This window comes from Halorubrum tebenquichense DSM 14210 (assembly GCF_000337415.1).
GTDB lineage: Archaea > Halobacteriota > Halobacteria > Halobacteriales > Haloferacaceae > Halorubrum > Halorubrum tebenquichense.
This window is the reverse complement of record NZ_AOJD01000028.1, coordinates 1-55,129: the sequence shown is the minus strand read 5'-3', so window position 1 is coordinate 55,129 and position 55,129 is coordinate 1. Positions and strand designations below refer to the sequence as shown.

At 70.4% G+C, this 55,129-nt stretch carries 59 protein-coding genes, 1 tRNA gene and 1 pseudogene; 44 read left to right on the top strand and 17 right to left on the bottom strand.

The window, feature by feature from the left end; translation table 11 throughout:
• Nucleotides 1-26: 26 nt before the first annotated feature.
• The 13 genes and pseudogenes from C472_RS16240 to C472_RS05045 form a co-directional block, all read left to right on the top strand.
• Nucleotides 27-161, top strand: a pseudogene (locus C472_RS16240) (universal stress protein); the annotation flags it as partial.
• A gap of 96 nt (nucleotides 162-257) precedes the next feature.
• Nucleotides 258-686: a DUF5788 family protein gene (locus tag C472_RS05100; protein ID WP_006628736.1), complete on the top strand. Its 429-nt coding sequence runs from the start codon at nucleotides 258-260 to the stop codon at nucleotides 684-686.
• A gap of 51 nt (nucleotides 687-737) precedes the next feature.
• Complete coding sequence (gene gatC / locus C472_RS05095) at nucleotides 738-1,040, top strand: Asp-tRNA(Asn)/Glu-tRNA(Gln) amidotransferase subunit GatC (RefSeq protein WP_006628735.1); 303 nt, start codon at nucleotides 738-740, stop codon at nucleotides 1,038-1,040.
• Nucleotides 1,041-2,345 (top strand): Asp-tRNA(Asn)/Glu-tRNA(Gln) amidotransferase subunit GatA, encoded by a 1,305-nt coding sequence (gene gatA / locus C472_RS05090; protein WP_006628734.1) that lies wholly within the window; start codon nucleotides 1,041-1,043, stop codon nucleotides 2,343-2,345.
• Entirely contained in the window at nucleotides 2,342-2,848 is a 507-nt protein-coding gene (locus tag C472_RS05085) for a DUF5797 family protein (RefSeq protein WP_006628733.1), read from the top strand. The genes gatA and C472_RS05085 overlap by 4 nt, the downstream gene beginning before the upstream one ends.
• Nucleotides 2,849-2,911: 63 nt before the next feature.
• On the top strand, nucleotides 2,912-3,370 hold the full coding sequence (locus C472_RS05080; protein ID WP_006628732.1) for an SHOCT domain-containing protein: 459 nt from the start codon (nucleotides 2,912-2,914) through the stop codon (nucleotides 3,368-3,370).
• A gap of 97 nt (nucleotides 3,371-3,467) precedes the next feature.
• On the top strand, nucleotides 3,468-3,713 hold the full coding sequence (locus C472_RS05075; RefSeq protein WP_006628731.1) for a YhbY family RNA-binding protein: 246 nt from the start codon (nucleotides 3,468-3,470) through the stop codon (nucleotides 3,711-3,713).
• On the top strand, nucleotides 3,713-4,639 hold the full coding sequence (locus tag C472_RS05070; protein WP_006628730.1) for a mechanosensitive ion channel family protein: 927 nt from the start codon (nucleotides 3,713-3,715) through the stop codon (nucleotides 4,637-4,639). Before C472_RS05075 ends, C472_RS05070 begins: the two co-directional genes overlap by 1 nt.
• A gap of 97 nt (nucleotides 4,640-4,736) precedes the next feature.
• A complete protein-coding gene (gene trkA, locus C472_RS05065) occupies nucleotides 4,737-6,074 on the top strand; it encodes a Trk system potassium transporter TrkA (RefSeq protein WP_006628729.1) in 1,338 nt (445 codons plus the stop codon).
• 7 nt (nucleotides 6,075-6,081) lie between these two features.
• On the top strand, nucleotides 6,082-7,584 hold the full coding sequence (locus tag C472_RS05060) for a TrkH family potassium uptake protein (protein ID WP_006628728.1): 1,503 nt from the start codon (nucleotides 6,082-6,084) through the stop codon (nucleotides 7,582-7,584).
• 105 nt (nucleotides 7,585-7,689) lie between these two features.
• Nucleotides 7,690-9,228, top strand: coding sequence for a TrkH family potassium uptake protein (locus tag C472_RS05055; RefSeq protein ID WP_049906331.1), 1,539 nt, complete (start codon nucleotides 7,690-7,692; stop codon nucleotides 9,226-9,228).
• Nucleotides 9,229-9,271: 43 nt separating this feature from the next.
• On the top strand, nucleotides 9,272-9,709 hold the full coding sequence (locus C472_RS05050) for a universal stress protein (protein ID WP_006628726.1): 438 nt from the start codon (nucleotides 9,272-9,274) through the stop codon (nucleotides 9,707-9,709).
• A gap of 151 nt (nucleotides 9,710-9,860) precedes the next feature.
• Nucleotides 9,861-11,561 (top strand): acyl-CoA mutase large subunit family protein, encoded by a 1,701-nt coding sequence (locus C472_RS05045; RefSeq protein WP_006628725.1) that lies wholly within the window; start codon nucleotides 9,861-9,863, stop codon nucleotides 11,559-11,561.
• 109 nt (nucleotides 11,562-11,670) lie between these two features.
• Here C472_RS05045 and C472_RS05040 read toward each other — a convergent pair whose 3' ends face one another.
• A complete protein-coding gene (locus tag C472_RS05040) occupies nucleotides 11,671-11,907 on the bottom strand; it encodes a hypothetical protein (protein ID WP_006628724.1) in 237 nt (78 codons plus the stop codon).
• A gap of 134 nt (nucleotides 11,908-12,041) precedes the next feature.
• Here C472_RS05040 and C472_RS05035 point away from each other — a divergent pair, with 134 nt between their 5' ends.
• From C472_RS05035 to C472_RS04970, 14 genes are all read left to right on the top strand, one after another.
• Nucleotides 12,042-12,803, top strand: coding sequence for a 4-phosphopantoate--beta-alanine ligase (locus C472_RS05035; RefSeq protein WP_006628723.1), 762 nt, complete (start codon nucleotides 12,042-12,044; stop codon nucleotides 12,801-12,803).
• 108 nt (nucleotides 12,804-12,911) lie between these two features.
• Entirely contained in the window at nucleotides 12,912-13,361 is a 450-nt protein-coding gene (locus C472_RS05030) for an Lrp/AsnC family transcriptional regulator (RefSeq protein ID WP_006628722.1), read from the top strand.
• Between the two features lie 121 nt (nucleotides 13,362-13,482).
• Nucleotides 13,483-14,634, top strand: coding sequence for a DUF63 family protein (locus C472_RS05025; protein WP_006628721.1), 1,152 nt, complete (start codon nucleotides 13,483-13,485; stop codon nucleotides 14,632-14,634).
• A gap of 109 nt (nucleotides 14,635-14,743) precedes the next feature.
• Nucleotides 14,744-15,256 carry a hypothetical protein gene (locus C472_RS05020; RefSeq protein WP_241432950.1) on the top strand — a complete coding sequence of 171 codons (513 nt, stop codon included), beginning with the start codon at nucleotides 14,744-14,746 and terminating at the stop codon, nucleotides 15,254-15,256.
• A gap of 52 nt (nucleotides 15,257-15,308) precedes the next feature.
• On the top strand, nucleotides 15,309-16,484 hold the full coding sequence (coaBC, locus tag C472_RS05015; protein ID WP_006628719.1) for a bifunctional phosphopantothenoylcysteine decarboxylase/phosphopantothenate--cysteine ligase CoaBC: 1,176 nt from the start codon (nucleotides 15,309-15,311) through the stop codon (nucleotides 16,482-16,484).
• Nucleotides 16,485-16,630: 146 nt separating this feature from the next.
• Nucleotides 16,631-17,875 (top strand): monovalent cation/H+ antiporter subunit E, encoded by a 1,245-nt coding sequence (locus tag C472_RS05010; protein ID WP_006628718.1) that lies wholly within the window; start codon nucleotides 16,631-16,633, stop codon nucleotides 17,873-17,875.
• Nucleotides 17,872-18,177: a cation:proton antiporter gene (locus tag C472_RS05005; protein WP_006628717.1), complete on the top strand. Its 306-nt coding sequence runs from the start codon at nucleotides 17,872-17,874 to the stop codon at nucleotides 18,175-18,177. The genes C472_RS05010 and C472_RS05005 overlap by 4 nt, the downstream gene beginning before the upstream one ends.
• Nucleotides 18,174-18,506, top strand: coding sequence for a monovalent cation/H(+) antiporter subunit G (gene mnhG / locus C472_RS05000; RefSeq protein WP_006628716.1), 333 nt, complete (start codon nucleotides 18,174-18,176; stop codon nucleotides 18,504-18,506). The genes C472_RS05005 and mnhG overlap by 4 nt, the downstream gene beginning before the upstream one ends.
• Nucleotides 18,503-19,126: a DUF4040 domain-containing protein gene (locus C472_RS04995; RefSeq protein ID WP_006628715.1), complete on the top strand. Its 624-nt coding sequence runs from the start codon at nucleotides 18,503-18,505 to the stop codon at nucleotides 19,124-19,126. Before mnhG ends, C472_RS04995 begins: the two co-directional genes overlap by 4 nt.
• Nucleotides 19,123-19,824, top strand: coding sequence for an MnhB domain-containing protein (locus C472_RS04990; RefSeq protein ID WP_006628714.1), 702 nt, complete (start codon nucleotides 19,123-19,125; stop codon nucleotides 19,822-19,824). The genes C472_RS04995 and C472_RS04990 overlap by 4 nt, the downstream gene beginning before the upstream one ends.
• Nucleotides 19,821-20,330, top strand: a complete 510-nt coding sequence (locus tag C472_RS04985) for a cation:proton antiporter subunit C (RefSeq protein WP_006628713.1) — start codon at nucleotides 19,821-19,823, stop codon at nucleotides 20,328-20,330. Before C472_RS04990 ends, C472_RS04985 begins: the two co-directional genes overlap by 4 nt.
• Entirely contained in the window at nucleotides 20,323-21,930 is a 1,608-nt protein-coding gene (locus C472_RS04980) for a proton-conducting transporter transmembrane domain-containing protein (protein WP_049906335.1), read from the top strand. Before C472_RS04985 ends, C472_RS04980 begins: the two co-directional genes overlap by 8 nt.
• A complete protein-coding gene (locus C472_RS04975; RefSeq protein ID WP_006628711.1) occupies nucleotides 21,927-24,089 on the top strand; it encodes a cation:proton antiporter in 2,163 nt (720 codons plus the stop codon). Before C472_RS04980 ends, C472_RS04975 begins: the two co-directional genes overlap by 4 nt.
• On the top strand, nucleotides 24,086-25,864 hold the full coding sequence (locus C472_RS04970) for a Na(+)/H(+) antiporter subunit D (protein ID WP_006628710.1): 1,779 nt from the start codon (nucleotides 24,086-24,088) through the stop codon (nucleotides 25,862-25,864). The genes C472_RS04975 and C472_RS04970 overlap by 4 nt, the downstream gene beginning before the upstream one ends.
• A gap of 39 nt (nucleotides 25,865-25,903) precedes the next feature.
• Here the strand turns inward: C472_RS04970 and C472_RS04965 are convergent, their stop codons facing one another.
• The 3 genes from C472_RS04965 to C472_RS04955 form a co-directional block, all read right to left on the bottom strand.
• The gene (locus C472_RS04965; RefSeq protein ID WP_006628709.1) at nucleotides 25,904-26,257 is read right to left on the bottom strand and encodes a hypothetical protein; all 354 of its coding nucleotides are present in this window, start codon (nucleotides 26,255-26,257) and stop codon (nucleotides 25,904-25,906) included.
• 107 nt (nucleotides 26,258-26,364) lie between these two features.
• Entirely contained in the window at nucleotides 26,365-26,718 is a 354-nt protein-coding gene (locus C472_RS04960) for a helix-turn-helix transcriptional regulator (protein WP_006628708.1), read from the bottom strand.
• A 92-nt stretch (nucleotides 26,719-26,810) separates the two neighbouring features.
• On the bottom strand, nucleotides 26,811-27,581 hold the full coding sequence (locus C472_RS04955) for an NRDE family protein (RefSeq protein WP_006628707.1): 771 nt from the start codon (nucleotides 27,579-27,581) through the stop codon (nucleotides 26,811-26,813).
• Nucleotides 27,582-27,687: 106 nt separating this feature from the next.
• Here C472_RS04955 and C472_RS04950 point away from each other — a divergent pair, with 106 nt between their 5' ends.
• From C472_RS04950 to C472_RS04930, 5 genes are all read left to right on the top strand, one after another.
• Complete coding sequence (locus tag C472_RS04950) at nucleotides 27,688-28,758, top strand: glucose 1-dehydrogenase (protein WP_006628706.1); 1,071 nt, start codon at nucleotides 27,688-27,690, stop codon at nucleotides 28,756-28,758.
• A complete protein-coding gene (gfcR, locus tag C472_RS04945) occupies nucleotides 28,745-29,380 on the top strand; it encodes a transcriptional regulator GfcR (protein ID WP_006628705.1) in 636 nt (211 codons plus the stop codon). The genes C472_RS04950 and gfcR overlap by 14 nt, the downstream gene beginning before the upstream one ends.
• Before the next feature lie 267 nt (nucleotides 29,381-29,647).
• Nucleotides 29,648-29,992, top strand: coding sequence for a glutaredoxin family protein (locus C472_RS04940; RefSeq protein WP_006628704.1), 345 nt, complete (start codon nucleotides 29,648-29,650; stop codon nucleotides 29,990-29,992).
• A 165-nt stretch (nucleotides 29,993-30,157) separates the two neighbouring features.
• The gene (locus tag C472_RS04935; protein WP_006628703.1) at nucleotides 30,158-30,727 is read left to right on the top strand and encodes a DUF7110 family protein; all 570 of its coding nucleotides are present in this window, start codon (nucleotides 30,158-30,160) and stop codon (nucleotides 30,725-30,727) included.
• A gap of 110 nt (nucleotides 30,728-30,837) precedes the next feature.
• Entirely contained in the window at nucleotides 30,838-31,551 is a 714-nt protein-coding gene (locus C472_RS04930) for a diphthine--ammonia ligase (RefSeq protein WP_006628702.1), read from the top strand.
• Between the two features lie 36 nt (nucleotides 31,552-31,587).
• Here C472_RS04930 and C472_RS04925 read toward each other — a convergent pair whose 3' ends face one another.
• Nucleotides 31,588-32,841, bottom strand: a complete 1,254-nt coding sequence (locus C472_RS04925; RefSeq protein ID WP_006628701.1) for a Glu/Leu/Phe/Val family dehydrogenase — start codon at nucleotides 32,839-32,841, stop codon at nucleotides 31,588-31,590.
• Between the two features lie 161 nt (nucleotides 32,842-33,002).
• Nucleotides 33,003-33,881 carry an HpcH/HpaI aldolase/citrate lyase family protein gene (locus C472_RS04920; RefSeq protein ID WP_049906328.1) on the bottom strand — a complete coding sequence of 293 codons (879 nt, stop codon included), beginning with the start codon at nucleotides 33,879-33,881 and terminating at the stop codon, nucleotides 33,003-33,005.
• Between the two features lie 168 nt (nucleotides 33,882-34,049).
• Here C472_RS04920 and C472_RS04915 point away from each other — a divergent pair, with 168 nt between their 5' ends.
• On the top strand, nucleotides 34,050-34,541 hold the full coding sequence (locus tag C472_RS04915; RefSeq protein WP_006628699.1) for a MaoC family dehydratase: 492 nt from the start codon (nucleotides 34,050-34,052) through the stop codon (nucleotides 34,539-34,541).
• Nucleotides 34,542-34,553: 12 nt separating this feature from the next.
• On the opposite strand, the gene cyaB is transcribed toward C472_RS04915, so the two are convergent.
• Nucleotides 34,554-35,132 (bottom strand): class IV adenylate cyclase, encoded by a 579-nt coding sequence (gene cyaB, locus C472_RS04910; protein WP_006628698.1) that lies wholly within the window; start codon nucleotides 35,130-35,132, stop codon nucleotides 34,554-34,556.
• 190 nt (nucleotides 35,133-35,322) lie between these two features.
• On the opposite strand from cyaB, the gene C472_RS04905 reads away from it, so the two are divergent.
• The gene (locus C472_RS04905) at nucleotides 35,323-36,252 is read left to right on the top strand and encodes an FKBP-type peptidyl-prolyl cis-trans isomerase (protein ID WP_006628697.1); all 930 of its coding nucleotides are present in this window, start codon (nucleotides 35,323-35,325) and stop codon (nucleotides 36,250-36,252) included.
• A gap of 156 nt (nucleotides 36,253-36,408) precedes the next feature.
• Nucleotides 36,409-36,669: a hypothetical protein gene (locus C472_RS04900; RefSeq protein ID WP_006628696.1), complete on the top strand. Its 261-nt coding sequence runs from the start codon at nucleotides 36,409-36,411 to the stop codon at nucleotides 36,667-36,669.
• 61 nt (nucleotides 36,670-36,730) lie between these two features.
• Here C472_RS04900 and C472_RS04895 read toward each other — a convergent pair whose 3' ends face one another.
• The 4 genes from C472_RS04895 to C472_RS04880 all read right to left on the bottom strand — a co-directional run bounded on the left by C472_RS04895 (nucleotide 36,731) and on the right by C472_RS04880 (nucleotide 39,360).
• Complete coding sequence (locus C472_RS04895) at nucleotides 36,731-37,351, bottom strand: RAD55 family ATPase (protein ID WP_006628695.1); 621 nt, start codon at nucleotides 37,349-37,351, stop codon at nucleotides 36,731-36,733.
• Between the two features lie 104 nt (nucleotides 37,352-37,455).
• On the bottom strand, nucleotides 37,456-38,154 hold the full coding sequence (locus C472_RS04890) for a nucleotide-binding protein (RefSeq protein WP_006628694.1): 699 nt from the start codon (nucleotides 38,152-38,154) through the stop codon (nucleotides 37,456-37,458).
• Between the two features lie 105 nt (nucleotides 38,155-38,259).
• Nucleotides 38,260-38,634, bottom strand: coding sequence for a YlbF family regulator (locus C472_RS04885; RefSeq protein ID WP_006628693.1), 375 nt, complete (start codon nucleotides 38,632-38,634; stop codon nucleotides 38,260-38,262).
• A gap of 69 nt (nucleotides 38,635-38,703) precedes the next feature.
• Entirely contained in the window at nucleotides 38,704-39,360 is a 657-nt protein-coding gene (locus C472_RS04880; RefSeq protein WP_006628692.1) for an alpha/beta hydrolase, read from the bottom strand.
• 175 nt (nucleotides 39,361-39,535) lie between these two features.
• On the opposite strand from C472_RS04880, the gene dph2 reads away from it, so the two are divergent.
• Nucleotides 39,536-40,579: a diphthamide biosynthesis enzyme Dph2 gene (dph2, locus tag C472_RS04875; protein ID WP_006628691.1), complete on the top strand. Its 1,044-nt coding sequence runs from the start codon at nucleotides 39,536-39,538 to the stop codon at nucleotides 40,577-40,579.
• Nucleotides 40,580-40,660: 81 nt separating this feature from the next.
• The gene (locus C472_RS04870; protein WP_006628690.1) at nucleotides 40,661-41,812 is read left to right on the top strand and encodes a cobalamin-independent methionine synthase II family protein; all 1,152 of its coding nucleotides are present in this window, start codon (nucleotides 40,661-40,663) and stop codon (nucleotides 41,810-41,812) included.
• 17 nt (nucleotides 41,813-41,829) lie between these two features.
• On the opposite strand, the gene C472_RS04865 is transcribed toward C472_RS04870, so the two are convergent.
• Entirely contained in the window at nucleotides 41,830-42,282 is a 453-nt protein-coding gene (locus tag C472_RS04865) for a TIGR00725 family protein (protein ID WP_006628689.1), read from the bottom strand.
• Nucleotides 42,283-42,418: 136 nt separating this feature from the next.
• On the opposite strand from C472_RS04865, the gene C472_RS04860 reads away from it, so the two are divergent.
• The 3 genes from C472_RS04860 to C472_RS17460 all read left to right on the top strand — a co-directional run bounded on the left by C472_RS04860 (nucleotide 42,419) and on the right by C472_RS17460 (nucleotide 45,785).
• Nucleotides 42,419-43,075: an HAD family hydrolase gene (locus C472_RS04860; protein WP_006628688.1), complete on the top strand. Its 657-nt coding sequence runs from the start codon at nucleotides 42,419-42,421 to the stop codon at nucleotides 43,073-43,075.
• Between the two features lie 116 nt (nucleotides 43,076-43,191).
• A complete protein-coding gene (locus tag C472_RS04855) occupies nucleotides 43,192-45,552 on the top strand; it encodes an ATP-dependent DNA helicase (RefSeq protein WP_006628687.1) in 2,361 nt (786 codons plus the stop codon).
• An 80-nt stretch (nucleotides 45,553-45,632) separates the two neighbouring features.
• A complete protein-coding gene (locus C472_RS17460; protein WP_006628686.1) occupies nucleotides 45,633-45,785 on the top strand; it encodes a hypothetical protein in 153 nt (50 codons plus the stop codon).
• A 41-nt stretch (nucleotides 45,786-45,826) separates the two neighbouring features.
• Here the strand turns inward: C472_RS17460 and C472_RS04850 are convergent, their stop codons facing one another.
• The 4 genes from C472_RS04850 to C472_RS04835 form a co-directional block, all read right to left on the bottom strand.
• Nucleotides 45,827-47,002, bottom strand: coding sequence for a M24 family metallopeptidase (locus C472_RS04850; RefSeq protein WP_006628685.1), 1,176 nt, complete (start codon nucleotides 47,000-47,002; stop codon nucleotides 45,827-45,829).
• Between the two features lie 141 nt (nucleotides 47,003-47,143).
• A complete protein-coding gene (locus C472_RS04845) occupies nucleotides 47,144-47,755 on the bottom strand; it encodes a translation initiation factor IF-2 subunit beta (protein ID WP_006628684.1) in 612 nt (203 codons plus the stop codon).
• 275 nt (nucleotides 47,756-48,030) lie between these two features.
• Nucleotides 48,031-48,105: transfer RNA gene (locus tag C472_RS04840), tRNA-Met, on the bottom strand.
• Nucleotides 48,106-48,221: 116 nt separating this feature from the next.
• A complete protein-coding gene (locus C472_RS04835) occupies nucleotides 48,222-48,464 on the bottom strand; it encodes a hypothetical protein (protein WP_006628683.1) in 243 nt (80 codons plus the stop codon).
• Between the two features lie 98 nt (nucleotides 48,465-48,562).
• Between C472_RS04835 and C472_RS04830 the strand changes: the two genes are divergently transcribed.
• Nucleotides 48,563-50,179: a long-chain-fatty-acid--CoA ligase gene (locus tag C472_RS04830; RefSeq protein ID WP_006628682.1), complete on the top strand. Its 1,617-nt coding sequence runs from the start codon at nucleotides 48,563-48,565 to the stop codon at nucleotides 50,177-50,179.
• Nucleotides 50,180-50,212: 33 nt separating this feature from the next.
• On the opposite strand, the gene C472_RS04825 is transcribed toward C472_RS04830, so the two are convergent.
• Nucleotides 50,213-50,614: a DUF5779 family protein gene (locus C472_RS04825; protein ID WP_006628681.1), complete on the bottom strand. Its 402-nt coding sequence runs from the start codon at nucleotides 50,612-50,614 to the stop codon at nucleotides 50,213-50,215.
• Between the two features lie 148 nt (nucleotides 50,615-50,762).
• On the opposite strand from C472_RS04825, the gene C472_RS04820 reads away from it, so the two are divergent.
• The 3 genes from C472_RS04820 to C472_RS04810 all read left to right on the top strand — a co-directional run.
• A complete protein-coding gene (locus C472_RS04820) occupies nucleotides 50,763-51,425 on the top strand; it encodes a DsbA family protein (RefSeq protein ID WP_006628680.1) in 663 nt (220 codons plus the stop codon).
• Between the two features lie 106 nt (nucleotides 51,426-51,531).
• Nucleotides 51,532-52,854, top strand: coding sequence for an MFS transporter (locus C472_RS04815; protein ID WP_006628679.1), 1,323 nt, complete (start codon nucleotides 51,532-51,534; stop codon nucleotides 52,852-52,854).
• A 75-nt stretch (nucleotides 52,855-52,929) separates the two neighbouring features.
• Nucleotides 52,930-55,129, top strand: a 2,200-nt coding sequence (locus C472_RS04810; protein WP_006628678.1) for a hypothetical protein, incomplete at its 3' end; no start/stop codon positions are given.

Sequence of the window (55,129 nt, the reverse complement as noted above, 5' to 3'; positions counted from 1 at the left end):
CCTCGCGCCATCAGAGATGTGTATAAGAGACAGACCTCGTGGTGATGGGCACTCGCGGCCGGACGGGGATCGAGCGGTACCTCCTCGGCAGCGTCACGGAGAAGGTGGTGCGCCTGTCGGACGCGCCCGTCGTGACGGTTCGCGCGGACGAGCCGGAGTGAGGCCGCGGGGCCGCCGACCGCGGGGTCACCGGGCCGCGAGACCGACCGCGTCGCCCGCACCGACGATTTTTGCCTCCGGATCGAGTACTCGCTTCCGTGAGCGACGCCGACGCACCCTCCATCCCCGATTCGGAGCGCGAGGCCCTCCTCGACCGCGTGAACAGCCAGAGCGCCACGGTCGGCGCGAGCGTCCCCGACGAGATCGAGATCGACGGGAATCCCGTCGACCTCTCCGCGTTCATCGTCGAGACCCGGAAGGTCGACGCCGTGCCGCCGGCGACGGACCGGAAGGTCACGGCGGCGAGGGAGCGGCTCCGCACCGAGCGAGAGCGGCGCGTCGAGCGGCTGGAGACCGCGGCCCTCAACCGCGAGACGGCCGAGTCGATCGCCGAGGAGGTGATCGGGATCGACCGCGCGCTGAACGCGTTAGAAGGGATCCGCCGCCCCGGCTTCGCCGACGAACACCACGCAGACTCGCTGGAGAGCCACGAGCGCTGGCTCGCGTTCGTCGACCAGGTGCGGTGACGGCGCGCCCTTCCGAAACCCTTACTCGCCGCCCGCGTGGTACGTTCGGGTATGAGCGACACCGCAGCGTCCGACGACGGCGCGGCCGCCGTCGACGCCGAAGAGGTCAGACACGTCGCCGATCTCGCGCGGGTGCGGCTCGCCGACGACGAGGTCGACGAGTTCGCGGCGCAGTTCGGCGACATCCTGGAGTACTTCGAGGCGCTCGACGAGGTCCCCGAGACGGAGCGGGAGGAGGAGCTGGTCAACGTGATGCGCCCCGACGAGATCGAGGAGGGGCTCTCGCAGGAGGAGGCGCTCGCGAACGCCGAGGAGACGGAGGACGGCTTCTTCGTCGGGCCGAAGGTGTCGTAGATGGCGGCCGACATCAACGCCTTCGTGACGGAGGCGACGATCGAGGGCGACGCGGACGCCGACGGACCGCTCGCGGACGCGACCGTCGCGGTGAAGGACAACATCTCCACCGAGGGGATCCGGACGACCTGCGGCTCCGAGATGCTGGCCGACTACGTGCCGCCGTACTCCGCGACCGTCGTCGACCGCCTCACCGAGGCGGGCGCGACGGTGGTCGGCAAGACGAACATGGACGAGTTCGGGATGGGGACGACGACGGAGACCTCCGCGTTCGGCCCCACGCGGAACCCCGTCGACACCGACCGCGTGCCGGGCGGCTCCTCCGGCGGCTCCGCGGCCGCGGTCGCCGCGGGCGAGGCCGACGTGGCGCTCGGCTCAGACACCGGCGGCTCGGTGCGCTGTCCGGCCGCGTTCTGCGGCGTCGTCGGGATCAAGCCCACCTACGGGCTGGTCTCCCGGTACGGGCTCATCGCGTACGCGAACTCGCTCGAACAGATCGGCCCGATCGCGGGCACCGTCGAGGAGGCGGCCGCCGCGCTCGACGTCATCGCCGGCGACGACCCCCACGACGGGACCACGCGCGACCTGAGCGAGGTTACAGGCGCGGACCCGTCGGCGAGCTACGCCGCGGCCGCCGACGGCGACGTGGACGGGATGACCGTCGGCGTCCCCACGGAGCTGTTCGAGGGCGCGGACGAGCGCGTCGTCGAGACGGTCGAGGCGGCGATCGCCGACCTCGAAGCGCGGGGCGCGGAGACGACCGAGATATCGCTGCCCTCGGTCGAACACGCCGTCCAGGCGTACTACGTCATCGCGATGGCGGAGGCCTCCTCGAACCTCGCGCGCTTCGACGGCGTGCGGTACGGCCACCGGGGCGAGTCGGACGGCAACTGGAACGAGTCGTTCGCGGAGACGCGCGAGGAGGGGTTCGGCGCGGAAGTCAAACGCCGGATCCTGCTCGGCACGTACGCGCTCTCGGCGGGTTACCACGACAAGTACTACGAGAAGGCGCAGGACGCCCGCGCGTGGGTCCGCCAAGACTTCGAGGCGGCGTTCGAGGACGTGGACGTGATCGCCTCGCCGACGATGCCGGTCCTCCCGTTCGAGCTCGGCGAGAGCCTCGACGACCCGCTGCGGATGTACCTCGCCGACGCGAACACGACGCCGGCCAACCTCGCGAACCTCCCCGCGATATCGGTGCCCGCGGGCGAGGCGGACGGCCTCCCCGTCGGGCTGCAGCTCGTCGGCCCGAAGTTCGGCGAGGAGACGATCGTTCGCGCCGCGAGCGCGGTCGAGGAGCGATGAGCCTCACGGACGAGGAGCGCGAGCGGCTCGCCGACGTGGTCCGCCTCCAGCCGACGAAGAACGGCGAGCTACAGGACGCCTGGGAGATGGAGAGCGGCAGCGAGGTCCACGGCTACCTCGAAGACCACCTGAAGGAGCACTACTACCGCGACGACGACAGCCTGATCCGCACGACCGCGGAGGCGAACGACCTCGTCGACGTCGAGCCGGGCGTCGAACCGGACGCGGTCGCGAAGGGCGGCGTGCCGGAGACGATCAGCGTCCCCGAACTGGAGGCGCGAGTGGTCGAGGTGCTCGCCGGCCCGGACGAGCGCTCGCAGTCGGTCGTCAGCGTGCTCAACGCGCTCCGGGAGGCGTACGACGACGACCCCGAGGTCGACGCGGTGCGGCGCGCGCTCCGCAGCCTCGAACGCAAGAACGTCGTCGAGGTCGTCTACCGGACCGTGCCGACGTTCCGGCTGGCGGTCGCGCGCGACGAGATCACGGTCGAGGTCAGCGAGTAGGCGACCGTCGGCGGCGGTCGACCCCCGACACGACTTTGTACCGCGCCGGAGACGGTTCGGCCGATGGCCGCCGACGAGACCCTCCGCGAGCGGTTCCGCCGCAACGCCAGCGGTATCGCCGCGACGCCGGTGACCGGGATCTGGCTCGCCGCCCTCCTCGCCGACTTCGGCTGGTGGCTCCCCTTCATGCTGTTCGGCTACGTCGTCATCGTCCCCGTCGTCTCCATGCTGTTCGACGAGGACGAGGAGACGGTCGAGGTCGACACCGAGACGGGGTCGGTCCGCGTGGAACGCGGGCAGTCGGCTTCGGAGTCCGGAGCCGGCGACACGGCGGACGCCCTCGAACGGCTGCGGACCCGGTACGCCGAGGGCGACCTCACCGACGAGCAGTTCGAGCGGAAGCTCGACCGGCTCTTGGCGACCGAGACGCCGGAGGACGCCGCCGAGTGGACCGAGCGGAACCGGGAGGCGGAACGCGACCGCGGTACGCTCCGGGACCCCGAGGTCGAACGCGAGCGCTGATCGCGGAAGGGCGAAGCGCCGCGTCGGCGGGCCGACTCCCGGGACCGCGGCGCGGCCGAACCTCAAGCTTCAATGCGCGCGGCCGACTCCACCGCGTATGAGCGATCAGGAGCTCCGAAAAGAGGCGCACGACCTCGACGTCACCGTCTGGGTCGGCAAGAAGGGCATTGACTCGGTCGTCGACGAACTGGCCGACCAGCTCGACGACCGCAAGCTGGTGAAGGTGAAGTTCCTGCGGGCGGCCCGCGGCGGAACCTCGACCGATGAGCTGGCCGAGGAACTGGCCGACGCCGTCGACGCCGAGCTGGTCGAGACGCGCGGGAACACGGCGGTGCTCCACTGATGGCGACCCCGGCGGTCGCGGCCGGGACCGCTCCAACGGCTCCGGTCGCCGACGCGTTGGAGCCGTTCCTCGGGCCGTTCGCCGGGCTCGTCGTCTCGGCGGCGATATTCCTCGCGGTGCTCGTCGCCGTCTACCTGCTCAACCGCGCCCTCGTCGCGCCGCTCGTCGGCCGCGTCTTCGACAGGCAGGGGCTCGACGAGCACGCGCGCCGCCCGCTACGGAAGATCGTCACCTTCCTCGTGCTGTTCGCGGGCGTGACCGTCGCGTTCGGAGCGGCGGGCTACAGCGGGTTCCTCCGCTCGCTGGCGACGGTCGCGGCCGCGGCGACGCTCGCGGTCGGGTTCGCCCTCCAGGACGTGATCAAGAACTTCGTCGCCGGCGTGTTCATCTACACGGACAGGCCGTTCCGCATCGGCGACTGGATCGAGTGGCAGGGGAACTCCGGCGTCGTCGAGGACATCTCCTTCCGCGTCACGCGCGTCCGGACGTTCGACAACGAACTGCTCACGGTGCCGAACAACGTGCTCACGGGCGACGTGATCAAGAACCCGGTCGCGAAGAAGACGCTGCGCCTGAAGTTCGTCTTCGGCATCGACTACGACGACGACGTCGAGCGCGCGACGGAGATCATCGTCGAGGAGGCGGAGAAGAACGAGGCCATTCTGGACGACCCCGCGCCCTCGGTCCGGCTGACCGAACTCGCGGACTCGTACGTCGGGCTCCAGTCGCGGATCTGGATCGACGACCCCTCGCGTGCGGACTTCGTGAAGACCCGCGCCGACTACGTGAAGGCGGTCAAGGCGCGGTTCGACGCGGAGGGGATCTCGATCCCCTTCCCGCAGCGGACCGTGTCGGGCCGGGACGCGTGGTCCGAGCCGTCGTCGTTCGGTGGGCCGGGCGAGCCCGAACCCGGCACAGATTCGTAGCGGGCCCTGCGACCCGGGCGGCGGCTCGTAGCGCGTCCCCCGCGAGTCCGGCGGCGCGATAGTAACGAACTTGAGGGTCGGGTAACTCGTTGTGCCCATGCATGTGGTCGTCATCGGGGCCGGCGAGGTCGGCACGAGCATCGCCGCGAGCCTCGCGTCGGACCACGAGGTCGTCGTCGTCGACGTCGACCCCGACCGGGCGGAACAGCTCAAGTACGAACTCGACGTGCTGACCATCGGCGGGGACGGGACCACCTCCGAGATCCAGACGGCGGCCGACGTCGGCCGCGCGGACATGGTCATCGCCTGTACCGACGACGATCAGACGAACCTCGTCGCCTGCGGCACCGCGAAGACGCTCGGCGACGGGTTCACGATCGCCCGGGTGAAAAGCACCGACTTCCTCCGCACCTGGGAGGGCAACGAGGGCGCGTTCGGCGTCGACTTCATGGTGTGTACCGACCTCCTGACCGCGGAGAACATCGTCCGGGTCATCGGGCTCCCGGCGGCCGTCGACGTGGACCCGTTCGCCGGGGGGCTGGTCCAGATGGCGGAGTTCGAGATCGCGGCCGACAGCCCCGTCGCCGGACAGACGGTCTCGGAGGCGGACCGCTTCGAGTCGCTCACGTTCGTCGGGCTCTTCCGCGACGGCGAGATGATCATCCCGCGCGGCGACACCGACATCGGTGTCGGCGACCGCGCGGTGGTGATCGGCAGCCCCGAGAGCGTCCAGTCGTTCGCGACCGACGTCGCGCCCGAGACGACACCGGACCGGGCGGACGAGATCGTCGTCGTCGGCGGCAGCGAGATCGGGTATCAGACGGCCAGACTGCTCGAGGAGCGCGACTTCAAGCCGCGGCTGATAGAACAGGACCCCGACCGCGCCCGGTGGCTCGCAGAGAACCTCCCGAACACCGTCGTGATGGAGCACGACGCGACCGACACCGAGTTCCTCACGCGCGAGCACGTCGACGAGGCCGACATCGTCGTCACCGCGCTCCGGTCCGACGAGAAGAACCTGCTCATCTCCGTGCTCGCGAAGCGGCTCGGCGTCGACCGCGTGATCGCCGTCGTCGACAGCCCGGACTACGTCACCGTCTTCGAGGAGATCGGCATCGACATCGCGATCAACCCCCGCACCGTCACCGCCGAGGAGATCACGCGGTTCACCTACGAGAGCGTCGCCGAGAACATCGCCGTGCTGGAAAACGACCAGGCCGAGGTCCTCGAACTCGAACTCACGGAGGGGTGCGGACTCGTCGGGCGACCGATCTCGGAGATCGTCGCGGAAAGCGACGTGCGGTTCGTCATCGGCGCGATCACGCGCAACCACGAACTGGTCACTCCCCGCGGAGACACCGTGCTTCAGGCCGGAGACCACGTGATACTGCTCGTGGAGTCCGACTCGGTGAACGACATCGCCTCCATGGCGTGACCGACCCGTGAACGCCACGATCCGGGTCGGCTGGCGCGCGAGCGTGGGGCTCACCGGAGACGTCCTCGCGGCCCTGTCCGTTCCTCTGGCCTTTCCGCTGCTCGTCGCCGTCTACTACGGCGAGTCCTCGCTGCCGTTCCTCGCGGCAATCGCGGTCTCGCTCGCGCTCGGCGCGGCGTTCCGGTCGGCACAGGACCCCGAGGTGAACCTCGGTCCGCGCGAGGCGTTCCTCGCGGTCGCGCTGATCTGGTTCCTCGTCGCCGCGGTGGGGGCGATCCCGTTCGTGGTCGCGGGCGTCGGGACGATAGCGCACCCGATCAACGCCATGTTCGAGTCGATGAGCGGACTGACGACCACGGGCGCGACCGTCCTCCGGGACTTCTCGCTCCACACCCGGTCCGTGCTGATGTGGCGGCAGGTGATCCAGTGGCTCGGGGGGCTCGGCATCCTGATCCTCGCGACCGCGGTGCTCTCCGAGCTCGGCGTCGGCGGCGCGCAGCTGATGGAGTCGGAGTCACAGACCCAAGACGTCAACAAGCTCACGCCGAAGATATCGCAGACGGCGCAGCTCATCTGGGGGATCTACGTCGGGCTCACCGCGGTCGCGGTCGTCGTCTACTTCGGACTCGGACTCGCCGTCGACCCGCAGATGGACCTGTACAACGCGGTCGCGCACGCGTTCACGTCGGTCGCGACGGCCGGCTTCTCGCCGGAGCCGCTGTCGGTCGGCGCGTTCCACCCCCTCATCCAGTGGGCGGTCGTCCCGTTCATGGTGATCGGGTCGACCAGCTTCGTCCTCATCTACTTCGCCATCAACGGCGAGCCGATGCGGCTCCTCCGCAACGAGGAGTTCCACTTCTACCTCGGCGCGATGGGGACGCTCGCGTCCGTCGTCGCGCTCGGCCTGTTCCTCGATCCCAGCATCACCCTCGGAGCTGAGGCGACGATACGCCACGCCGTGTTCAACGTCGCCTCCATCGTGACGACGACCGGGTACGCCAGCACCGACTACGTCCAGTGGGCCCCCGCGGCGAAACACATGCTGTTCATGGGGATGTTCATCGGCGGGATGGTCGGCTCGACCACCTGCTCGATCAAGTCGCTGCGGTGGCTGGTCGCGTTGAAGTCGTTCAAACGGAACCTCTACACCTCGATCCACCCCGAGTCGGTGCGCCCGGTCCGCGTCTCGGGGAAGTCGGTCGACGAGGGCGCGATCCGCGACATCTACGCCTACCTCCTCCTCAGCATCGTGATCTTCTTCCTGCTCGCCGTGGTCATCGTCGTCGACGCCGAGCGGGCGGACCTCCGCGTGGACGAGTTCGAGGCGCTCGGGGCGGCCGCGACGACGTTCCTCAACATCGGCCCCGCGTTCGGCGACGCGGGCCCCTACGGCACGTTCGCGACGTTCCCGCTCAGCACCCGCGCCGTGATGGTGGTCCTGATGTGGATCGGCCGGATCGAGATCATCCCGGTGCTCGTGCTGTTCACGAAGTCGTTCTGGACGTCGTGACGCCGGGTCCCGGGGACCGATGCGCGGTCGCGCGGTTCAGGGTATCGACGGCTTCTTACCGCGTCGGGAAGCTACGACGGATATCGTGATGAACGAGGTGGCGTCGTGACGCGAACGGTCGACCCCCGGGCGGTGCTCAGCTACACCGGGACCATCGTGAAGATCCTCTCGGCGTCGATGGCCGTTCCGCTCGTCGTCGGACTGATCTACGGCGAGGACGCGCTCGCGTTCGCCGTGTCGATGACGATCGCCGTCGCGCTCGGCGCGGGGATGGAACGGCTTCACGACGACCCCGACCTCGGGCCCCGCGACGCGCTGGCGGTCGTCTCGCTCGCGTGGTTCGCGGCGGCGGTCGTCGGCGCGATCCCGTACGTCATCGCCGGGCACGGCACCGCGTCCGCGCTGGGTCACCCGGTGAACGCGCTGTTCGAGTCGATGAGCGGGTTCACGACGACCGGCGCGACCGCCACCGCCGAGATCAGCTTCGAGCGGCACTCGCACGCGGTCCTGATGTGGCGACAGCTCACCCAGTGGCTCGGCGGGATGGGGATCATCGTGCTGATGGTGGCGATCCTCCCGCAGCTCGCGGTCAACGGCGCGGAGCTGATGAAATCGGAGGCTCCCGGGCCCGGACTCCAGAAGCTCACGCCGCGGATCGCGGAGACCGCGCGGGCGCTCTGGCTCATCTACATGGGCTTTACGGCCGCTCTGGTCGCGATCCTGTTCCTGCTCGGGCTCACCGGACTCGCGCCGGAGATGGACCTGTACAACGCGATCGCCCACGGTTTCTCGACGCTGCCGACGGGCGGGTTCTCGCCGCAGGCGGAGAGCATCGCGGCGTTCTCGCCGATCGCACAGTGGGTCTTCGTCCCGTTCATGGTCATCGCGGGCGTGAACTTCGCGCTGTTCTGGTTCCTCCTCCGCGACGAGCCGCGACGGATGTTCGACAATACAGAGTTCCGCGTCTATCTCGGACTCGTCACCGGGTTCGCGGCGGTCCTCGCGATCGGACTGTTCTACGGCGGTGCGCCGGCCACGGAGATCGGCGGGATCACTCAGGGAATCACGGAGAACGCGCTCAGACAGGGGATATTCCAGGTCGCGTCGCTGATGAACTCGACCGGGTTCGCCACGGCCGACTTCGCGCAGTGGGACACCCAAACGCGGTTTTTCCTACTTTTCGTCATGTTCGTCGGCGGCTCCGCGGGGTCGACCGGCGGCGGTATCAAGGTGATCCGGTGGCTCATCGTGGCGAAGGCTCTGTACCGGGAGCTGTACACCACGGCGAACCCGGAGGTCGTCCGACCGGTGCGGCTCGGGGGGGAGGTCGTCGACGAGGACGTGATCCGCGGGATCATGGCCTTCACGCTGTTGTACTTCCTCCTGTTCGCGCTCGCCGCGGTGTTCATCGAGATCGACACGAGCCGAGCCGCGGGGGTGACTCTCAGCGGAACGGAGGCGTTCGCGGCGTCGCTCGCCACCATCGGGAACATTGGGCCGGGGCTCGGGCCGCTCGGTCCCTTCGGGAGCTACGAGCTGCTGCCGGACACGAGCAAAATCCTGATGATCGGGCTGATGTGGATCGGCCGGCTGGAGATCGTTCCGGTTCTCGCGCTGTTCGTCGCCGGGTTCGACGACCGGTGAACGAGCGGGCAGGTTCTTAACCCGCGGCGTCGAACGTCGCCGTATGAGTTCACCCGACGCCGGACCCGCGGACCTGCTCGGCCACGCCCTCCTGCCGGTCGCCAACGAGGACGACGCGCTGGCGACCGCGCGGGCGCTCGAACCGTACGACCCCGACCGCGTGACGGCGCTCCACGTCGTCGAGAAGGGCGGCGGCGTCCCGGACAAGACGCCCGTCGAACAGTCCGAGGAGCTCGCGGCCGAGTCGTACGCGGCGGTTCGCACGGTGTTCCCGGACGCGGAGGAACACACGGCGTACGGCCGCGACGTCGCCGACGAGATATTCGACGCCGTCGACGCCGTCGACGCGACGGCCATCGCCTACCGCCCGCGCGGCGGGAACCGGATCGCGCGGTTCCTCTCGGGCGACCTGTCGGTGAAGCTCGTGACCGATGCTCCCGTCCCCGTCGTCGCGCTCCCCCGCGCGGAGTCGGACGACTGACCGGTCGGTCTCCGGCCGCGGTCTCCGCGACCGCGTCCTCGATTTGACGGGAGAACGCCCGCCTCCGCCCGAGACGGCGGCTACGCAATCTTCGGTGCGACCGCAACGTTCATAATCAATCTTTATAGATCGCGGGCGGCTACCGTGAGTCATGTACGACGACGACGACCTCGCCGCGATCCGCGAGGCCAAGGAGTCGTGGGAGGCTGAGACGCTCGACCCGACGCTCGACCGCCACGGGGAGCGGAAGGAGCGCTTCGCGACCGTCTCGAACCGCGAGGTCGAGCGGGTCTACACCCCCGAGGACGTGGCCGACCTCGACTACGACGCCGACCTCGGCTTCCCCGGCGAGGAGCCGTACACCCGCGGGGTGTACCCGACGATGTACCGCGGACGGACGTGGACGATGCGGCAGTTCGCGGGGTTCGGCACCGCCGAGGAGACGAACGAACGGTTCCGCTACCTGATCGACGAGGGGCAGACCGGGCTCTCGACCGCCTTCGACATGCCCTCGCTGATGGGGATCGACTCGGACGACGAGATGTCGCTCGGCGAGGTCGGCAAGGAGGGCGTCGCGGTCGACACGCTGCGCGACATGGAGATCCTGTTCGACGGGATCGACCTGACCGAGGTGTCCACCTCCTTCACGATCAACCCGAGCGCGCCGGTGATCTACGCGATGTACGTCGCGCTCGCCGACGAGCGCGGGATTCCGCGCGAGGAGCTCCGCGGGACCCTCCAGAACGACATGCTCAAGGAGTTCATCGCGCAGAAGGAGTGGGTGATCCCGCCGGAGCCGTCCCTCGATCTCGTGACGGACACGATCGAGTTCGCGGTCGACGAGACCCCCTCGTTCAAGCCCATCTCGGTGTCGGGCTACCACATCCGCGAGGCGGGGTCGACGGCGGTCCAGGAGCTCGCCTTCACCCTCGCCGACGGGTTCGCCTACGTCGAGGACTGCCTCGACCGCGGGCTGGACGTCGACGAGTTCGCCCCGCAGCTCTCCTTTTTCTTCAACTCGCACAACTCGCTGTTCGAGGAGGTGGCGAAGTTCCGCGCCGCCCGCCGGATCTACGCCCGGGTCATGGACGAGTGGTACGACGCGGAGGCCGACGCGTCGAAGCAGCTGAAGTTCCACACCCAGACCGCGGGCCAGTCGCTGACGGCCCAGCAGCCGCTCAACAACGTCGCGCGCGTCACGATACAGGCGCTGGCCGGCGTGCTGGGCGGCACCCAGAGCCTCCACACCAACTCCTTCGACGAGGCGCTCGCGCTCCCCTCGGAGCAGGCGGTCCGGGTCGCGCTGCGGACCCAGCAGATCATCGCCGAGGAGTCCGGCGCGGCCGACATCGTCGACCCGCTCGGCGGCTCCTTCGCGGTCGAGTCGCTCACCGACGAGACGGAGGCGGAGGCGATGGCGTACATCGAGGAGATCCGAGAGATGGGCGACGGCTCCGTCCGCGACGGGGTCCTTCACGGCATCGAGCAGGGGTACTTCCACCGCGAGATCCAGGAGTCGGCCTACGAGTACCAGGAGCGCGTCGACGAGGGCGAGGAGACGGTCGTCGGCGTCAACGCCTACGAGATCGACGAGGACACCCGGCCGGATCTCCTGAAGATCGACGAGACGACCCGCGACAGACAGCTCGACCGGCTGGAGTCGGTGAAGGCCGACCGCGACGACGACGCGGTCGCGGCCGCCTTGGACGACCTCCGCGACGCGGTCGACGCCGGCGAGAACGTCATGCCAGCCGTCGTCGCGGCCGTGAAGGAATACGCGACGATGGGGGAGGTCATGGCCGTGTTCGAGGCGGAGTACGGCACCTACCGCGAGCGGATCGGCGTCGCGTGACGGCCGGGAAGAGGGCGTCGCGTGACGTTCGTGTGAAGGATGTCGCGGTACGACCGGCAAAGGGGCGTCGCGCGAGGGCCGGGCCGACGGCGACGGGGAGCGGCGGGGGTCAGGCCACTTCGACCGGCTGCGCGGACTCGGCACGCCACGCGTTCCCCCGCCGACCGGCGCGTCGGAGTTCGACGCGGACCACCGACCCGGTGTCGAGTTCGCTGAGCGCGTCCTCGACCTCCGGGTCGTCGTACTCGACGACGTGAACCGTCCCGTTGCGCGGGTGTTCGCGGAGGGTCGTCGTTCCGTGGTCGTTACACGGTTTCACGACGGTGTACGTGCCTGTGCGGTCCATGACTCGACCGAAAATACGTGTCGGCGAAAGTTAACTATTATGTCGATACCTTTCCCGTCGGCCGCGGCGCTCGCGGCTCGGGACGGCGCGCCCGGGAACGCGCCCTTTTACCCGACCCGTCGAGTACCGCGGGTATGGACGAGACGGAGATCCCCGAGGACCACCCGCGCTACGCGTCCCTCGTGACGCGTCACCGGATCGAGGCGGGCGTCGAGCAGGGGATCACCTCGAAACAGGGACTGATCGCGCAGGGGCGCGGCGAGGCGTTCGACTACCTCCTCGGCGAGCGCACGCTCCCGAGCGCCGACGCGGCCGCCCGCGCCGCGGCGGCGACCCTCCTCCTCGCCGAGCGACCCGTGATCTCCGTGAACGGCAACGTCGCGGCGCTCGCGCCGAGCGAGACGGTCGAACTCGCGGCGGCGGTCGACGCGGACCTCGAGGTGAACCTGTTCAACCACACCGACGAGCGCGTCCGGCGGATCGCGGACCACCTCCGCGACCACGGCGCGAGCGAGGTGAAGGGGCTCGCCGGCGACGGCGAGATCCCCGGGCTCGACCACGCGCGCGGCGTCGTCGACGCCGACGGGATCGAGGCGGCCGACGTCGTCGTGGTCCCCTTGGAGGACGGCGACCGAGCCGCCGCACTCGACGCGATGGGGAAGACGGAGATCGTGGTCGACCTCAACCCCGGGAGCCGGTCGCCGCGGACCGCGGACGTGCCGATACTCGATAACCTGCTGCGCGCAGTGCCGAACGTGACGACGCACGCGCGGGACCTCGCGGGCGCGCCGCCGGACGAACTCGAAGCGATCGTCGACGCGTTCGACGCCGACGCCGCGCTCGACGCGGCCGAGGCGGCGATCCGCGAGGGCTCCTTCGCGAGCCCCGACGAGTAACCCGTCGCGGCTCCCGCCCGGAAGCGGTTCGCTCTGTCCTCTCGGCGACCGCGAACCGTCGTTTACTACAGCGGAAGGCAAAAGCCCTCGCCGCCCGTATCGGGCGGTATGGAACTCGACGAGACGGACCGGGCGATCCTGCGGATCTTACAGGAGGACGCGCGGACCCCGTTCTCGGAGGTCGCGCGTCGGATCGACATGTCCAGCGCCACCGTCCACGACCGGGTCAGCCGCCTCGAGGAGGCGGGCGTCATCCGGGGGTACCACGCGGATATCGACCCGAAGGCGGTCGGGTACGGGGTCGGCGCGTTCGTCGGCCTGCGGGTCGAGCAGGGCCGCGAGGAGGACGCGCTCGAACGGCTCCGCGGCATCGACGGGGTCCGCGAGATCCACCTCACCACCGGCGAGTGGGACGTGATCCTCCGGGTCGTCGCGGTGGACACCGACCGGCTGCGAGAGCTGATGTTCGAGCGGATCGCGGAGACCGAGGGGTTCTCGCGCTCGCAGACGATGGTCGTCTTAGGCACCGACTACGAGCAGCCCGGACCGCCGCTGTAGGGACCGCCGCTGTAGGGAGCGCCGCCGTGGAATGTCGTCGCGGGGAGTACGGCGACCGACGGGAGGCCGCCGCTCGCCCGCGACCGGAACGCTCAACTCGGGACCTCCCCGAACGGTGACCATGAGCACAGCGGACCGGTTCGACCTCACGCCGGAGCAGGCCTGGGCCGCCGTCGTCGGCGGGGTGACGGCGCTCCTGGTCGTCGGTTCGGTCGTCTCCCCGCGCGTCGTCTACGACCGGTTCCTCTGGCGCTACTTCTGGGGGCCGGTCGTCGCGGACGGCGAGGGCGCGCAGTGCGCGGTCCGCAGCGCGGGCGGGACAACGGAACTGATCGGCAGCGAGGCGGCGTGCCAGTCGGCCGTCAGCGCCGGTGAGGTCGTCGCGACCCCCGGATACACCACGTTCTCGACGGTGAGCTACGTGGTGATCCTGTTGGCGATGCTGATCGGCGTCGTCTTCCTCCTCCGGCGGCTCGACATCGCGACCGAACTGCGGTTCTTCTACGCGCTGTTCCCGTTCATGCTGTTCGGCGGGGCGATGCGGACGGTGGAGGACGCGGGCGTCGCCGCGACCGCCGCCGGCGTCGAGCCGCTGATCTCGTTCCCGGCGAGCGCGCTGCTGATCAGCCCGTTCATCTACTTCACGGTGTTCGCCTTCACGCTCGCCTGCGTGATCGCGGCGTACGCGCTCGAACGCCGCGGCGTCGTCGACGACTACGCGCGGCCGCTGTTCGCGTCGGGGGCGGCCGGACTCGCGCTCGCGGTCGGCTACCTCTCGTACCTCGCGGCGACGACCGGGTACGTGACGTTCTACCCGCAGGTGCTCGTGCCGACGCTGGCCATCGCGACGGCCGCGACCGCGGGCACGTGGGCGCTGGCGACCCGACGGATTCCGACGATCCGGCAGGGGACGGGGGCCGCCGGGATCGTGATCATCTGGGGTCACGCGATCGACGGCGTCGCCAACGTGATCGGGCTCAACTGGATGCCCGCGCTGACCGGCACCGCGAACCTCGTCCCGAAACACGTCGTCAACGCCCTGATCGTCGACTGGACCGGGCGACTGCTACCGGGATCGATCGTCTCCGTCACCGGCGACGCGTGGCCGTTCCTCCTCGTGAAGCTGGCGGCCGCGACGTTCGTCGTCTGGATCTTCAACGGCGAGATGTACGACGAGTCGCCGCGGTACACCCTACTCCTCCTGATCACCGTCCTCGCGGTCGGTCTCGGTCCGGGGACCCGCGACATGCTCCGCGCGACGTTCGGCGTCTGAGCGGGTCGGGGCCGGGCCCGCGGCGCTCGACTGAGGGACGTTCGACCGGGTGCCTCCCTCCAGGGCGCTCGTACGGAACAGACAAGTGGGCCGAGCGCCGAGCGCGGACGTGACAGACACACCGCGACGGCGCGTGCTGGCGGCGGCGGCGACGGGATCGACGCTCGGTCTCGCCGGCTGCGGCGACCTCGGCGGGTCGGACGGCGACGCGGCGGGACAGACCGACGACGGAAACGACGGAACCGATGGCGGCGACGGGAGCGGGTCCGGCGAGGACGCCAGCGCGACGGTCGCGCTCGACGTCCAAGACGAGATTCAGACCGCCCAAGAGGACATCCGAACGCGCGTTCAGGAGGGGAACCTCTCGCAGGAGGACGCGCGGGCGGAACTGCTCGACGCGCAACGCGAGATCGTCTCGGCCGCGGTCGACGATCTGGGGTCGTACGCGGCCGACGTCGACGGGTTCGGGATAGACGAGGCGAACGAGCGGGCGGGTCTCGTGTTGGTCAGCGGGCCGGCCGCGGCGGTGCTCGACGCGCTGGAGGCAGATCCGGTGAGCGGGCTGCTGTCCGCGGACGACTTCCCCGCGCCGCAGGACGGCGGGCAGCCGAACGGCTCCTGAGCGCGACCGCAACGACATCTTATAAGCCGTCGGGGGCGGAACGGTCTCGGTAATGCTGGATGGGGTCAACGTCGCGCTGGGCGTCTCCGGGAGCATCGCGGCGGTGAAGGTCGTCGAACTCGCCCACGAACTGCGCCGGCGGGGCGCTCGCGTCCGCGCCGTCATGTCCCCGGCGGCGACGAACATCGTCCACCCGTGGGCGGTCGACTTCGCGACGGACGAGCCGGTCGTCACCGAGATCACGGGCGACGTCGAGCACGTCGAGCTGTGCGGCCGCGAGGGGTGGGCCGACGTGCTCCTCCTCGCGCCGGCGACCGCGAACACCGCCGGAAAGGTCGCCGCCGCAGTCGACGACACCCCCGTCACCACCTGCGCGACGACCGCGCTCGGCGCGGACGTGCCGGTCGTGATGGCCCCCGCGATGCACGAGCCGATGTACGACCACCCGGGCGTCCTCGACGCGCTCGACCGACTGGAGTCGTGGGGGGTCCGCTTCGCGGACCCGCGGGTCGAGGAGGGGAAAGCGAAGATCGCGACCGAGGACGACATCGTGACGGAGGTCGCCCGCGCGACGACGCCGCGGTCGCTCGCCGGGGCGCACGTCGTCGTCACCGCCGGGGCGACGAAAGAGCGGATCGACCCGATCCGAATTCTGACGAACCGGGCGTCGGGGAAGACCGGCCGGGCGGTCGCCAGAGCGCTCTACGCCCGCGGCGCGCGGGTGACGCTCGTTCAGGACGGGCCCGAGGTCCCGTACGCCGACGTGGTCTCGGTCGAGACCGCCGACGAGATGATGGCGGCGTGTCGCCGCTCGGCGGCGACCGCGGACGCGCTGATCTCGGCGGCCGCCATCTCGGATTTCACTGCCGACGCGGTCGACCAGAAGATCCGGTCCGGCTCGCCGCTGTCGGTCGAACTGGAGCCGACGCCGAAGCTGATCGACTCGGTCCGGGAGGCGTATCCCGACCTCCCCATCGTCGGGTTCAAGGCCGAGACCTCCGGCGACGACGCGGCGATGGTCGCCGAGGCCGAGCGGATCCGCGACCGCGTCGGGCTGTCGTTCGTCGTCGCCAACGACGCGAGCGTGATGGGCGGCGACGAGACGCGCGTGCTGCTCGTCGGCGAACCGGGGACCGACCCGGAGGAGGTCGCCGGCGCGAAGGACGCCGTCGCAGGCCGGATCGCGGACCGCCTCGCGGCGACGCTCGACGCGTCGGCGTCCGTCTGACGGGGCCGCTCCCGGGAGTCGCATCGCCCGCCCCCGGCAGGCTCCCCGCGGATACAAACTGTTTTGAGGCGGTGGAGTAACCACACGGATAGAGATATCCATGTGTAACGAGACGGTCACGCACGGCTCCGTGGGAGGTGTGGTGGGTGGCTGACGCCGACTCCCCGTCCGACGCCGGCGATCCCGGCGACGGCTCGGCCGACTCGGTCGGTTCGACCGCGGCGGCGGACGCCGACGCCGCGGGCGGACCGGCGGCGGCCGGTTCGGTCATCGTTCCGGTCGAGCCGACCTCCACGCTTCGCTCGACGATCGCGCACGTCGCGGAGGCCGCGGCAACCGGCGGCGCGCCGGCGATCCACCTCGTCGAGATCGCCTCGTGGCGGAACGGCGACCCCGAGAGCGACGAGCGCGCCGCCGCGGCCGAGCGCGTGCTCGAACGCGCCGCGGCGTGGACGGCGGCGGACCTCGACGACTCGGAGGCCCCCGGTGCCGCGGACGTCGAGGTCGTCACGGCGGTGATCGGCGCGGACGACTACCTGTTCGGTGCCGACGACTACGTCCGCGTCCTCGCGGAGTACGCCGAGGCCAACCGGGCCGACCGCGTCGTGCTCGACCCCGAGTACACGCCGGTCGGGAACACGACGCTGCTCCAGCCGCTGGAGTTCGCGCTCTCGAACACGTCGCTGTCGGTCGAGACCGCGCCGGTTGACCGCCCGACGCGCCGTGAGCGATTCCGGACCGAGGCGACCACCGGACGGCTCGTGGCGCTATTCGGGCTCTCGCTCGGCTTCTACCTCCTGTTGGGCGACCCGACGTACTGGTTCGACGCGGTGACGGGGGTCGCGACGGCCGCGATCGTGTCGATCACCCTCTCGCGAGTGAGCCTCGACTCGGACCCGGCGATCCCGCGGACACCGATGCGAATTCTCCGCGGGCTGGTGTACGTCCCCGTGCTGCTCTTCGAGATCCTGAAGGCGAACCTCGTCGTCGCCCGGGTCATCCTCGACCCGCGGCTCCCGATCGAGCCGACGATGAACCGGATGCGCGTGATCGTCGGGAGCGGCCTCCCGCTGATGACGCTCGCGAACTCGATCACGCTGACGCCCGGGACGCTGACGGTTCGCGCCCGCGACAGCGACCTCTACGTCCACTCGCTCGTCCCGTGGGCCCGCGAGGGGCTGTTCGACGGCTCGCTGGAACGGTGGACGCGGTTCGTCTACTACGGCCGCCGCTCGGCGCGCCTGCCGACCCCCCGCGAGCGCGACGACGTCGCGATCCTCCAGGGGGACGACGCGACCGAGGAGCTTCCGATCGCCGCCGCCGACGGCGGTGACGTGACGGCGGAAGGGGCGGATCCGACGGCCGACCCGGAGGAGGTGACCGACCGATGAGCCTCGCGGACGCCACGCTCGCGGCCGGCTACACCCTCGGCGACTTCCTCCTCGTCGCGGCCGCCGGCTTCGCCGTCCTCGCCGTGGGGATGCTCTACCGCGCGGTCGTCGGCCCGACGATGCAAGACCGCGTGCTGGCGGTGAACGTCTTCGGGACGAACACCGTCGTGATCCTCGCGATCCTGGGCGCGGCGCTCGACGAGCCGACGTTTCTCGACATCGCCTTGGTGTACGCGCTGTTGAACTTCCTGATGGCCATCGCCATCTCGAAGTTCACCGTCGAGCGGGGTGGTGTGCTGTGAGCGCCGCCGCACTGGAGACAGCCCGGGTCTGGCTCGTCGTCGCGCTCACGCTGTTCGGGCTGTTCTTCACGCTCGTCTCGATGACTGGCGTCCTCCGGCTGCCGGACGTCTACTCGCGGGCGCACACCGCCTCGCAGGCCGACACGCTGGGGGCCGGATTCGGCCTCGCGGCGGTCGCGCTCACCGTCGGGCTGGCGGGGGCCGGGTTCAAGTCCGTCCTCCTGCTGTTCTTCATCTTCCTGACGAACCCGACCGCGGCCCACGCGATCGCTCGGGCCGCCTTCGAGGAGGGAATCGTGCCGTGGACGGAGGGGGACGACCGCCGATGACGGGGACGCTCGCAGCCGGCGCGACGGCGCTCGCGTCGATCGGTTCGTCCGCCGCGGGGCTCCCGGCTCCGCCCGTCGCGCAGGTGACCGCCATCGAGGCGAGCCTGTTCGTCTTCGTGGTGCTGACCGCGCTGTTCACCGCCTTGGCGCGCGACGTGCTCGCAGCGGTGATCATCTTCGGGGCGTACAGCCTCGGGATGGCAGCGCTGTACACGTTCTACCGCGCCCCGGACGTGGCGATGACCGAGGCCGCCATCTCCGCCGGGGTGACCACGGTGCTGCTGCTGCTCACGCTTGCGAAGACGACCCGACGCCAGCACGAGGCCGCCTTCGAGTCGGTGAACCTCCCCGCGGCGGGGGCGGTCGGGCTGCTGTTCGGCGGGCTGCTGCTCACGATGGGCGACATCCCGGCGGTCGGCTCCCGGGACGCGCCCATCTGGTCGAACCCGGACGTGACGCAGTGGTACATCGCGGAGACGTACGCCGAGACCCACGTCGAGAACGCGGTGATGGCCGTGCTGGCGGCGTTCCGCGGGTTCGACACCTTCGGCGAGGCGGTCGTCGTCTTCGCGGCGGGGATCGCCGCCCTCATCGTCCTCCGTCGGGAGGTGTTCGCATGAGCGGTTCCGACGACGACGGGTTCGACCGCGACCGGCCGCCGCGCACCGGCGGTCGTCTCGACTCGGACCGTCGGCAGGGCACGCCGTACACGGAGAGCCAGGTCATCATGCCGACGGTGAAGATCGTCGCGCCGTTCGCGTTCACCTACGGGCTGTTCGTCACCTTCCACGGCGGCAGCTCGCCGGGCGGCGGGTTCCAAGGCGGCGCGATCGTCGCCGCGGTCGTGTTCATGATCGCGTTCGCGTTCGGCATCGAGGCCACCCGCCAGTGGCTCGCGAACACGGTGGTCGTCGGGCTGGCGGTCGGCGGCGCGCTCGTGTTCGCCGGGATCGGACTGGTCCCGGTGGCGCTCGGCGGCGCGTTCCTCCAGTACGAGCTGCTCCCGATCCCCGACCCGGTCAAGTACGGGATGGAAGGCGTCGAGATCCTCGGGATCGGGACCATCGTCGCCGGCGTGCTCATGGGGCTGTTCTTCGTCCTCGCGAACGGCTTCAGCGACGCCGGCGGATTCGCTGACGCCGACGCGTTCGCCGACGAGACCGGCGGTCCCGGCACCGACGACCCGGACCAGGACTCGACCGACGACCCGACCGGCGAGGACGGCCCGACCGGCGAGGACGACCCGACCGACGAGGCCGGATCGGCCGACGCCGGTGCGCCGGGGACGGCCGCGACCGACGGGGGTGAGCGGCGATGATCGCGCTCGCCGCGGCCGGCGGTGCCGTCGAGATACTCGCGACGAGACACGCGTACGTCGCGTTCGCGCTGCTGCTCTGTATCGGACTCTATATGATGATTGCCAACCCCAACCTCGTGAAGAAGATCATCGGACTCAACCTGTTCCAGACGGCGATCTTCCTGCTTTTCATCGCCTCGGCGTACGTCGACGGCGGGGCGATCCCGATCGTTCCGACCGGCGGTCCAGAGGGCGGCCTGTACGTCAGCCCGCTCCCGCACGTCCTCGTGCTCACCGCCATCGTCGTGGGCGTGAGCCTCACCGCGGTCGCGCTCGCGCTGTGTATCCGGATATACGACGAGTACGGCACGCTGCGGACCGACACCCTCCGCCAACTGCTCCGCGACGAGGGGTCGATCCCCTCGGCGGGGGCGGGCGACGCCGGCTCCGAGACGCCGAGCGCGTCGGCGTCGGCGCTCGCTCCCGGCGAGACGGGGGACGCGACCGGGGGTGACGGCGATGACTGACGTGCTCCTGCCGCTCGCGGTCGTCGCCCCCATCGTCGCGGCGACGCTGCCGCTGGCGCTCGGACTGCGGTACGACCGGATCGGGTGGCCCGTCGCGGCGGTCGGAACGATCGTCACGGCCGGGATCGCGGCCGCGATCGCCGCGGAAACGGTGATAAACGGTCCGTTCAGCCACGCGCTGGGTGGCTTCCTCCCACCGATCGGGATCGAACTCGTCGCCGACCGGCTGTCGGTGGCGGTGCTGCTGCTCGTGGCGGCTGTGTCGGTCGCGACGCTCGCGTTCGCGCGGGTCGCCGGCCCGCACGAGAACCCCTTCTACAGCGCGTACCTCCTGCTGGTCGGCGGGCTGGTCGGCATGGTCCTCACCGGCGACCTGTTCAACCTGTTCGTCTTCCTGGAGATCACCGGGCTGACGACGTACGCGCTCATCGCCTCGGACCGCTCCGGCGCGAGCGCGTACGCCTCGCTGAAGTACCTCGTCGTCGGGACCGTCGGCGCGTCGCTGTACCTGCTCGGCGTCGGCTACGTCTTCCTCGCGACGGGGACGCTGAACATGCTCGACGTTCAGGCCCAGATCGTCGCGCAGGCCGGCTACGGCGACCCGCTCGTCCGCGCGGGCTACGCGTTCATCGTGACCGGGCTCGCGCTGAAGATCGCCTTATTCCCGGTCCACTCCTGGCAGCCGGACGCCTACCAGCGCGCGCCCGACTCGGTCACCACGGTCGTCGCGGCGCTGGTCTCGACGACGAGCGCGTACGCGCTGATCCGCGTGACCTACACCGTGTTCACGGTCGACTTCCTCGCGGCCAACGAGGGGATCGCGACGGCGCTGCTCGTCGTCTCGACCGTCTCTATCGTCGCCGGCTCGGCGCTCGCCGCGACGCAGTCGAACCTCAAGCGGATGTTCGCGTACTCCTCCGTCGCGCAGTTCGGCATGATCGGCGCGGCGGTCGCGCTCGCGAACGAGACGGCGCTGCTCGGCGGGATCGTCCACCTGATCGGCCACGGGCTGGTGAAGTTCGGCCTGTTCTTAGGTATCGGACTGCTCGCGCTCGGCTACGGGACCCGGCGGATCGAGAACCTCGCGAGCGCGGCCCGCGCGGCCCCGTACACGTCGGGCGCGCTCGCGGTCCTCGGGCTGGTCCTCGTCGGGATCCCGCCCTCGATCGGCTTCCTCGGCAAGTGGTACATCGGCGTCGGGGCGGTCGACGCCGGCCTCGCCGGCGGCGGCGCGGTCGGGATCGCGGTCGCGGCGGCGATATTCGTCAGCACGCTGTTCACGCTGTCGTACGTCGCGCGCATGATAGAGCGGTTCTACTTCGCCGGTGCCGGACTCCCGGGCGACCACGGCGACGCGGACGACGGTGACGCCCCCGCGGACGCGGCCGCGACCGACGGCGGGGAGTCGCCCGCCCGGACCGCGAGCGGCCTCCCCGCGCCCGTCGCCGGCGCGCCGCGCTCGTCGCTCGTCCCCGACCGGGTGCCGACGGCGTCGCTGATCGCGCTCGCCCTCGCGGCGGTCGCGGCGGTCGCGCTCGGCTTCGGCGGCTTCGCGCTCGCGGAGTGGTTCGACCCCTTCCTCACGGAGGCCTTCGCATGACTGACGTCGTACTACAGGACCCACGACCCCTACTGGCGGTTCTCGTCTCGTTCGTCGCGGCGATCCTCATCGTCGCGTCGTACCGCTCTCCGAACGTCCGCGAGGGGTGGACGCTCGTCGCGTCGCTCGTGAAGTTCGGGATCGTCGCGTCGATGCTCCCGGCGGTCCTCGACGGGCAGACCTTCGAGTACTCTCTCGGAGCGTTCCTGCCCGGGATCGGGACCCCGATCGAGTTCGTCCTGCGGGCGGACGCGCTCGGCATGCTGTTCGCGTTCCTCGCGAGCGGGCTGTGGATCGTCACCTCCTTCTACAGCATCGGCTACATGCGCGGGCTCGACGAGCCGAACCAGACCCGCTATTTCGCCGCGTTCGCGGTGTCCCTGTCGACGACGATGGGGATCGCGTTCGCGGGCAACCTCGTGACGATCTTCGTCTTCTACGAGCTGCTGTCGATCGCGACGTACCCGCTCGTCGCGCACGACGAGACGGCCGAGGCGCGCTCGGCCGGCCGCAAGTACCTCGCGTACACGATGTTCGGCGGCGGCGTGCTCGTGCTCGCCGGGACCGCCCTCGTCTACCTGCTCGCGGGATCGGTCGCGTTCACGCCCGGCGGCATCGCCGAACTCGCGAACGCCGACCCCGGGCTGGCGATGCTCGCCTTCTTCCTACTCGCCGTCGGCTTCGGCGTCAAGGCCGGGATCATGCCGCTCCACCAGTGGCTCCCAGAGGCGATGGTCGCGCCGACGCCGGTCTCCGGCCTGCTCCACGCGGTCGCGGTCGTCAAGTCCGGCGCGTTCGGCGTCTCCCGGGTCGTCCTCGACGTGTTCGGCCCCGAGCTCGTCTTCGACCTCTCGCTGCCGTTCGGCTTCACCGCCGGACTCGTGCTCTCGACGATCGGGGCGGTCACGCTCACCGCGGCCTCGCTCATCGCCTTACGCAAGGACCACCTGAAGCGCCGGCTCGCCTACTCGACGATCAGCCAGCTGAGCTACATCATCCTCGGGCTCGGCCTGTTCGGCTGGTACGGGCTGGTCGGGGCGCTCCTGCACATCCCGGCGCACGCGTTCATGAAGCTCACCCTGTTCTTCTGTGCGGGCAACATCCACGTCGAGACCCACACCGACTACATCTCGCAGATGGCGGGGATCGGCAAGCGGATGCCGCTCACGATGGGGGCGTTCACCGTCGCCTCGCTGGGGATGGCGGGGATCCCGCTGCTCGCCGGGTTCGTCAGTAAGTACTACATGCTGATCGGCGGGGTCCGGATGGGCGCACAGCTCACCCCCGTCGCGTACTACCTCGTGGGGGCGCTGCTGCTCTCCGGGGTGTTGAACATCGCGTACTTCTGGCCGGTGATCTACACCGCCTTCTTCGAGGCGGAGGACGCCCACGACGCGAAGCCGCTCGTCGACTTCCCGCTCGGTGGCGAGTCGCGGTCGATCGTCGCGGCGACGGACGGTCGCGGCGCAGCCGACGACGTCGCGACGGACGGCGGCCGGGCGGGTGACGACGAGCCCGGCGAGTCCGACGACGACGTCGACGATATCGTCGCGGACGCGGGCGACGGGGGCGACTCCTCGCCCGACGCCGCGGACGGCGTCGACGAGTCCGAGGTCCCCGACGCCGACCTCGACGACCTCCCGACCGACGAGGACGGCGTCGTCAGGCCGGACTTCGACACGAGCGAGCGCGACTTCTCGGAGCCGGCCGAGCGGGTCGACACGGGAGATTACGCCGTCGACCAGCGCCCCTCCGACGCAGACGTGCCGTTCGGTCCCGGGCGCGCGGACGCGTCTGCGAAGCCGTCGGCCGACGCCGACACCGCCGAGGTCGACTCGACCGGTCGGACCGGTGGCGACCACGGCGACGAAACTGACGACGCTCACGGCGACGAGACCGGCGACGCTCACAGCGATGCCCACGACGCGGGCGACGGCCACGACCATCACCACGGCGGGCCGCCGGCCGGCGGGTGGGAGCACCTCGCCGGTCTCGACGCCCTCCGCGGGCGCGAGTCGACGTGGTTCACGCTCGGCCCGATCCTCACCGTGATGAGCCTCGCCGTGCTGCTCGGCGTGATCCCACACGACATGGGCTTCCTGGAGCTGATCGAACTCATCGTCGACACGCGGCTCCCCGAGGAGGTGATGCGGCCATGAGCGTGCCGACCGGCCTCCTCGCCTCGATTCCGCCGTACGTCCTGATCGCGTTCGCGGCGCTCGCGGTGCTGGCGCTCCCGCGGCGCTCGGGGCACGCGGTCGCCGCGCTCGCGACGGCGTTCACCTTCGCGCAGGCCGTGTTGCTCGGCGACGGCGGGACGGGCGCGCACCTCGCGACGCAGTTCCTCGGATTCGACGTGGTGTTCTTCAACGTCGACCAGTTCTCGCTTCTGATGGGGGTCGTCGTCGGGTTCCTCGCGACCGCCGCGGTGCTGTACGCCTACGGCAGCGAGGCCCCGACGTGGATGACCGCGTTCGCGATGCTGTACGTCGCCACGACCCTCGGGACCATCTACGCCGGCGACTGGCTCACCCTGGTCTTCTTCTGGGAGCTGACCGCCGTCACCTCGACGCTGCTCGTCTGGCAGCACGGCGGCGAGGCGGTGCGGGCCGGCTACCGCTACGCGCTGTTCCACGGGACCGGCGGGACGATCCTGCTCGCGGCGGTCGTCGTCCACTTCGCGAACGCGGGGACGTTCCTGTTCTCGGAGACGACGGGGATCGACCCGGCCGCCACGCTGCTCGCGGCGGTCGGTATCGGCGTCAACTGCGGGTTCGTCTTCCTCCACAGCTGGCTGCCCGACACCTACCCGCGCCCCCACGTCGCGGCGTCGGTGTTCCTCTCGGTGTTCACGACGAAGACCGCCGCGTACGTGATGTACCGCGCGTTCCCGGAGGGTGGCATGTGGCTCGCGTACCTCGGCGGGTTCATGGCCGTCTACGGCGCGTTCTTCGCGCTGCTCCAGTACGACCCGCGCCGGCTGCTGTCGTACCACATCCAGGCGCAGCTCGGCTACATGCTCGCCGGGTTCGGGCTGGCGACGTACGTGGGCGAGTTCGCCGTGGTCGGCGGGTTCGCGCACCTGTTCAACAACGTCCTCTACAAGAGCCTGCTGTTCATGGCCGTCGGGGTCGTGATCTACCGGACCGGCGTCGAGGACATCCGCGACATGGGCGGGCTCTGGCGCGTGATGCCCGTCACCTTCCTCGTGTACCTCGTCGGCGCGGCCTCCATTACCGCGGTGCCCGGGTTCAACGGGTTCATCTCGAAGGGGATGGTGATCGACTCCGCCCACGAGGTCCACAACTTCGAGCTGCTGTTCGGCGAGGGCCTGCTCTGGTGGCTGCTCATCCTCGGCGGCGTGGGGACGTTCATGTCGTTCATCAAGCTCGGCTACTACGTGTTCTTCCACGGCTCGGCGACGCTGTCGCCGGACGACGCCACCCCGTTCCAGACCGGCGGGATGGTGTTGGCGGCGGGGGCGTGCGTCTTCTTCGGCGTGTTCTACACCCAACTCATCGAGGTGATGCCGTTCACCGACCTGATCCTCAGCAAGGAAGTCTACTTCAAGCCGTACAGCCAGAGCCACCTGACCGAGAGCGCCGCGCTGCTCGTCGCCGGCTTCGTCGGCTTCTTCTCGCTGAAGCGGCCGCTCGGCTGGCTCGCCCACCGGATGCCCGACGTCGACGCCGTCCTCTTCCCGGCGGCGTTCTACCTCGGCCGCGGCTCCGTGTGGGGCGTCACGGAGCTGTGGGCCGCCGTCGACCGCGCGACGATGGCGGTCGCCGGCGCGGCCATGCGGACCGCCTCCGACCCGCGGGAGGTGCTCTCCCGCGCCGGGGTGGACGTCGAGATCCGGGCCGGGATCGGCCGGAGCGTCCTGTTCCTCACGCTCGCGGCCGGGATCGCGCTGTTCGCGTTCCTGCTGGCCTGACGGGGGGCGGCCGGTCCCGTCGCGGGCGGCCACTCGTTTTCAGTCGTCGTCGACGCGTCTGGCCTGCTCGCTGAGCGTGAGGAACGCCACGGTCCCGACGAACGCGACGGTGAATCCGAGGACTGAGCCGTCACCGCCCCCGGTGTAGTGCGCGAACAGCAGCGGACTCGTGGACACGCCGAACAGACCGATCCCATACCCCAATCGATCGACTCGGTCGTCGAACCGCGGCGCTTCCGCGAGCAGCGAGAGGTCGAACGCGACGTAGAAGTACGTCACTCCGGCGTAGATTGCGGCTGTGCCGGCCGACACCGGAACGGACGAGACGAGGCGATGAACGCCGGCCGCGACGAGGAGGCCGACGCCGGCCGCGACGAGGAGGGCGCGTTTCACGGCCGTCCGGTTCGACGCCGGTCGGAAAAAACCCGGCGTCGGCGAGGGAACGTTCGCGGAGGGGTCCGTGCGGTGAGGGAGCGCTCGAAGAGCGGACGCCGGCGGCGTCAGTGCTCCTCGTACGCGAGGTTCATCATCCACTGGGAGAAGGCGTCGGCCTGCGCGTCGACCTCCTCCTCGCCGATGAACGGTGAGAGCATGTCTCCGGCCATCAGAAGCGAGAAGTCGAGATCTCGTGGGGCCGGCTCCAGATAGTAGGTGTTGTGCCCCTCGTAGACGGTGTCCTCGCGCCGGATGACGCCGGCCTCCTCTAAGCTCTCCGCGATGCGGCTCCCCTTCCGCGAGGAGACGTCCAGCTCCTTCCAGAAGTCGCTTTGGTGGATCCCGCCGGTCTCGCGGATGAGTTCGAGGCCGGCGCGCTCGTCCGCCGACAGGTCGGACTCGATTTCGGACGCGCTCATGGTTTCACACGCCTCCCGAATCGCTTAAAACTGGCTTTCCGTACGGAGCCTTCGATCTCGCCGCGCCGCCCCGCTCCGGTTCGCGCCCGGCCTCACCCGTCGGCGAGCGCGAAGTCGGCCGGCAGCGACACCGGCTCGGCCGGCGTCTCACAGGGCGGCCCGTCGGCGTACGCGACCTCGAAATCGTCGCCGGTTCGGATGCTGGTGAACGACCGCGTGCCGAAGTCGTCGCCGTGGAGGCAGGCGTCGTACTCGTGGTCCGCGAGGATCTCGCTCGCGCGGTCGAGCCACGACGCCCCGGACTCGCCGGGGTCGGGGACGAGCGCGGCCGCGATACGTCTCGCGCTGTCGGCGCGCTCCTCGCCGAACTCCCGTCGCCGCTCGGGGACCGCGAACCGCTCCGCGCCGTTCACCACGCCGCCGACGTTGCCCACGACGTGGACGCCGGGGTCGAGTCGGGTGACGACGAGGCGGCCGTCGTACGTCAGCAGGAACGCCGCCCGGTCGTCCGCGAGGACGAGGTTGAACCCGTCGTACGCGCGCTCGTCGACGTCGTCCTCGACCGTTCGCACCGCCTCCTCGGCGGAGTCGGCCGTCAGGCAGTCGCGGACGAGCAGCCCGCGGGAGCGGTCGCCATCGCGGTCGGCGTCGAGCCACCGGTTCGTGACGGCGACGGCGAGTCCGCCCTCGGCGACGCCGATCCACGTGCCGCCGGCCTCGGCGTCGCGCGGGGCCACGTACCGGATGTCCTCGTCCCGGAGGGCGGGCGGTTCGCTGGGACGGTCGAGCGCCTCGTCGCGGGTCGCCGCGAGCGCGACGGGCGCGTCACCGAACGTCCGCCACGCGAGGGTCAGGGTGCACACGGCGTCCGATACGCGCGACCAGCATGAAAACGCCACGGGGGATCGGGCGCTGTCGTTTACTCACAATAAAAGAAATCTTTTGGTGGCTGACCTCCTGAGTCGATTCATGAACGCGATTGCCGTCTACGAGGGAGCCGACGAACCGGTCGTGACCGAGAAGCCGCGACCGGCCCCCGCGCCCGGCGAGGCGCTGGTTCGGACCCTCCGAGTCGGCGTCGACGGGACCGACCACGAGGTCATCGCCGGCGGACACGGGGGTACCCCCGCGGGCGAGGACCACCTCGTCTTGGGCCACGAGGCCGTCGGCGTGATCGAGGACCCGAACGACACGCCGTTCGAGGTCGGCGACGTCGTCGTCCCGACGGTGCGGCGGCCGCCCAACGGTGCCAACGAGTACTTCGCTCGCGGCGAGCCGGACATGGCTCCCGAGGGCGAGTACCACGAGCGCGGCATCGTCGGCGCGCACGGGTTCATGTCGGAGTACTTCACCAGCCCGGCCGAGTTCCTCGTCGAGATCCCGCCCGAACTCGCCGAGTGGGGCTTCCTCGTCGAGCCGATATCGATCGCGGAGAAGGCATTCGAACACGCCTACGCCAGCCGATCGGCGTTCCACTGGGACCCCGAGTCGGCGCTCGTCCTCGGGAACGGGTCGCTCGGGTTGTTGACGGTCGCGGCCCTCGACGAGTCGTTCGACCGGATATACTGTCTCGGGCGGCGCGAGCGCCCCGACCCGACGGTCGAGGTTATCGAGTCGCTCGGGGCGACGTACGTCAACTCCAACGAGACGCCGATCCCCGAGGTGCCCGACGCGCACGAGCCGATGGACCTCGTCTTCGAGGCGACCGGCCACGCGCCTCACGCCTTCGAGACGATCGAGGCGCTCGCGCCGAACGGCGTCGGCGCGCTCCTCGGCGTCCCCGGCGACTGGGAGTTCGAGATCGACGGCGGCCGGCTCCACCGCGAGTTCGTCCTCCACAACAAGGCGCTCGTCGGCAGCGTCAACTCGGGCTACGGGCACTTCGAGTCGGCGATCGAGTCGCTTTCGCGGTTCTCGGAGTCGTTCTTGGACGATCTGGTCACGGGCGTCCACGGGCTCGACGACTTCGAGGCCGCGTTCGCGGATGACGACACGACTATTAAAACGGCGGTCGAATTCGGGGCATATGAAGAACGTTGACGACCTGATAGACAGCGCCGCCGAGCTGGCGGAACACGGCCTCTCGAAGGGCGAGATCGCGGACGAACTGAACGTCTCCCGGGAGACGGCCAGTTGGTTGGTCGAGCGCGGTGGCGGGGCCGACGCCGCCGAGTCGGTGGACGAGACGACCGCGTCCGCCGACATCCACGTCGACTGGTCGGCGCTCGGCCGCGACTCCACGCGGCTCGGCTACGCGGCGAGCGCGATGGCCGACCTCCTGGCAAAGCAGGGCGAGGAGGTCGACCTCACCGTCGGGATCGAGAAGGCCGGCGCGCCGCTCGCGACCGCGGTCGCGGACCGGCTCGACACCGACCTCGGCACGTACGCGCCCGCGAAACACCAGTGGGACGAGGGCGACATCGACGAGCAGGGGGGCGGCTTCTCGCGGAACTTCGCGGCCATCCGCGACCGCGACTGCTACGTCGTCGACGACATCATCACCTCGGGGACGACGATGCGGGAGTCGATCGACGCGATCCGGGAACAGGGAGGCGAACCCGTCGCCTGCGTCGTGTTGGTCGACAAGAGGGGGTACGACGAGATCGACGGCGTGCCCGTCTACTCGCTCGTCGACGTGGTCCGCGTCGACCGCGAGGAGTAACGCAAGGCGAGCGACCCCGCGGGGCCCGCGCATTTCCGTTCTCTCCGCTTCCGGTTTTCTCCCTCGTCCGGTGGCGCGTGCCTACGAGGTCGCCTCGGGGCCGAGTAGCACGCGCCAGCGACGGGGGTGGGGAAGCGCGAAGTGCGGTTGCTGTGCGGGGCGGGCGGGGCCAGAAGGGGCAGTCGCTGCGTGAGATCCGACCGTCGCTTTCGAACCGAACACGTTCGGTGCGGAACCCATTTGCCTCGGCGGCGCGTACGCGTCTGTATGACGTTCAGTCCCGAAACAGACGCCGATCCCGAAGAGATCGACGAGCGCGTCGAGACGGTCATCGCCGACAACGACGTGGTGCTGTTCATGAAGGGGAACCGCCTGATGCCCCAGTGCGGCTATTCGAAGCGCGCCGTCGAACTGATCGGCCAGCACGTCGAGGAGTTCGAGACGGTCGACGTGCTGCCCGCGCTGCCGCAGTACCGCGAGGCGCTGGAGTCGCACAGCGGCTGGGAGACGATCCCACAGACGTTCGTCGACGGCGAGTTCGTCGGCGGGAGCGACGTGCTCGCGGAACTCGACGAGCGCGGCGAGCTCGCGGCCGAGCTGGGTGCCGACTGAGGCCCCCTCCGGCACGGGGCCGCGCGCCGCCGGTTCCGGACCGTTCGCCGATCTTTGGGTTTGGAAGGGCAGGCCATATAAACCCACGGTGCCTATATACGACAGAAGCAGCCGTTGCCGCTGCCGTCCCGACCACCGGTTCGACCCCACCGCATCCCACAAACAATGACAGGCCGCGTGTTCCGACTTCATTCGACGCTCGAACTGCCACTCGAAGACGTAGAGACGTACTTCGACGAAGATCCCGACCTGCCGCCGGAGATCGACGACATCGACATCACGCGTCGAAACAACACACTCATCATCAAGGCCCTGTCCGACGACGAGTCGATCAGCAAGTACACCCCGACCGCACAGCTGAAGGCGTCCGTCACGGAGACGCGCGTGTGGGAGGAGGAGCCGCCGCGCGCCGGTGGCCCGCAGTGGATGGACGACGAGGAGGAGGAGATCCCCTCCGAGCTGGTCGAGTTCGCCTGCTTCAAGGGCGACCGCGAGACCGTCCTCCAGAACTCTGCGCTCCAGTACCCGATGTTCCTGGTGCTCCGTGAGATCGCGACGCTCTCCGAGAAGGGCACGCTGACGGCGATCACCGAGGAGGACGACGAGCTCGAGGCGACCCGAATCGTCGAGGGCGAGCGGCGTCCCGCGAGCATCGAGGTCGTCGAGAGCCCGCAGGGTGCCGGCGAGGGCGACGGCGGCGTCAACTGGCGCGACAACGAGTTCATCTCGGACTGAAACGGCGCACTCGGCGCACACCGGGACGTCCGCCCCGCCGTGCCGCCCCACCGACGCTCGAACGGCGTCCGACCGTCGACCCTTTATCGGTGCGTCTCCCTCCCACAGTCATGACCGACTGGGTGAGCCTCTTTTCCGGCGGCAAGGACTCCTCGTGGGCGCTGTACCGCGCCTTGGAGGAGGGACTCGACGTCTCGCGACTGCTGACCGTCCACCCCGCAGGCGACTCGTACATGTACCACACGCCGGCGACGGAGCTCGCCGCGCTCGCCGCCGAGAGCGTCGGGATCGACCTCGTCGAGGTGTCGCCGGACGATTTCGGCGCGGGCGATGTCGACGACGCGGGCGCGCAGGGGGACGCCGAACTGGAGCCGATGGAGGCGGCGCTCCGGGAGATCGCCGCCGGAAGGGACGTCGACCTCGCGGGCGTCACCGCGGGCGCGGTCGAGAGCGAATTCCAGACGAGCCGGATTCAGGCGATGTGCGACCGGCTGGGGATCGACCTGTTCGCGCCGCTGTGGCAGCGGGACCCGGTCGAACTCGCCGAGGCGATGTTCGACGCCGGCTTCGAGATCCGGATCGTCCAGGTGGCGGCGTACGGCCTCGACGAGTCGTGGCTCGGACGCCGGTACGACGCCGACGCGCTCGACGACCTGCTCGCGCTCCGCGAGGAGTACGGCGTCCACCCGCTCGGCGAGGGCGGCGAGTTCGAGACGTACGTCGTCGACGGCCCGCACATGGACCGCCGCATCGACCTGACCTACGACGCGGTCTGGGAGGGCGACCGCGGGCACGTCGAAATCCGAGACGCGCGGCTGGAGTAGCTCCGAACGCGGCTAAGTCGGTTCGTTACCTCTTCTTCACGGCCAGTTCCCGGCCTGATCGTACGCGTTCACGATCCGGCCGATGCCGACGACGTACGCCGCGGTGCGGAGGTTGGGGACCTCGTTCGACTCGTACGTCTCGACGAGCGTGTCGAACGCGTCCGTGATGACGCGCTCCAGTTCCTCGTTGACGCGCTCCTCGGTCCAGCCGAATCGCTGTCGGTTCTGGACCCACTCGAAGTAGGAGACGGTGACGCCGCCCGCGTTCGCGAGGATGTCGGGGACGACGTGGACGCCGCGGTCGGCCAACACGTCGTCGGCGTCGGGCGTGAGCGGCCCGTTCGCCGCCTCGACGATCAGGTCCGCGCGCACGTCGGCCGCGAGGTCGCCGTTGACGGCGTTCTCCAGCGCGGCCGGGACGAGGCAGTCGACGTCGAGCGTGAGCAGTTCGTCGTTCGAAATCGCGTCGGTACCGGAGTAGCCGGTGACCGATCCGGTCTCGGACTTGTGCGCTTTCACCTCGCGCGGGTCGAACCCGTCTGCGGCGTGGATTCCGCCCGAGGAGTCGGAGGCCGCGACCACGTCAGCGCCGAGGTCGTCGAGCAGCGCCGCGGCGACGGAGCCGGCGTTTCCGTACCCCTGAACCGCCACCGTCGCGCCCGACAGGTCGCGGCCGAGCCAGTCGAACGCCTCGCGCGCGGACAGCGCCACCGAGCGACCGGTCGCCTCGACGCGCCCCTCGCTGCCGCCGGAGTCGATCGCCTTCCCCGTGATGACCCCGGGCGCGGTGGTGTTCTCCAGCGTCTCGTAGGTGTCTTTGATCCAGTTCATCTCCCGTTGACCGGTGTTGACGTCCGGTGCGGGGATGTCGCGGTCCTCGCCGATCAGCGGGCGCAGCTCGGTCGCGAACGCGCGGGTGATCCGCTCTAACTCGTCGGCGGAGTAGTCGGCCGGATCGATCGCGATCCCCCCCTTGCCGCCGCCGTACGGAACGTCGACGACGGCGCACTTGTACGCCATCCAGCCGGACAGCGCCTTCACCTCGTCGCGGGTGACCCCCGGGTGGTAGCGGATCCCGCCCTTGTACGGACCGCGGTCGCCGTTGAACTGCGAGCGGTACGCGCGGACGGTCTCCAGCGAGCCGTCGTCGCGCTCGAACGTCAGGTTCGTCTCCAACACCCGCTCCGGGTTCTTCAGGCGCTCGATGACGCCCGGATCGGTCTCGAGGACCGCCGCCGCGTCGTCCACCTGCTCTCGCAGACTCTCGAACGGGTTAGCCTCCGAACTCATACGTTCACGTCTCCGCGCCGGTGGTTAATTGTGACGACCACGGGGGTCCGCCGGCCGCGCCGACCCGACGCTCAATGTCGATGCCCGTCGACTCGACGACCGGCGTCAGCGACCGTCAACCGGACGACCGGCGTCAGCGACCGTCAACCGGACGACCGGCGTCAGCGGTCGCCGTCGGGCGCTCGATCGAGGATCCGCTCCGCCTGCGCGATCAGCGGCGCGTCGACCATCTCGCCGTCGACCTCGAAGACGGCTCGCCCCTCCGCGTCCGCTTCGTCGCGGGCGTCGAGGACGGCGCTCGCCCACTCCACGTCCTCGGGGTCCGGGGTGAACGCCTCCGTGATCGGTCCCACCTGCGCCGGGTGGATCGCGAGCTTCCCGTCGTAGCCCAGCCGCCGCGCGAACGCCGCGTCCTCGCGGAGCCCCCCGTCGTCCGAGAAGTCCGTGTACACCGTATCGAGGGCGTCGATGTCGGCCGCGCTCGCCGCGAGGACGACGTGTTCCCTCGCGTACAGCACCTCCGTCCCCTCGTCGGTCCGGGTCGCGCCCACGTCGGCCGCGAGGTCCTCGGCCCCGAACGCGAGCGCGTCGGTCGCGTCCGCGGCCGCGATCGACCGCGCCGAGAGGACCCCCGCCGCCGTCTCGACGAGCGCGAACACCGCGGGGTCGCGCCCGCGATCGGCACAGAGGTCCGCGACGGCCGCGACGCGGTCGGCGGACTCGACCTTCGGAAGCATCACCGCGTCGAGCCTGACCTCGGCCGCTTCGGCCTCAGCAGTTCCGTCTCCCGCGCCGCCCCCCAACACGCCGTCGAGGTCGGCCGCGGGCGACTCGGCGGTCAGCCGGACGCACACCTCCGCGTCCGGGTCGAACGAGGGGTCGGCGAGCACGTCGGCGACCGCCGCCCTCGCCTCGTCCTTCCGGGCGGGCGCGACGGCGTCTTCGAGGTCGAAACAGATCACGTCGGCCCCGGCCCCGGGGGCCTTCCGCATGAGGTCAGGGCTGTCGCCGGGGGAGAACAGGAGGCTTCGGCGTGGCATGCTCCGTGGTCCGCGGGCGGACGGCTAAAAACCGCCGGCCGAATCCCAATCGAGGGGGCGATTCGTCGCGCTCGCGTCACCCGCCTCGACCGCCGCCGTCGCGCTCGTGTCGGTCTCGCCTCGACAGAGAGCGGTACCGATTTCACGTCGCCGGTCGACCCCGAGGGCATGACCGGACGCTACTACGAGGAGTTCGCGGTCGGCGAGACGATAGAGCACGCGAAGCGGCGGACGATAAGCGAGGCCGACAACCAGCGCTTCTGCGACATGACGATGAACCAGCAGCCGCTCCACCTCGACGCCGACTTCGCCGCGGAGACGCAGTTCGGCGAACGGCTCGTGAACGGGCTGTACACCATGTCGCTCGCGGTCGGCGTCTCCATCCCCGAGACCACCGACGGGACCATCGTTGCGAACCTCTCGTACGACGGCGTCGAACACCCGAACCCGGTGTACCACGGCGACACGATCCGCGCGCGGTCGACCGTCGTCGACAAGCGGGAGACGAGCGACGGCGAGCGCGGCGTCGTCACCATGCGCGTCGAGGCGTTCAAGATCGTCGACGGCGACGACGACGTCCTCGTCTGCGAGTTCGAGCGGACGGTGCTCTCGGAGAAGCGACCGGAAGGAGACGAGGTGTCCGACGGATCGACCGACTGACCGACGCGCCGGTCAGTCCCCTTCCGCGGCCAGCAGCAGTCCGAGGTAGGAGGTCCGCACCTGTTCGCCCGCGTCGAGGCCCAGTCGGTCGAGCGCCTCGACCGCCGCCTCGCGCGCCGCGTCGACCTCGCGCTCCTCGCCGACGGCGCGCTCGATCTCGACGTACTCGTCGAGTCCGGTGACGGCGTCGAGCGTCACCGTGAACCCGTCGTACGACCAGAACTCGCGGCGCTTCTCCACCGTCGCGGCCGGCTCGAACCCGAGGCCGGAGAGGACCGCCGCGAGCGCCTCGCCGTCGTCGACGCCGGTCTCGTGTTCGGCGCGCGTCTTCGACGCGTCCTCGATGAGCGGTCCCTTATAAGTGACCGTCGCTGCCGCGTCGCGGTCCCGCGCCGCCGACGATACTCCGCCTTCCAGCGGCGTCTCGCGTCGAATGCGGAGCGCCTCGTCGGTCTCGGCGAACTCGCGGTGGGGCGCGTCGTAGTAGGTGTCGCGCTGGAGCCGGGCGTCGACGCGCTCGGCACCGGCCGCGCGGAGCCGCTCCCGGGTCGCGTCGAGGTCGGCCGGGACTTTGATCTCGACTTCGTACACGGTAGTGCGTGCGACCGGCGCGTTCAAAAGGGACCCGGGACCCAGCGGAGCCGCCCTCGGGTCGCGCCGAGGACGACCGGCGGGTCCCGCGCCCCGGCGCGTGAGCACCCGAACCGCCGCCGTTTCCCGGTCGTCGGCGGCCCTCGCGCCGAACCGTGCTTCTTAAGGGTGTAACAGGTGACCTTCAGGTATGAGCGATCAGGAGCAAGCGGACGCGGCCGACGAGGCCGAGGAGACCGAGACCGAGACCGACGCCGGACTCGAAGACGGCGACTTCGTCCGCGTCGCGTACACGATCCGAACGGCCGACGACGGCCGCGTCATCGACACGACCGACGAGGAGACGGCCGAGGACGCCGAGATCGACGTCGACGAGTACGACTTCGAGCCGCGGATCATCGCGCTCGGTGCCGGCCACGTGTTCCCCTCCGTCGAGGAGGCGTTCGTCGGCGGCGCGGTCGGCGACGAGGGCACCGTCGACGTGCCCGCCGAGGACGCCTTCGGCGAGTACGACCCCGACGAGGTCGAGACGGTCAAGGCCGACAAGATCCCCGAGGACGACCGCTTCCCCGGCGCGCAGGTCCAGATCGACAACCGGCAGGGCCACCTCGAAACGATCATCGGCGGCCGCGCCCGCGTCGACTTCAACCACCCGCTGGCCGGCGAGGACCTTGAGTACGAGTACGAGATCCTCGAAGCCATCGACGATCGCGAGGAGCAGGCGTCGGGCATGCTCGGCATGTACCTCCAGGAGGCCCCCGAGGTCCGCATCGAGACGGTCACCGAGGAGGAGGAGACCGTCACCGAGGACGACGACGGCGAGGAGACCGTCGAGACCGAGGAGGTCGAGACGGACGTCCTCTACGTCACCGCGACGCAGGCGATGCAGATGAACCAGCAGTGGATGTTCCAGAAACAGCAGATCGCGCAGGACCTCATGGACCGACTCGGGCTCGACCGCGTCGTGATCGAGGAGGTCATCGAGGGCGGCGGTATGGGCGGTCTCGGCGGCATGATGGGCGGCATGGGCGGCGGTGCCGGTGACGTCGACATCGAGGAGGCGCTCGAAGACGTCGACGTCGACGCCGACGAGATCGTCGACGAGATCGACGAGGAGTAACCGACCCGGTCGGTTCGTCCGAGCCACTCGATTTTTCGCGGCGTGTCCTTCCCGAAGAGCCGCCGGAGTCGCGCTTTTTTGCGTATGCGACCGACCGGCGGAGCGGCGCGACCGCCGAACAGATCCCTTTTGCCCGCCCGCCCGCCCACACCGCACATGGAGATCGAACGGGCGCGCGAGGACGCGCTGGTCGCCGCGAGCGCCGCGGCGACGACGGTCGCGGTCGCGCTGCTGTCGAGTTTCACCGATCTCGTCTCGGTCGGTCGGCTCCCGACGCTGGCACCGCTCGCCGTGTACGCGCTGTACCTCTTCTCGCGAAAGGGCGGTCCGTACGGTGCGTTCGACACCGCACGGAACTGGGCGGTCGCGGCGGCCGCCACGGGCGTCGTCGTCCTCGCCGTTTCCGCGGTGATCTGAGACAAAAACGAACCGGACCGATCTGCGGCCAAGTCGCGCTCCCGCCCCGCTTCGCCCCGGCTCAGGCGATGTCGCGACTCGTGTCGACGGCGACCTCGTCGGTGAGCTTCAGTTTCAGCGGCTCTTCGAGGGCCGCGCCGCCGCGGAACTTGGAGACGACGAGGCGGTTCGCGATTTCGGTCCCGGTGACGGTAGTGCGGAGGTCGAACACGACGTCGGCGACCTGCTCCGTGACCCGCCTCGTTCGGGGGTCCTCGCCGCCGCGGAGCGCGTGGAGCAGTGCGACGCCGTCGGCGTCGTCGACGCGGGACCGCACCCCGTCGAGGAACTCGGCGTACGCCGAGGGGGCGGTCTCCGCCTCCAGCGGCTCCACGGAGTCGACGATCAGCGTCCCGTTCTCGGGGAGATCCTCGGTCAGCGACGCCGCCTCGTCGAGGTCCCCGGCGTCGTCCGGGGCCTCGACGGTCGTCTCCTCGACCCCGTCGAGGCTGAGCGCCGCCTCCACCGCGCCGGCCGACCGGACCGTCGTCAGGTACCGACATCGCCGGATCCTCGCGAACCGGTTCAGGATGAGCTCCGACTGGCTGTCGGGGTTCGCCTTCAACACGACGACGCTACCGCTCGGGAGCCCCCCGCCGAACTGCCGGTCCAGCACCGAGATCCCGGTCGGTAGCGTCACCATACGATCGCTGCCGCCCGTGGACGTTTGGGTCTGTCGATGGCGGCTCTCTCGGCCGCCGACGGCCCCGTCGTCCCCCGTTCCGACGCCGCTCGTTCCCGCGGCCCTCACGCGATCCGCCACTCCGCTCCCGCCGCGGTCCCGGCGAGCCGACGAGCGAGGTCGTCGTACGCGCACCGGACGCTCGGGTCGGTGAGCGGGGCGGCCCCGCCGTCCGGTATCGCTCCGACGACGGGGCAGCCGAGCAGCGCCGCCACCTCGTCCGGGACGTCCGTCTCGCCGATCACGACCGCGCCGAGCGGCGGGCAGTCGAGGCGCTCCGCTATCGCCGCCGTCTTCGCTGCGTCTCGGAGCGCGGCGCGCCGGAGCGGGGTCGCGATCAGCGCGCGGTCCGCCGCCCGCAGGGGCGCGGCCACGTCCGGCGACGCCCCGGCCGGACAGTCGAGCAACACCGGTGCGGGATCCGGCGTCGCGCCGCCCAGCGCGTCGAACGTCGCGTTCGCGTCGACGGACCGCGGGGCCTCCGGGGCCGCGAGGACCGTCGGCTCGGCGCGGTCGGGACGCACCGGATCGCCCCCGCGAGCCGCGTCGAGGACGGTCCGCGCGTCCCCCTCGACGGCTCCCGATCTCGGTCCGGCGGTCGCCGAATCGCCCGCGGTCTCAGCGGCCAGCCGCGCGAGGTTCGGGAGGTCCCAGTCGGCGTCGGCCGCGACCACCGCAGCGCCGCGCCGCGAGAGCGCGCGGGCGAGCCCGAGGGTAGTCGTCGTCTTTCCGCTTCCGCCCTTGCCGCCGGCGACGGCTATCACGGGCGGTGTGCGTCGCTATCCGGTATAAGGAGTCGGGAGAATCGCCCCGCGCGACGGCCGGTCGGTCACGACCCCGACCGCTCGTGACCACGGCCCCGCCGCCGGTCAGTCCTGACAGCAGCCGCCGGCCTCGCCGCCGAAGTCGACCGCGAGCGGTTCCGAGATGGCCTCGTTGACGGCTTCGAGCGTGTCTTCCAGCTCGTCTTGCGCGTCGAGGTACTCGCTCATCACGGGCATCGAGTGGAGTTCGTCCTGCGCCTCTTGGACGCGCTGTAGCCCCTCGTTCGTCGCCTGTCCGGACTGCCGCGCCTGCATGAACTCCGCGCGGAGCTGCTCGAACTCGTCGATCCGGCTCTGGACTTCCTCGTCGCGCTGGACCGCCGCTCTCGCCTCTTCGAACCGCTCGTACTCCGCGGTTTCGGCGATCCGTTCGCCGAGCTCTCGGCCGAGGTCCTCGATTGAGACCTGTTCGACGCTCATACGCGAACGTCGTGACCGAGCGGTTTGAACCTGCCGGAGCCGGGGCTCGGGGGCCGCTTCCGACGCCCGCTACACCCGCGACGCGACGAACTCGACGACCGCCTCCAACTCCTGCGGACCGATGCCGTGCCCGCCCGGGAAGCTCCCGTGAGACACTGCGGCGTCGACCTCCTCCAGCCGCTCGACGGCGGCGTTCGTCCGCTCGTCGGGGATCACGCGGTCGCCCGCGCCCGCCCCGACGAAGACGGGCTTGCCCTCGATCCCGTCCGGGTCGAGGTCGCCGTGCGACTCCGGCAGGTAGCCGTGGAGCGCGACGACCCACGCGTAGCGGTCCGGGTCCTCCAAGAGGAGCGAGAGGCTCGTGATCGCGCCCTGACTGAACCCGAGCAGGCCGATCCGGTCGGCGTCGAGCCCGTAGGCGTCGACCGCGGCCTCGACGCTCTCGACGATCAGGTCGAGGCTGCGCCGGAAGTCGGCGGCGTCGGGCTGGCTCGACTCCAGCCCGCCGGCCGAGAGGTCGAGTTCGTACCACGTGTACCCGCCCTGGAGCGGGTCGGGCGCGCGGAGGCTGACCACGTGGAGTTCGTCCGGGAGCTCGGCGGCGACCGGGAGCAGGTCCTCCTCGTCGGCACCGCGACCGTGGAGGACGAAGACGGCGGGTGCCGGCTCGCCGTCCGCGCCCTCGTCGGGCGCGACGTGAACGTGTTCGAGCGGAACGTCTGTCATCGTCCGGCGGTTGACGGGGGCAGCCGTTAGGTCCGTCGGCCGCGGCAGGGACGGAAGCGGTGTCGCGAGTGGGACCGGGCGACCGCGCTCGACGCGTCAACCCGTAACCGAGACCGGTTACGCCACCCGTCCCCGAACGCGCCGTTTAACCGTCCTGCCGCACAATTCGCTCAGTATGAGCGGCTCCACGGAGGGCGACCTGACGAAGACGGGGATGGCCCTGAAACACGACCGCGAGTGGGACTACGAACTCGACCGGATCCTAGAGGCCATCGAGGAGCGGGACGCGACGAAGGTCGGCCTCCAGTTCCCCGAGGGACTCAAGCGGCGCGGCCCGAAGGTCGCAGACGACCTCCGCGAGGTCGCGCCCGACGACGTGACGTTCATGCTGTCGGGACAGCCGTGTTACGGTGCCTGCGACCTCGACACGTACCTGATGCGCCGGACGGACGTGTTCGTCCACTTCGGCCACACGCCGATGAAGGAGTCCGACAGCATCGTCTACGTCCCCCTGTTCTCGAACGTCGACCCGTTCCCGATCATGGAGGACGCGCTGGCGGAAGAGCTGTCCCCGCCGGAGGAGGACGCCGACGTGGGCCTCGTCACGACGGCCCAGCACATGAACCGGTTCGAGGAGATGACCGACTGGCTCGAAGAGCGCGGCTACGAGGTCCACACCCGTCGGGGCGACGACCGCCTCACCAAGGAGGGGCAGGTGCTCGGCTGTAACTACGCCTCCGCGGACATCGACGCCGACCAGGTGCTGTACGTCGGTGGCGGGAAGTTCCACCCGGTGGGCCTCGCGATGGAACACCCCGACAAGCGGGTCGTCATCGCCGACCCCGTCAACAACGCGGTGTCGGTCGCCGAGCACGACCAGTTCCTCAAGCAGCGCTACGCCGCGGTCCACAAGGCGATGGACGCCGAGAAGTGGGGCGTCATCTTCTGTACGAAGATCGGGCAGGGCCGGTGGGAGAAGGCACAAGAGATCGTCGACAACAACGAGAACGCCTACCTGATCACGATGGACGAGGTGACGCCGGACCGCCTGCGGAACTTCGACATGGACGCGTTCGTCAACACCGGCTGCCCGCGGATCACGACCGACGACGGCCCACGGTTCCACAAGCCGATGCTGACGCCGGGCGAGTACGAGGCCGCCATCGGCGAGAAGCCGCTCGACTCCATCGAGTTCGACACGTTCCACGACACCTGGTAACGGCTCCGGCGCTCCCTTCGTCATCGGCCGCTTCTGCCAGATCCTCGGCGCTTTAGTTCCCCCGACGAGACAAATGTGGTAATGGCGAACGACGGACACATCGGGACGACGCACATCGGAAGCCTGCCGCGACCGCCGGCGCTGCTCGACCTGCTCACGAAGCGGCAGGACGGCGAGGACGTTGACGAAGCCGAGTGGGAGGCGTCGGTCGAGGAGGCGACGCGCGACGTCGTCGACCGACAGGTCGAGACCGGGCTGGACTCGATCAACAACGGCGAGCAGTCGCGCGTCTCGTTCAACTGGTACGTCGCCGACCGCCTCAGCGGCATCGACGGGACACAGAAGACGGAGCTGTGGGCCGACCTCCAGGAGTTCCCCTCCTACGCCGAGGAGACGTTCAAGACCGACGTGATCGACCTCTCCGAACACCCGGTCGTGGACGGGCCGATCGAGTACACCGGCCGCGAGGAGGCCGAGGCGGAGATCGACGGACTTACCGACGCGTTGGCGGCCGCCGACCGCAACGTAGACGACGCCTTCATGACCGCGGCGTCGCCGAGCGTCGTCACCGCGACGCACGTCGACGAGCACTACGGCGACTACGAGGAGTACCTCTTCGCGGTGGCCGAGGCGATGAAGACCGAGTACGAACTTGTCGCGGACGCCGGCGTCACCCTCCAGATCGACGCGCCCGAACTGCTGACGGTCGGCCACACCGCGGCCTACGCCGACGAGCCGCTTGAGGCGGCCAAGGACGCGACGCGGCTCCACGTTCGGGCGCTCAACGAGGCGCTCGCGAACGTGCCCGCCGAGCAGGTCCGGCTCCACACCTGTTGGGGGAGCTACGAGGGACCCCACCACCTCGACACCGACCTCGCCGAGATGCTTCCGCTGATCTACGAGGCCGACATCACCGGACTCAGCGTCGAGCAGGCGAACCCGCGCCACCAACACGAGTACCGCGCGTTCGCGGAACACCCGGTCCCCGACGGCTGGACGCTGATCCCGGGCGTCGTCGACGTGAAGACGAACATCATCGACCACCCGGAGACGATCGCCGACCGCTTGGAGCGCGTCGCCGACGCGGTCGCGGAGGGGACCCCGCTCGTCGCCGCGCCCGACTGCGGCTTCGGCACGCAGGCCGGGATCGGCATGGTCGACCCCGAAATCGCGTGGGCGAAGCTCGACGCGCTCGTCGAGGGCGCTGAGATCGCGAGCAAGCGGCTCGCCTGAGGGGATCGCGTCCGGAGTCACCAATCGGGCCCGACCGCATCCTCGACGTACGCCACCGCCGCCGCGGGCGAGTCGACGGCCGCGACACCGTCGACATCGTGGGTGTCTATCCCCGCCACCGGGCGTCCCTGCGCGAGCGCGAGTCCGATCTCCGAGAGCGTCCCGTTCCCCCCGTCGACGGCGACCGCGGCGTCGCCGTTCATCACGACGAGGGCGTTGCGCGCGTGACCGAGCCCCGTCGCGATCGGCGTCGTGACGTGCGGGTTCGCGTCCCCGCGGTCGTCCGTCGGGACGATACCGATCGTCTCGCCGCCGGCCTCGCGAGCGCCGCGACAGACGGCCTCCATGACGCCGCCGAGACCGCCGCAGACGACGGTGTGACCGCGTTCCGCGAGACGTTCGCCGAGTTCCGCCGCGACCGCCGCGGTCTCCGGACCGATCGAACTGCCGCCGATGACGCTGACGCGCATGCGTCGACGAGGGTTCCCACGGGTCGTAAAACCGACTGCCGACCGCCGCTGTCGGCGCAAGACGGGCGTTCGCGGCGATTCTCGTCGCCGAGACGGCCACTGAAACCCTTATCCCTGCTCGCCGTGAACGGAGGTTATGACGTACGATACCGTCGTGTTCGACAACGACGGTGTCCTCGTGGGCCGCACGCGCTTCGACGTGCTCCGGGACGCGACCCGGAACGCGTTCGAGGAGTGCGGCGTCGAGGAGCCCGATCCGGACGACGTAGAGCAGATGACCATCGGTGCGACCCCCGGCAGCGTCGGCACCGTCTGTCAGACGTACGACCTCGATCCGGGGTCGTTCTGGCGGACGCGCGACGACGTGGTGTCGCGGGCCCAACAGCAGGAGGCCCGCGAGGGCCGCAAGACCCCGTACGACGACCTCGACGAGCTTCAGGACCTCGACGTCGAGATGGGAATCGTCTCCTCGAACCAGCAGGCGACCGTCGACTTCCTCGTCGACCACTTCGACGGGTTCGATCGCATGGGAGCCGCGTACGGCCGCGAGCCGACGATCCACTCGCTCCAGCTCCGCAAGCCGAACCCGCACTACATCGAGCAGGCGCTCGGCGACCTCGACGCGGGCAACGCGCTGTTCGTCGGCGACAACGAGTCCGACGTGCGCGCGGCCGAGAACGCCGGGATCGACTCCGCGTTCATCCGCCGCCCCCACCGCCGGGACTGGGAGCTGAACGTCTGGCCGACCTGGGAGATCAAGGACCTCTCCGACCTCCACGACATCGTGGAGTGAGCGGGCCGGTCGGCCCGTCCGAGCCGCGGTCGCATAGTTCGACGCTTCGCGGCTCCGCGGCGCTCGGTCGCCGCGCCGATGAAGCGTTTAAATTCGATGGCGCGTAACTCGCTGTCGTGACCGACTCGCCCCCGTGGGCCGACCTCTTCGGCCACCCCGAACCCTACCCGGAGCAGGCCGACGGCATCGACGCCGCCGTCGACGCGGCCGAGGACGGCGGCTTCCTCGCCTTAGAGGGTGCCTGCGGGACGGGCAAGACGATGCTCGCGCTCACCGCCGGGCTCGACCGCGTCCGGGACCCTGAGTCCGACTTCGAGCGCGTCTTCGTCCTCACCAGCGTCAAACAGCAGTTACGTCAGTTCGAGACGGACCTGCGGGCGATAAACGACGACCTGCCGGAAGACTACGACCCCGTCTCCGGGCTCACGCTCGTCGGCAAGGCGGACGTTTGCCCGTACGCCCGAGAGAACCGGGGCGGGATCGACCGGGAGAACGTGTACGAGCGCTGTGAGGGGCTCCGCGAGCGCACCCGAAACCTCGTCGGCGACGGCGGCGCGACGACGACCTCGAACCTCGTGAGCGAGGCGCGGAGCCAGCAGGTCGGCCTGCTGGACTCCGGCTCCGAATCAAGCGAGGCCTCCGGCTCCGGCGAGTACCTCTCGGTCGACGGCGAGCCGACACCGTACCGACCGGACACCGAGGAGTACGACGGGACCGAGTTCTGCCCCTTCTACGCCGGCTTCCTTGACGACCTCCCGGAGGACGGCGACCCGGCCGAGGCGGTCCCGTTCGACGTGACCGAACTCGGCCACGTCGACGCCGACGAACTCGTCCGGCTCGCGGCGGGGCACGGCTCCTGTCCCCACTCGATCATGGGCGCGCTCGTCCCCGAAGTGGAGGTCGTCATCGGCAACTACTACCACGCGTTCGACCCCGTGACGACCGGGACGTTCACGGGCGCGCTGCTCGACGACTCGACGTTCGTCGTCTGCGACGAGGCCCACATGCTGGAGCCGCGCGTGCGCGACCTCGTGAGCGACGCGGTCGCGGACGCGAGCCTGCGCGACGCCGAGAACGAACTCACCCGCGTCGTCCAGCCGCTCTCGTTCGAATCGGCGGGCGCGGAGTCGGACGACGCCGCCTTGGTCCGCGGCGAACTGGAGGACGCCGACGTGACGGTCGAGGAGATCGAGGCGGTACGGGAGTTCTACGCCGACCTCCGCGGCGAGCTCGACCGCCGCGTGACCGCGCACCTCGACCGCGAGCGGCCCGACTGGCGGGCGTCGATGCGCGACCTCGACGACGACGAGATTCCCCTCCGCGACCCCGAGGAGCCGGGTAAAGACGAGATCACGACGTGGGCGGACCGCGAGGGGTACGGCGAGCGCGTCTGGGCGCGCGCCGAACAGGTCGGCGCGGTCGTCAAGCGCGTCCTCGACTCGCTCGAAGACGAGGACAAACAGCGCGCCGCGCCGGGCGTCGGCCGCACCCTCAACGCCTGGTACCGCGAGGGACACACCGACTTCTTCCGGGCGATCGAGCTCGAACGCACGTTCGACGAGACGGAGCCCCCGGACTCGTGGCGGCGGGCGTACAACGCGCGCCTCGCGCTCCACAACTGCCTGCCGAGCGAACCGATCGGCGACCGACTGGCGTCGTTCGGCGGCGGCGTCCTCATGAGCGCGACGCTGGAGCCGATGGACCTGTTCCGGGAGGTGACCGGACTCGATCACCTGGCGGAGCGCGGTCGCCCGGTCGTCGAGCGGACGTACGGCCTCTCGTTCCCCGAGGAGAACCGCGCCAGCCTCGCGGTCGACGCGCCGAAGTTCACCCACCAGAACCGCGGCGCGCCCGGCGAGGAGAACCCGACGCGACTCGCGCACGTCGACGCGACGGCCGCGGTCGCGCGCCGCGAGGGCAACGTGCTGGTCGGGACGCCGAACTACGCGGAGGCGACGTGGATGGCGGAGGCGCTCGCCGGCCGGCTCGACAAGCCGGTCCTCTTAGACGAGTCCTCCGACGACCGCGAGACGGAGTCACTGAAGGACGACTTCTTCGCCGGCGACGGGAAGGTGTTGGTGACGAGCCTCCGCGGAACGCTCACCGAGGGAGTCGACTACCGCGGCGACCGGCTCGCCGCGGCCGTGGTCTGCGGCGTCCCGATAATCAACACGGCGCAGCCGCGGACGCGGGCGGTGATCGCGGCCTACGACCGCCGGTTCGAGTCGGGGTTCGAGACGGCGCTCACCGTCCCCGCGGTGCGGAAGGCGCGGCAGGCGGTCGGTCGGGTCATCCGCGGCCCGGACGAGCGAGGGGTGCGCGTGCTGCTCGACGCCCGCTACGCCCGCGACTCGTGGAACGGCGTCCGGGAGTACCTGCCCGACCACGAGCGCGAGGAGTTCCAGCCCGTGAGCCCCGACATGGTCGACGTCGCGCTCGACCGGTTCGAGTCGCGGTCGGCGGCGGCCGACGACTGAGCGGACCTACTGCCGGGTAACGGCCCGTTAGGTGGCGGTAAGCGGCTCGTAACTATCGTCTTCGAACGTGTGGACGGAGTATGGACACCAACTCACCTTCCGGCCAGTACCACGTCGTCTGCCGCGACTGCGCCGTCGAACGGCTTTTCAACGACGCGGCCGACGCGACCACCCTCGAACGCGCCCACGTCGCTGAAACCGGTCACTCGGTCGCGGTCGGTCGGATCGTGTAGGCCGGGAGACGCCGTTTCGCCCCGGGCCAAGGAGATCGGCCTCAGACGACGTTCGAGTCGATGTCCCGCGGGAAGGTGGTGAGCGTCTCGGTCCCCGACTCCGTGATCGCCACCGTGTCGGAGTGGCGGTAGCCGTACTCGTCTGTGTACAGGCCGGGCTCGATCGTGTACACGTGGCCGGGCCGCATCAGGGCGTCGTCGCCGTCGTAGCGCTCGCCCCAGCCGCGGTCGATGTACGGCGGCTCGTGGCCGCCGAGACCGATGTTGTGACCGACGTGGTGTTGCGCCAGATCGGTCACGCCCTGCTCATCGAAGTAGTCCCAGACGACTTGATCGACCTCCGCGACCGGCACGCCCGGTCCCAAGGCGTCGATGGCGAGCGTCTGCGCCTCCAGCATGAGCTCGAAGTAGTGTTCCTGTTCGTCGGAGTAGTCGCCGACGAACATGGTCCGCTCAAGCTCCGAGCGGTACCCGTCGACGTTCGCGGTCGCGCCCGTGACCAGCACGTCGCCCTCGGAGAGCCGCTCGTTCGGGGTGTGGCCGTGGGGGAGCGCGGTCTCCTCGCCGGAGATGTAGCCGGCGTGGACCGGGCCGTCGCCGCGGACGCGGACGCTGTAGTCGTCGCCGAGCGTGTCGAGCATGGCTCTGGACGCGTCCGTCGACGCGCGCTGCGAGACGGTGGCCGGGTGCGCGCCCGGCTCGGAGTAGTCGGCGAGGTAGCGGTGGCCGAGGTTCGCCCACTTCGCGGACTCGCGGATCAGGTCGACCTCGTCGTCGGACTTCGCCCAGCGCATCCGGTCGACCCACGACTGGGTCTCGACGTCGAGGAACTCGGAGAACGCGGGCCCCTCGTACCCCATCACGCCCGGCGGACCGTCGGCGTCGGCGGCGACCGAGTCGACGCCGAGCCCGTTCAGCATCCCGACGGCGGCGGCGACCGGTTCGCCGCCTGGATAGTCGAAGTAGTCGTGGACCACGTCGATCCGCGGGTTCGGCGAGACGCGCTCGACCTCCAGCCTCGGGACGGTGATCTCGACGCGGTCGTCGGTGACCGCGAGGACGACCGGGCGCTCCGTCTGGATGTGATGGAAGCCGGTGAGGTACTCGATGGACGTCGCGCCGACCCACGTCGCGGCGTCGGCGTCGGTCGCTGCGAGGCGGTCTCGGACGGCTGCGAGCCGGTCCTCGAAGGCCGACTCGGGAAGTCGCGTGGCCATACCTCACGATGAACGAACGGGCCGATAAACGGTCGGGTAGCGGAACGGTAGCGGCGTCGGCGTCGACGCCGGTGCCGGCGTTGAGGACGCGCCGGTGCCGACGTCAGGAAGGGAAGCGGTATCGCGGTCGTTCCGGGCGAATCAGTTCTCGCGGCGCGCGAACGCGAGGTTGCCGGAGACGTTCTTGATGTAGGCGGTCACGGTCTCGCCCTCCTGTGCGCCGGGGACGAAGATCGTGTACTCGCCGCGCTCGGCGACGCCGTCGCCCTTGCGCCCGGTGCCGACGATCTCGAGTTCGTACGTGTTGCCCGACTCGACGGCGTCCTCCTGCCGCTGGGTGTTCTGCGTGTTCTGCTTCGCGACCGGACGGAACGCCCCGCAGGCCTCACAGCGGAGCATCGGCGTCCGGTTCTCCGTCTCCAGCCGGGTGTCCGGGAGGCCGCACTCCGAGCAGGTGACGAACGACTCGATGTACGAGTCGATCGCGGCCTGAAAGTCGCGCTCGCGGAAGTTCCCGCTGTAGCGGGCGCGGCCGTCCTCGTACTGCCCGGCCGTCCCGAGCTCCTGCTGGATCTTCGAGTGGACGTGTTCGGGGTCGCGGCTCAGCGCGTCGGCGATTCCGGAGAGGTTCGTCAGGCGGGTGAACGCCCCGTCCTTCTGCGCTTCGGGGTCCGGAACGGAGAGCCGTTCGTCGGAGCCGCCCAAGTCCGGGACCTCGTCCATCGCGCGGTCGAGGCTCGATTCGTAATCCATACGAGAGCGAACGACAGCGCGACGGAAATCGCTTCCGGGTTCGGGGTCGATCGATGACGACGATCGCTTATAAAGAACGACGCGGTTGACGCGTCCCCCCGAGGGCGGCCACTCGGCGGCCCTCGCCGCCGTACCGCAGATCGGTCGCCATTTCTCCTGTATCGACCGCACGTTGGACAGAATCAACCGCTTTTTGGGTGTTTCAACGGAGCCAACGAGGCCGAACGAGCGGGAGAAGTGAACGCCGGGCTCGGCGTGTGGCGTTCGTCCAGAAGTAGCGGGAGGTAGATTTGAACTACCGATCTCCGGGTTATGAGCCCGGCGGAATCTCCTGGCTATCCCATCCCGCTATCGTAGCAAAACCGCGTGCGACTGTTAAGGGTTCTGATCCCGCCGCCCGTGTGCGATTCGTCCACGCGTCTGCCACGGGTTTCCGTCCCGTCACGCGGGCCGGCCGTCGGTCGGGTCACTCCCCGTTCGCGTCGTCGGCCGCCTCTCCTCCCTTCGCCGCCACGGCCCTGATCCGGATCCGGAGCGCGAGCACGGCGACGGCGGCGAACCCCACCGTCACGGCGACGTCGGCCGGATCGCCGGAGAGGGCGCGCTGCGCGGTGAGCCCCGCCATCAGCGCGAACATCAGCGCCAACAGCCCAGCGATCGGGACCACGTACCCCTCGGTGAACGCCGACCCGCCGGATTCGTCGCTCATTTCCTCTCCGTCCGCGGGCTACCGTGAAAAGCCTCCCGCGGCGACCGTTCGTTGCGCCGGCCGCAAACGATTTTACCCATCATCGATAGTGATAGACGATGCACAAGCCGCTGCTGACGACGGACTTCCTAGACCGGGCGCGTCGACACTACGCCGACGAGGAGGCGGTCCTCGCGGTCGACGGGACGCGATACACGTACGCGGAGCTTGGCGAGCGCGCCGACCGGTTCTCCGCCGCGTTACAGGACCGCGGGATCGAGAAGGGGGACCGCGTCGCGGTGTTGGACCCGAACACGCACTACCATCTGGAGGCCGCCTACGGCGCGATGCAGGTCGGTGCGGTCCACACGCCGCTGAACTACCGGCTCACCCCCGACGACTTCTCGTACATGCTCTCCGACGCCGGGGTCGACGCCATCTACGCCGACGCCGAGTACGCCGCGAACGTCGAGGCGGTCCGCGACGAGGTGCCGACCGAGACGTTCCTCACGAACGACGCCGACGGGGTGGAGGGCGACTGGGAGTCGTTCGACGCCGCGCTCGACGAGGCGGACCCCGACGCCTACGAGCGCCCGGAGATGGACGAGGACGAGGTGATCACGATCAACTACACCTCGGGGACGACCGGCGACCCGAAGGGCGTCTGCCGCACCCACCGCGCCGAGACGCTCCACGCGTACCTCATTTCGATCCACCAGGAGATCACCGACGACGACGTCTACCTCTGGACGCTGCCGATGTTCCACGTCAACGGGTGGGGCCACATCTACGCGATCACCGGCATGGGGGCGCGCCACGTCTGTACCCGCGGGGTCGACGTGGCGGAGACGTTCGATCGGATCCGCGGCGAGGACGTGTCGTACTTCTGTGCGGCACCGACCGTCTTGAACATGCTCGGCGACCACCACGCCGAACACGGCGGCGCGACGACCGGCGACGCCGACGTGCGGGTCGCGACCGCGGGCGCGGCCCCGCCGGAGGCGACGATCCGCACCGTCGAGGAGGAGTTCGGCTGGGACCTCAAACACGTGTACGGCGCGACCGAGACGGGACCGCTCGTGACGACCTCGGACGCGAAGCGCCACTTCGACGCCGACGCCGACGACCGCTTCGCGGTGAAGAAGACGCAGGGGATCGGCTACCTCGGCACCGACGTGCGCGTCGTCGACGAGGACGGGGAGGACGTGGCCGCCGACGGCGAGACGATCGGCGAGATCGTCGTCCGCGGCAACCAGGTGATGGACCGCTACTGGAACAAGCCCGAGGCCACCGAGGCGGCGTTCTCGGAGCGGCTGGAGGGGTACTACCACATGGGCGACCTCGCCGTCGTCGACGAGGACGGGTTCGTCTCGATTCAGGACCGCAAGAAGGACATCATCATCTCCGGCGGGGAGAACATCTCGTCGATCGAACTGGAGGACACCCTCTTCGAGCACGACGCCGTCTCCGACGCCGCCGTCATCCCCGCCCCCGACGAGCGCTGGGGCGAGACGCCGAAGGCGTTCGTCGTCCCCGAGAGCGGCGACCCCGAAGACGCGGGCGCGACGACGGAGGAACTCAAGGCGTTCGTCCGGGACCGCGTCGCCGATTACAAGACGCCCGGCGAGGTGGAGTTCGTCGAGGCGCTCCCGACGACCGCCACCGGGAAGATCCAGAAGTACGAACTGCGCGAACGCGAGTGGGACGAGGAGGATCGGATGGTCGGGGAGGGGTAGTCCCTCGGCGGGATCGGGAGGCGTTCGGACCGATCAGGCCTCGCCGCCGTCGGTCTCGTCGCCGGCGTCATCGACCTCCCCGGAGTCGCCGTTCTCGCCGCGGTCGCCCGACTCGACGCGTTTCTCGGCGTCGCCGCCGGAGTCGCTCAGCCGGTCGGTATCGATGCTCACGCCGGGCGGCGTCACGACGAGGAACCCCCGGAAGTGCATCAGCTCGCCGTCCATGTCCTTCACGTCGCGCGCGAAAGGGGCGGCCAGCTCGTTGAGGTCGCCGTCTATCGACAGCACAAGCGTGTTCCCGTAGTCGACGCTGCGGACCCACTCCTCCGGGTCGGTCGTGCCGTCCAAGACGCCGAGGACGACGTCGCCGGCGGCCGCGAACGCCTCGTCCATCTTCGCCTCGGCGTCCCGCAGGTCGAGGTCCCAGTCGCTCATACGTGGGGGTCGACAGGCGGCGGCAAAAGCGTTCGGGAGCGCCCCCGCCGCGACGCGATCCGCCACCCCGGTCCGCGGTCGCGGTCCCCCTGCCGTCCGCCGGGGACGGTCGCGGTGTCGTTAAGTGCGTTCCCGACCGATCGGCGGTATGAAACACACGCGGCGGTCCCTGCTCGCGGCGGGGGCGACGGTCGGCGTCGCCGGCCTCGCCGGCTGTTCGGGCGGCGGCGGAGACGGCGGACTCAGCTTCGACGCCGGGGCGTACGACTGCGACCTGTCGGAGCCGTCCGACCCCGACCTCGACTACCGACCGACGCTCGGCGACCCCGACGCCGACGTGACCGTTCAGGTCTTCGAGGACTTCACCTGCGGGCACTGCGCGACGTACAACCTCGACCACTTCCCGGCGATCCGCGAGGAGTACGTCGAACCGGGCGAGATCCACTACCAGCACCGGGACTTCCCGCTCCCGGTCAACGAGCGGTGGGCGGTTCCGGTCGCGAGCGCGGCCCGGGGCGTCGGGGTTCGTCACGGCGACGAGGCGTTCTTCGAGTTCGCCTCGGCGGCCTACGAGTCGCAGGGGAGTTACGGACAGGGCAGCGCGACCGAGGAGATGCCGGGCGGCGCGGACCCCTGCGCGGTCCTCGCCGACATGGAGTACACGCCGTACGCGGACGCCATCCAGAGCGACAAGTCGGAGGGCGAGTCGATGGGGGTCGGCGGGACGCCGGCGATCTTCGTGAACGGGAGCCCGGTCGAGGGCGGGTACGAGGCCGAGACGATCTCGTCGGCGATCGACGCCGAACTCTGAGGCGCGGAACGATCCCCGTCGAGGTGGGCGGCTGTTCGGTCCCGCCTCCCGACCGGATCGCCCCGGAACGTCGGTCTTTTGACCGTTCGGCCCGTTTTATAAGCGGATGAGCGACGACGAACGTGACGGATCTCCCGTGGGCGGGAGCGAGGCCGCGGCTGCGGCCGAGACCGACGCCGCCGCGGGCGACGCCGCGGACCGCCGCCGCCTCGGTGCGGTCGTCCTCGCGGTGCTGATCTCGCAGGTCCTCCTCTATCCCGGCGTGCCGAACCTGGTGGTCGCGCTCGGCGCGCCGGCCGGCATCGACGCGGGGATGTGGTTCCTCGTCGCGGAGTTCGGCGCGTTCGTGACGTTCGCGGTCGTCTGGGGCGCGCTCTCGGATGCGCTGGGCCGGCGGATCCCCCTGATCGTCGTCGGCGCGTTCGGCGGCGCGGCCTCGTACGTCGCGCTGGCGTCGCTCTCGGGGTCGGGGCTCGGCTTCGGGGCCGCCCTCCTCGTCCGCGTCGTCGGGGGCGCGCTCACCATCGGCGCGTTCTCGCTGTCGATCACGCTGCTGATGGACCTCCGCGGCGGCAACGGCCGCAACATGGGGGTCGCGGGGCTCGCGATCGGTCTCGGCGCGGCGGTCGGCTCGGTCGTCGGCGGGTCGCTCGCCGACCTCGACGCGCTGTACCCCGTGTACGCCGGCGCGGTCGTGCTGGCCGGGGCGGGGCTGCTCGCGGCGACCGTCGACGACCGCGCGGCGACGGCTTCGGGCGGCGAGGCCCCCCACGGTGAAGCGGCCGAGACCGCGGAGCCGGTCGGCTTCCGCGACGTGCTCGCGCGGGCGCGGACGACGCCCGGCCTCCTCGTCCCGCTCGCGTTCGGCTTCGTCGACCGCCTGACCGCGGGCTTCTTCGCCCTGGTCGGCGTGTACTACTTCCAGGACCCGGCGACGTTCGGCCTGTCGGCGGGCGCGGCGGGCGCGACGCTCGCGCTCTTCTTCGTCCCGTTCGCGCTGCTCCAGTCCCCGTTCGGCGCGCTCTCGGACCGGATCGGTCGGTTCCTCCCCGTGGTCGCCGGATCGGTCGCGTACGGCGTCGTCACGGTCGGCGTCGGCGTCGCGCCGACCTACCCGATCGCCGCGGCGCTGATGGTGCTCGTCGGGGTCTGCGGCGCGCTGATGGCCCCGGCGACGATGGCGCTCGTCACCGACCTCGTGGAGCCGGAAGTGCGCGGCGCGGCGATGGGGCTGTTCAACGTGTTCGGCTCGCTCGGCTTCCTGACCGGGTTCCTCATCGGCGGGGGCGCGACCGACGCGTTCGGCTACACGCCGGCGTTCCTCGCGGTCGGCGGGCTGGAACTGGCCATCGCGCTCGCGCTGCTGCCGGCGGTCCGCTCGCTGTCGCCCGGGGCGGGGCTGATCGGGCGGCTCGGGGCCGAGGGCTGACGACCGCGTTCGGAGACTATTGCGGCCCTTTGTGTCATCGGTGTTAATTTAAATGCGCCGGCACAACGCCGGATCATGGCACGACCCTCCCGTCGGCGCTTCCTCGGTGGTAGCGCCCTGACGCTCGCCGCGCTGACAGGCGTTCTCGACCCCGCGACCGACGACAGTCCCCTCGACCGACCGGCCGGCGCGCCGGCCGACCTCGACGTCGACGTCCCCGCGCCGCTCGCGGACGCGTTCCTCCCGGTCCCGACGGCCGACGCGCTCTCGACCGCGTACTCGACGGTCATCGCCGACACCGTCGACGCCGACTCGGACGAGGGGCTCGGCTACCGGGTCCGCCCCGTGACCGAACGGCTCGACGTCGACGCCGACGAGCTCTCGGCGACCGTCGGGGTCCGGGCGGTCGAGCGGGGCGTCAGGCTGACGACGGCCGTCGGCGAGTTCGACCGTCCCGACGACGGCGAGACGGTCGCGGTCGGTCCGGAATCCGATGACTCGAGCGGTTCGGACGACGGCGGGCCGGACGACGACGCGTCCGCGGACGCCGAGACGACGGACGACCTCCCCGCGGGCTGGCGGCTGGCCGAGACGGACGAGACCGCCTTCGTCGCCGGCGACGGCGTCGCGGCGGTCGCGACCGGAGACGGGTCCGCCCCCGGCCCGCGCGGTCGGTCGAGCCCGTCGGCGGAGGACGCCGCCGAAGCGCGCCTCGAGACCGCTCGAACCGCCGGGCGGGCGGCCGCGGACGAGGCCGACCGCTTCGCGGAGGGGCCGCTCGGCGCGGCCGCGCTCCCGCGGCTCGGCGGGTTCGAGACGGTGCTGCTCGTCCCGGACGCCGCGACCGGCCCGTTCCCGGCCGGGGTCCCGGGCGACGTCGACGCGTTCGCCGCGGGCTTCGAGGTCGCCCCCGGAGAACTCCGCGACCTGACCGGGACGGCGGAGAACGCCTACGTGATCCGCCCGGCCGAGGACGCGGGCCGCCTCTCCGACGAGAGCGTCGAGCGGCTGGTGCGCGAGATCGACCCGGCGGTCCCCGTCGAGACCGAGGTCACCCGGGCCGACGGGGTCGTCCTCGTCGACGCCGTCGTCGAGGCACCGCCGGAGCGGGATCCGGAGGCGTCCCCCGACGCGGAGGTGTGGTCCCGGTTCGACCGCGACGCCGGAACGGTGACGTTCGAACACGTCGAGGGCGAACCCGTCCCGGCGGCCGAGCTGGAGCTGTGGCACGACGGCGAGGAGGTGAGCGACGACCTCCTCGACGGCGACGCGTTCGAGACGGGCGACGAGCTGACCGTCGACACGGGGCTGATCGCGGCCGTCGCGCTGCGCTGGTTCGACCCGGACGCGAACGCCTACGACGTCTACGCTCGCGAGCGGGTCGACCGCGAGGCGTTCGCCGTCGACTACGACCTCTCGACCGAGGAGCTGACGCTCACCTACGAGGGCGACGGCGAGGCCGACGCGAGTGACCTCCGGCTGGTCCACCGCGGCGACGACGGCGCGCGGACGGTCGGTGACGGCTTCGCCGACGGGACGCTCTCCCCGGACGACGCGGTCGCGGTCGAGGACGTGTCGATCGGCGACAGCGTGCGGCTGGAGTTCGACTTCGAGCGGCCGCCGGGCGTCGGCGGCGGGCCGCTCGTCCACTACCGCGCCCGGCCGCCCCGCGTGTGGATCCACTCGCGCGCCGAGGAGGGGACCGTGGTCACGTACGGCGACGAGGAGTCCCGCCCCGCCGACGCGTTCGTGACGCTGGTCGACGGGGAGCCGACCGACGCCCAGTTCGCCGACGAGTACGACACCCTCTCCGAGCGCGACGAGCTGGTGCTCGGCGAGCTCCCGCTCGGGAGCACGGTCACGGTCGAGTGGCGGGGGCCGAACGAACCGGCCGTCGTCGCCGAGGAGGAGGTCGTGCCGAACACCCGCGCGTCGATCGAGTACGACCCGGACGCGGGCGAGGTCACGGTGCGACACCGGAGCGGGCGGACGCTCCCGGCCTCGGACCTCGAACTACAGGCCGGTCGGACCCCGACCGACGTCCAGCCCGCCGACGAGCTCGACGAGTTCGGTCCCGACGACTCGTTCTCGGTCCCGGTCCCGCCGCTCTCGCGCGTGCGGCTCGTGTGGACCGGCGGCGAGCGCGAGCACCACATCGGCGGGACGACCACGGCCCGCGACGCGTTCGCCGCGGCGTACGACGCCGACGACGAGGCGATGACCGTCGAGTACGTCGGTGAGCGGCCGGTCGACCCGGAGCGGCTCCGCGTGAGGG

Excerpts from the sequence above, each read along its gene's own strand:
- gatC (WP_006628735.1), top strand. The coding sequence starts at position 738 with ATGAGCGACACCGCAGCGTCCGACGACGGCGCGGCCGCCGTCGACGCC.
- gatA (WP_006628734.1), top strand. The coding sequence starts at position 1,041 with ATGGCGGCCGACATCAACGCCTTCGTGACGGAGGCGACGATCGAGGGC.
- C472_RS05085 (WP_006628733.1), top strand. The coding sequence starts at position 2,342 with ATGAGCCTCACGGACGAGGAGCGCGAGCGGCTCGCCGACGTGGTCCGC.
- C472_RS05080 (WP_006628732.1), top strand. The coding sequence starts at position 2,912 with ATGGCCGCCGACGAGACCCTCCGCGAGCGGTTCCGCCGCAACGCCAGC.
- C472_RS05075 (WP_006628731.1), top strand. The coding sequence starts at position 3,468 with ATGAGCGATCAGGAGCTCCGAAAAGAGGCGCACGACCTCGACGTCACC.
- C472_RS05070 (WP_006628730.1), top strand. The coding sequence starts at position 3,713 with ATGGCGACCCCGGCGGTCGCGGCCGGGACCGCTCCAACGGCTCCGGTC.
- trkA (WP_006628729.1), top strand. The coding sequence starts at position 4,737 with ATGCATGTGGTCGTCATCGGGGCCGGCGAGGTCGGCACGAGCATCGCC.
- C472_RS05050 (WP_006628726.1), top strand. The coding sequence starts at position 9,272 with ATGAGTTCACCCGACGCCGGACCCGCGGACCTGCTCGGCCACGCCCTC.
- C472_RS05045 (WP_006628725.1), top strand. The coding sequence starts at position 9,861 with ATGTACGACGACGACGACCTCGCCGCGATCCGCGAGGCCAAGGAGTCG.
- C472_RS05040 (WP_006628724.1), bottom strand. The coding sequence starts at position 11,907 with ATGGACCGCACAGGCACGTACACCGTCGTGAAACCGTGTAACGACCAC.
- C472_RS05035 (WP_006628723.1), top strand. The coding sequence starts at position 12,042 with ATGGACGAGACGGAGATCCCCGAGGACCACCCGCGCTACGCGTCCCTC.
- C472_RS05030 (WP_006628722.1), top strand. The coding sequence starts at position 12,912 with ATGGAACTCGACGAGACGGACCGGGCGATCCTGCGGATCTTACAGGAG.
- C472_RS05025 (WP_006628721.1), top strand. The coding sequence starts at position 13,483 with ATGAGCACAGCGGACCGGTTCGACCTCACGCCGGAGCAGGCCTGGGCC.
- coaBC (WP_006628719.1), top strand. The coding sequence starts at position 15,309 with ATGCTGGATGGGGTCAACGTCGCGCTGGGCGTCTCCGGGAGCATCGCG.
- C472_RS05005 (WP_006628717.1), top strand. The coding sequence starts at position 17,872 with ATGAGCCTCGCGGACGCCACGCTCGCGGCCGGCTACACCCTCGGCGAC.
- C472_RS04995 (WP_006628715.1), top strand. The coding sequence starts at position 18,503 with ATGACGGGGACGCTCGCAGCCGGCGCGACGGCGCTCGCGTCGATCGGT.
- C472_RS04990 (WP_006628714.1), top strand. The coding sequence starts at position 19,123 with ATGAGCGGTTCCGACGACGACGGGTTCGACCGCGACCGGCCGCCGCGC.
- C472_RS04985 (WP_006628713.1), top strand. The coding sequence starts at position 19,821 with ATGATCGCGCTCGCCGCGGCCGGCGGTGCCGTCGAGATACTCGCGACG.
- C472_RS04980 (WP_049906335.1), top strand. The coding sequence starts at position 20,323 with ATGACTGACGTGCTCCTGCCGCTCGCGGTCGTCGCCCCCATCGTCGCG.
- C472_RS04975 (WP_006628711.1), top strand. The coding sequence starts at position 21,927 with ATGACTGACGTCGTACTACAGGACCCACGACCCCTACTGGCGGTTCTC.
- C472_RS04970 (WP_006628710.1), top strand. The coding sequence starts at position 24,086 with ATGAGCGTGCCGACCGGCCTCCTCGCCTCGATTCCGCCGTACGTCCTG.
- C472_RS04960 (WP_006628708.1), bottom strand. The coding sequence starts at position 26,718 with ATGAGCGCGTCCGAAATCGAGTCCGACCTGTCGGCGGACGAGCGCGCC.
- C472_RS04950 (WP_006628706.1), top strand. The coding sequence starts at position 27,688 with ATGAACGCGATTGCCGTCTACGAGGGAGCCGACGAACCGGTCGTGACC.
- gfcR (WP_006628705.1), top strand. The coding sequence starts at position 28,745 with ATGAAGAACGTTGACGACCTGATAGACAGCGCCGCCGAGCTGGCGGAA.
- C472_RS04940 (WP_006628704.1), top strand. The coding sequence starts at position 29,648 with ATGACGTTCAGTCCCGAAACAGACGCCGATCCCGAAGAGATCGACGAG.
- C472_RS04935 (WP_006628703.1), top strand. The coding sequence starts at position 30,158 with ATGACAGGCCGCGTGTTCCGACTTCATTCGACGCTCGAACTGCCACTC.
- C472_RS04930 (WP_006628702.1), top strand. The coding sequence starts at position 30,838 with ATGACCGACTGGGTGAGCCTCTTTTCCGGCGGCAAGGACTCCTCGTGG.
- C472_RS04925 (WP_006628701.1), bottom strand. The coding sequence starts at position 32,841 with ATGAGTTCGGAGGCTAACCCGTTCGAGAGTCTGCGAGAGCAGGTGGAC.
- C472_RS04920 (WP_049906328.1), bottom strand. The coding sequence starts at position 33,881 with ATGCCACGCCGAAGCCTCCTGTTCTCCCCCGGCGACAGCCCTGACCTC.
- C472_RS04915 (WP_006628699.1), top strand. The coding sequence starts at position 34,050 with ATGACCGGACGCTACTACGAGGAGTTCGCGGTCGGCGAGACGATAGAG.
- C472_RS04905 (WP_006628697.1), top strand. The coding sequence starts at position 35,323 with ATGAGCGATCAGGAGCAAGCGGACGCGGCCGACGAGGCCGAGGAGACC.
- C472_RS04900 (WP_006628696.1), top strand. The coding sequence starts at position 36,409 with ATGGAGATCGAACGGGCGCGCGAGGACGCGCTGGTCGCCGCGAGCGCC.
- C472_RS04895 (WP_006628695.1), bottom strand. The coding sequence starts at position 37,351 with ATGGTGACGCTACCGACCGGGATCTCGGTGCTGGACCGGCAGTTCGGC.
- C472_RS04885 (WP_006628693.1), bottom strand. The coding sequence starts at position 38,634 with ATGAGCGTCGAACAGGTCTCAATCGAGGACCTCGGCCGAGAGCTCGGC.
- C472_RS04880 (WP_006628692.1), bottom strand. The coding sequence starts at position 39,360 with ATGACAGACGTTCCGCTCGAACACGTTCACGTCGCGCCCGACGAGGGC.
- dph2 (WP_006628691.1), top strand. The coding sequence starts at position 39,536 with ATGAGCGGCTCCACGGAGGGCGACCTGACGAAGACGGGGATGGCCCTG.
- C472_RS04870 (WP_006628690.1), top strand. The coding sequence starts at position 40,661 with ATGGCGAACGACGGACACATCGGGACGACGCACATCGGAAGCCTGCCG.
- C472_RS04865 (WP_006628689.1), bottom strand. The coding sequence starts at position 42,282 with ATGCGCGTCAGCGTCATCGGCGGCAGTTCGATCGGTCCGGAGACCGCG.
- C472_RS04860 (WP_006628688.1), top strand. The coding sequence starts at position 42,419 with ATGACGTACGATACCGTCGTGTTCGACAACGACGGTGTCCTCGTGGGC.
- C472_RS17460 (WP_006628686.1), top strand. The coding sequence starts at position 45,633 with ATGGACACCAACTCACCTTCCGGCCAGTACCACGTCGTCTGCCGCGAC.
- C472_RS04850 (WP_006628685.1), bottom strand. The coding sequence starts at position 47,002 with ATGGCCACGCGACTTCCCGAGTCGGCCTTCGAGGACCGGCTCGCAGCC.
- C472_RS04845 (WP_006628684.1), bottom strand. The coding sequence starts at position 47,755 with ATGGATTACGAATCGAGCCTCGACCGCGCGATGGACGAGGTCCCGGAC.
- C472_RS04835 (WP_006628683.1), bottom strand. The coding sequence starts at position 48,464 with ATGAGCGACGAATCCGGCGGGTCGGCGTTCACCGAGGGGTACGTGGTC.
- C472_RS04830 (WP_006628682.1), top strand. The coding sequence starts at position 48,563 with ATGCACAAGCCGCTGCTGACGACGGACTTCCTAGACCGGGCGCGTCGA.
- C472_RS04825 (WP_006628681.1), bottom strand. The coding sequence starts at position 50,614 with ATGAGCGACTGGGACCTCGACCTGCGGGACGCCGAGGCGAAGATGGAC.
- C472_RS04820 (WP_006628680.1), top strand. The coding sequence starts at position 50,763 with ATGAAACACACGCGGCGGTCCCTGCTCGCGGCGGGGGCGACGGTCGGC.
- C472_RS04815 (WP_006628679.1), top strand. The coding sequence starts at position 51,532 with ATGAGCGACGACGAACGTGACGGATCTCCCGTGGGCGGGAGCGAGGCC.